Genomic DNA, 57,671 nt, shown 5'->3' on the forward strand with positions numbered 1-57,671 from the left:
TTTACGGTAGAGGAAGGCCGCGTGACGGTATACATTAACGGCGAGGAGAAGTTCACGGGCACGGGCTTCCCGAACGTGTTCACGACTGCCGATGGCGTATTCGCGCTGGGCGTCAACTACTGGGATACGCCGTTCGTCGGCATGATCGACGAGCTTCTCGTCTACGATGCGGCGTTATCCGCCGAGCAGATCGCGGATCTTGGAGCGGGCGCTCCATAACTTCGAACACACTTCATAGAGGTTACAAAAGAAAAGTCTGTTCCTATGGCGAAATGCAACCCGTCTAGTAGACAGCACAAAACAAGCGGCCTTATTCCTGAATTTCATGGGGATGAGGCCGTTTCCTTTATTTTGGGTCTGGCAGCGTAAGAGACGCCTTCTTCCGGGAGCTGGTTTCGGCTGACCTATCGGTAGATTCGAAACAGGGGCTTCAGCGCAGCCTTACTCTTCGTTTCTTGGCCCGGTTATTGCGAACAACGTTCATGGCGGGGAAGGCAACGCGGAACGGAGCGGGTTTCGCCTTCTTGCGCGAACGCTTGACCGAGGTGGCTGCCGTCTCTTCTTCGGTGGATTCCCCGGGACCGCTTATTTCCGTCGTGATTTCGCTCGGGCTAATGATTTTCGCATTGCCGAAGTTGATTTTGCCCTCGTTCTTGACGATAACGACCTTCCCAATCCAGCAAAAAAACATAGGGAGCAGCATCCCTTCCTAAGTATAGGCGTTAGCGCCAGTTAAGGCGCATAGCTACTTCCCTCCATGCTATGACCGGCCATCCATGCAGGCGTTGGCGAATGGACGGGATACATTAGCCCGATTTATGCGAAGGCTAGCCGCCTTGAAGGCTTCGATATTCAGAGGGCGATTGCCCGACGATTTTCTTGAAGACGGCATTGAACGAGTCGATGTCGCGGTAGCCGACGAGTTCGGCAATGACGCTTACTTTGCGAGAGGAGCCGCGCAGCAACTCGCAGCTCTTATGGATGCGCGCATTTTGCAGGTAAGAGCCAAATGATTGGCCGGAATGCCTCTGGAATAGTCTCTGTAAATGTCTGATGCTCCATCTGGAGATATGCGACAGATCAGACAAAGTAATCGGCTCGGATAAATGCTCCCCGATATATTGGATGACGTTTGTGAAGTCGGCAGCATCGGCCGATCTCTTGTCGGCGTCTCCGTATTTCAGCCGATACACGGTAATGGCCAATTGGCTCACGAGCGAGAGCAGCATCGTTGCGGAGCCGATACTTGGAACGGACATTTCCCGGTACAGCCTCTGCATGATGCTCTCGATCGAGCCGTCCCGATCAAACGCGTTGAAATAAGATGAGGCGCTGCTCCTTTCGTTGCCGCCGCAGAGCGACTTGAGATGTTCTTGAACGGGATCATCCAGCAGGATGGGCGACAGACGATCGACCATATAGTTGTCGAACAGGCAGTTGTAGACGATGAGCGGCTCGCCGGCGGGACCTGGCGTAGACGGCCGAAACACATGCGAGATGCCGACGGGTATGACGTACAGCATTCCTTTGTGAACCGGAAATGTCTCGTTCTCGATATGGTGATAGCCTTTGCCTTGAGCTACATAACAATATTCAATGAATTCATGCGAGTGAAACGGAACGTTGAAGTCCTCGGTCGCCCGATTGACGAATAGGCGCAAATTGTTTTGCAAATAGGCCTCGCTCTTGAATAGCTCGGTCGTTCGATTCATTAGCGCTCCTCCTCTATGCAGATGGCCTGATCGCAGGGGAATGATGTCTTCATTGGCAGGTGTCTGCAAGACCGCGATCCTTATAATTATAAATTGAAAGCGCATCAAAAATCTATGCGAGGGAGTCGTTCTCATGTTCCAAATAACGAAGCTACGCTGCGAGTACAAAGAAAACCCAATCGGCATCGATTGGAAGGTCATTCCAAGGATCAGCTGGCAGTTGCTGTCCGACGTCAGAGATTGCGCGCAATCCGCGTACCAAGTGCAGGTTGCGACTGACCGTGCCTTCGAAGCCGTTCGGTGGGATTCCGGCAAAATAAATTCGGCGCAGTCCATCCATGTCGAGCTTGATTCCATGCAGCTGGAAGCGCGGACTCGCTATTACTACCGCGTTCAGGCCTGGGATGGGTTTGGCGCTAACACGGGATGGTCGACCGCGTCCTTCTTCGAGACGGGGTTGGCCGATGCAAGCGGGTGGCAGGCGGAGTGGATTACAGCGCCGGAATCGCTAATTCCGCAAGCCGACGATCGCTCCCCGCAGCTTCGAACGTTCTTCGAGGTGGCAGGAGCCGTCGAGAGCGCGCGGATTTATGTGACGGCGCTTGGCTTATATGAATTGAAGCTGAACGACGAACGCGTCGGGGATCATTATTTTACACCGGGGTGGACGAGTTATTGGAATCGCCTGCAATATCAAACCTATGAGGTGACCGGGCTGCTGAAGGAAGGGGATAACGCGCTTGGCGCGCTGCTCGGCAACGGCTGGTACAAAGGCTACTTGGGCTATAGGGGACAGAAGGAAACCTATGGCGCGAACCGGGCGCTGCTCCTGGAGCTTCATATCCGATACAAGGACGGCTCCGAGCAGCATGTGTTCTCGGGTAACCGCTGGCAGGCCGGAGAGAGCGCGATTCGCATGTCGGACATCTACATGGGCGAGCATTACGATGCGCGGCTGGAGCGGGATTGGAGGGACCGGTCGCAGGATGGCTGGCAGCAAGCGGCGGTCGTCGAGCATCCGAAGGACATCATCGTCGCGCAGGAAAATGTTCCGGTTACGAAGCTGGAACGGTTGAAACCGATCGAATTGGTAAGGACGCCAAAGGGCGAGCTCGTTCTTGATATGGGACAGAACATGGTCGGCTGGCTGAGCTTTAGCGTGCAAGGGGAAGCGGGCCATACGGTCGAGCTGGTGCATGCGGAGGTGCTGGATTCCGAAGGCAATTTCTACCGCGACAATATTCGCTCGGCGCAGCAATGCGTGCGTTATACGCTGAAGGGCGGGGAGAAGGAGACATACGAGCCGCATTTTACGTTCCAGGGGTTTAGGTTCGTGCTGCTTGCCGGATTCGGGGAAAACGTTCAGTTGGACGATTTTACAGGCGTTGTGCTCCATTCGAACATGGAGCGGACAGGGGATTTCGAATGCTCCGATCCGTTAGTCAATCAGCTGCATCACAACATCCTATGGGGCCAAAAAGGCAACTTCCTAGACGTGCCGACCGACTGCCCGCAGCGCGACGAGCGGCTCGGCTGGACCGGAGATGCGCAAATGTTCGTCCGCACGGCTTCGTATTTGATGAACACCGCTCCGTTTTTTACGAAATGGCTGCGGGACTTGAAGGCCGACCAGAAGCCGGAGGGCGGCATTCCGTTCTTTATTCCGAATTTGCAGCGTTCGTATACGGAAGATTCGATGGAGAAGAGCCATTCGTCTGCCGCTTGGGGGGACGCGGCGACGATCTGCCCGTGGACGGTCTACGAAATGTACGGCGACGCGAGGCTGCTCGCCGAGCAGTATGACAGCATGAAGAAATGGATTACCTACATGCGTGAGCAAGGCAGCAATCCGTATCTTTGGAATACGGGCTTCCACTTCGGGGATTGGCTCGGGCTTGATTCCAAGCCGGACAGCTACATCGGAGCGACGGACCGCGATTATGTCGCAACCGCCTTCTATGCTTATTCGACTGAGCTTACGCGGAAGGCGGCAGAGGTGCTAGGGCATGCGGAGGACGCGGAATACTACCGTGCGCTGCATGGGAATATCGTCGAAGCGTTCAGCAGCGAATTCGTTACGCCTTCGGGCAGGCTGGCAGTCTCCACCCAAACGGCGCAGGTGCTCGCTCTGAAGTTTGGCCTCGTAGAGGGAGCAGTCAAGGAGCGTGCGGTGCAAAAGCTGAAGGATCTTCTAGCGGAAGCGGGCGATCATTTGACGACGGGCTTCGTCGGCACTCCATATCTGAATCCTGTTCTCAGCGAGAACGGTCATAATGAATTGGCTTATAAGCTGCTGTTCCAGAAGGATTACCCGTCATGGCTGTATCAGGTCACGAAGGGCGCTACGACGATCTGGGAACATTGGGACGGGATTAAGGAGGACGGCAGCTTCTGGAGCGCGGACATGAACTCGTTCAACCATTATGCTTACGGCGCTATCGGCGAGTGGCTATATCGTTACGTTGCCGGTATCGGAACGGATGAAGCGTTGCCTGGATTCAAGCGGGTGCATATCAAGCCGCAGCCGGGAGCGGGGCTGGACTTCGTGCGGGCAAGTGTAGAAACGATGTACGGCAGCGTAGCTTCTTCGTGGAGCAGATCGGAAGACGGCATGATGGAGGTACGGGTTACCGTGCCTGCGAATACGACCGGCGTCGTCGTTCTTCCGGGGGCGAAGCTTCAAGGATTGCTGGAGACAGGAGTGCCTGCAGAACAGGCGGCTGGCGTCCACCGCATGTCGGCTGCTGATGGCGGATCGAGCGTTGAGGTTGAGCTGGGTTCTGGCAGCTACTGCTTCACTTATGTTTCTGTAGGCTAGCTATTCCAATACGATAGATATAGTTTCTAGCACTATTTCCTGGAATGAAGCCGGTTCTGGCGGTATAGTGCTAGTTTCTATATCTATTATCCGAGAAAGAGCCTCGACCGTCTAACGATGATCGGGGCTCTGTTCCTATTTCATCTTACAGCGGCAAGTCTCGCTTGCTGAAGGAGACAATGCCCGCGGCAAAGGCAACAATCCCAACCGCCAGCAGGATGGCGGAGGACAACAGCGGATTGCCGCCGCCGCTTGCGATTTCGCTAGGCTGGTAGAGGGCGAATAGCGAGGCGAATCGAAGCCATTCGACGTTTTCGCTTATTTTGCCAAGCATATCCAGACCGAACATGCCGAACACGATCGCCCCCGATAGGCCAAGCGCCTTCTTCTCGTCGTTGGCGACGGAGGAAACGAGGAAGGAAATGCCCCCGATCGCAATGAACAGCGCTAGCGCGACCGTATTCATGAGAAGGAAACGGGAGCTGTCGAACTCGTAACGATCGCCGATGAACCAGAAGTAGCCTAAGTAGCCGGCTGCCGTCGTTATGAGCAGGATCATCAGCAGACCGAAAGCCAGCACGGAAGCCTGGGTCATGGCAATCCGGCGACGGGATGTCGGCGTGGACAAAAGGTAGGCCATCGAGCCTTGGTCGACTAGCCGCGCCATAAGCCCTGTGGATACCATAATCGTAAATATCGAGAGCAGAATAGGGAGAATAAGGCCGTAATATTCGCCGGAGATGAACGCTTCCATGCTTCCGAAGCCGCCTTGAATATTGAAGGCGCTGACGAGTCCATCGGGCATCGATGCCAGCAGGTCGTTAAGCGCGCCTGAATTGTCGGCTATGCCGGGATAGAGCCAGAACATAATGACGATATAAAAAGCGGATCCAAAGGCGTAATTGCTCACGCCCTTCATGTTGATCTTGAGCATTAGCTTCAAGAGCGGAAGGTTCATAACGCATTCTCCTTCTGGTCGTAATAATGCATAAAGATGTCCTCAAGATTTTGGGCCGTAACGTCGATGCTGCGTATCTCAAAGTTCGCGCACCGGCGGATCAGCTCGTTGTAATTGCCTTGCACGGCGATCGTGACCCGGCTATCGCCTTGCGATACGATAGGCAAGCCGCTCGTAAGCGCGAATTGCTTAGCATCGTCGTTGCGCTCGAATACGATTACGACCAGCTTCCGCTGCATCGACTGCAGCTCGTGCATATTGTTGAGGGCAACGACCCGGCCTTCCTTAATGATGGCGGCTCGATCGCATGTTCGCTCGATCTCCGTGAAGCTATGGGAGGACATGAGGAAGGTCGTGCCTTTCGCTTTCTCCTCAAGCACAAGCTCGATGAATGTCTGCTGCATGAGCGGATCAAGGCCGGAGGTGGGTTCGTCCAGTATGATCAGCTCGGGATCATGCATGAACGCGGCGACGATGCCCACCTTCTGCTTCATGCCCTTCGACATTTTGCGAATCGGCGTGCTTGCGTCGAACTGCAACCGCTCGATCAGGCGGGCGCGCTTAACCGAACTATCCACCCCCTGCATGTCGGCAAGAAAAGTCAGAAACTCTTTGCCGTTCATGCCTTCAATAAAAGCAATCTCCCCCGGCAAGTAACCGATCAGCTTCTGCACCTCGCTATGCTTCGACCAGCTGTCCAGCCCTTTGATGGACACATGCCCCTTATCGGGCTTCATGAAGCCCATAATATGGCGGATCGTCGTCGACTTGCCGGCCCCGTTCGGACCGAGGAAGCCGAACACTTCGCCTTGGTTCACCGTGAACGACACATCCGTAATGCCTTTGCCGCCTTCAAAATGTTTCGTTAACCCGTCGACAATCAACATGGAGCGCAACACCCCGCAATTGAATTTTATGAAATATTATAACGATTATATTTCATATTTATGATAGATCCGGAGGAAGTAGAAGTCAATGGGTTATGAAATATAAATGTGTTATAATTTCATTAAATGGAACGAATAGTTTTTTCGGGAGGGTAAGATGAACGGATTCGAGAAGAGGAAGGAAGCTATCAAGGAGAAGATTAAGAACACGGTTCTCCAGATGCTGACCACAAGGGAGCCGAAGAGCTTGCGGATAGCCGACATTGCTACCGAGGCGGAAGTGTCGCAAGTGACGATATACAATTATTTTGGCAACAAAGAAGCGCTTCTTCGGGAAGTGTTCATCGAATATATCGAAGAGAAGGTCAATGAATTCGAGACTTTCGTCGAGAGCGGACCCCCGCTTAAGGAGGTAGTCTCGTACAGCATTTTCCTGGATCGCGAAGCGTTCGCGTCGTTCACGCCGCAGTTCATTCAGCAGCAGCTTGCAGGCGATCCGGAGTTGGAGCGGTACATCGAACGGCTCACGAACGAGCGGGCGATGCCGCTGTTCGTCCGGTTCATCGAGGATGCGAAGCGCAGGGGAGAAGTATCGGATAAGGTGCCAACCTCTACGATTGTCGCCTATATCCAGATGTACAGCGCTCTGTCGCAACAATTTCTGGCGATGGCGCAGCAGAGCGGCCGAGGGGAACAGTTTGCAGAAGAAATGATTCATTTGTTCTTCTACGGCATTTGCGGCTTGGAGCCGGGGGATATTACGAAGTGAGTATGCAACATGGATAGAATCCCGCCCGTCCTATAACTAACATGGAGATGCAGCGTAGGGATTCTTGGGAGTGAGGCAAATCTCACAATAATCGTCCCATCTACTATGATTTATAAAAATAGTGAGGCAAACCTCATCTGCCATGAACTTATGTTCACGAGCAGTGAGCTTTGCCTCACTGTTTTTGTTTATGCAGCTAAGGGAAGCCGAAAGTGTGAGGGTGGGCTCACAATTAGTGAAATTTACCTCATACGACAGGCTGCGTTTGCAGGCGGATGACGTTCCACGAAGCTTTCGCGAGAACGGCTTTGACGCGTCCGTTGTCGATAGCGGAGCGGCCGCCGCTGCGAGGGACGACGTTGTTCGGGTTCGCTTTGGTGTTCACCGCCATAAGGTCGTCGTTCTCCAGTACGATATGCTCGATCAGGCTAACCGCGCCGAAGCTGCGAAGGTCGACGTCGAACTCCATGCTCTCTCCGAGATGGCGGTTGACGGCGAAGATCGTCACCTCACCGTTCTCCTCATTGTGCACGCTGATCGCTTCCAGGTAAGGAACATCCGTATAGTCCTTGGAATCGTACTTCGGCGAAGAGGTGATCGCATGCAGAACGGTTCCTCTGCCGTAAACCGATGCATGAAGGAACGGATAATAGGTCGATTGCAGCCAGAGCGGTCCGCCGTTCTCGGTCGTTATAGGCGCGATAACATTAATCAGTTGAGCGATACATGCCATTTTCACGCGGTCGGCGTGCTTCATTAGCGTAATCAGATAGCAGCCGACGGCAAGTGCGTCTGCATGCGTGTATACATCCTCGAATTCCGGCGGTGCAACCTGCCAGCGCTCATCCGCGCGGCTCGATCCGATCGTGTTCCATACGTTCCACTCGTCCAGCGAGAGCATGATCTTCTTCTTGCTCCGCTTCTTCGCTTTCACGTAATCGCATATGGATGCTACGCTGTCGATGAATTGGTCAAAGTTAAGCGAGCTGGCAAGGAAGTTGGCCGTATCGCCCGCATTGTTATTGTAGTATGCATGCAGAGACAGGTAGTCGACTTGATCGTAGGTCAGATCGAGTACGGTCGCTTCCCAGTCGGCAAACGTGTCCATGCCGCTGGATGAGCTGCCGCAAGCAACCAGCTCGATCGTAGGATCGACCCAGCGCATCGCTTTGCCGGTTTCGTTGGCTAGCCTTCCGTATTCGACGGCTGTTTTGGCGCCGATCTGCCAAGGGCCGTCCATTTCGTTGCCGAGACACCATGTTTTGAACCGGTGCGGCTCCTTGTAGCCGTGCGATATGCGCAGATCGCTCCAGTAAGAGCCGGAAGGATGATTGCAATATTCGACGAGGTTTCTTGCCGCATCGACGCCGCGCGTGCCGAGATTGACGGCCATCATGACCTCCGAACCGACCAGCTTGGCCCAATCGGCGAATTCGTTCGTGCCGACCTCGTTCGTCTCCGTCGTCCACCAAGCAAGGTCCAGCAGCCGCTTCCGTTCGGACTTCGGACCGACGCCGTCCTCCCAGTTATAGCCCGATACGAAATTGCCGCCCGGGTAACGAATGATCGGAACTTGCAAGGCGCGAATAGCTTCGATCGCGTCGCGGCGGAAGCCGTTCTCGTCCGCTGTCGGATGCCCCGGCTCGTAGATGCCGCCGTACACGGCGCGGCCCAGGTGCTCGATGAACGATCCGTAGAGACGAGGATCTACGGGCGATATAGCAAAGTCTTTATCGATTAGCATAGTGGATTTAAGGGACATGATGATTCATCCTCCTTGGATTGAATAAATGTAAACACGAATTCTAAAACATTGAATTAACAATTAATATGTATCATAATGGACTTAATGTTTCAATACGATTTCTTAGGATTAACTAAATTGCGTATTCTGAAAAGGGGCAAAACATCCATGTATCTAACGACGAATGCCGCTTCGCTCCAAGTGTACGAAGCGTTAGCGAGCGAGGTCAGGCTTCATATCATCGATAAGCTGTTCCTGAGGGAAATGCATATTAAGGAGCTGGCGGCCGAGCTGTATCTTAGCAATGCGATCGTCAGCAGTCATGTCAGCAAGCTGGAGAAGGCGGGAATCGTCGGCAGCAAAATGAGGCGGGTGGGTGGAGGAACGTATAAGTATTGCTTCGTGAACACAGCATTTATGCAAATTCAACTGACTCCGGCCAAACAAGCCGCCGGCGGCTTCGAGGAAGTGTCCGTCCCCGTCGGCCATTACACCGATTACGAGGCGTGGCCGACCTGCGGCATCGCAACAACGGAGAAAATGATCGGTCAATACGACAATCCGGCTTACTTCATGGATCCGGAGCGGGTTAGCGCCGGCATTCTTTGGTTCGCGCGCGGGTTCGTCGAGTACAAAGTGCCGAACTATCTGTTCAAGGATCAGGTGCTCAGAGAAATCGAGATTTCGATGGAAATCGGGTCCGAGGCTCCTCATGTCAACGAGCATTGGCCCTCGGAGATCCGGTTTTCTCTGAATGGACAGCCCCTTGGGTCATGGACAAGCCCCGGCGACTTCGGCGATACGAGAGGGAGGTTTACTCCGAGGTGGTGGCATACGGACGTCAATCAATACGGACTGATGAAAGTGTTGCGCATTAACGAGAGAGGCACGTTCATTGACGGACAACGCATCTCGGACGCCACCATCGGCCAATTGCAACTGGACGCGAGCCACTGGACGTTTCGCCTGAGCGCGGAGGACACGCAGCGAGGCCGGGGCGGACTAACGCTTTATGGCAAGGGCTTCGGCAATTACGATCAGGACATCGTAGTGAGAAGTTATTACGAATAATAAGGTAAAGGTTTCGGAAAAGGGTTATTCCATAAGGCGATTATGGAATAATCCTTTTCTGTCTTACGAAAGATATTAGAGATAATATTTGCCAACAATTAGGCTCTTCTCTCTCGCATTAGCTCTAAATATAATAACTTCTCTTTACCATGCGGACAAAATGAAAGCTGACTTATTCTGTAGCTATGATTGTTTTAAATACTTGGCAAGTGAGCGGCAGCATCAGCGATCACAGAAGCAGCTTGTCAAGCGCACAACGCCAGCTATTTCTTGCCAGACTATCCAGCAGCCCCCTAAAGCTGACGATATGTTCGTCAATCATAGTCGAAAATTACAATAAATATCGCCGAATTGTTATACTCTAAGCTTTTTGATGCGCTTACAATTAACTTATGAAAGCGGTACACATGCTGTGAGAAGCCCATGCAGACTTCATGCACTCAGTACCTAAATAGCATCTTAGCGAAAGTAAGAAAGGAATGTTTTGCTGTGGACAATTACAATACTGCAAGCGTTGAAAGCGTTACCAAGGCAGTAAAACGAAAGGAACCGAAATGGGGCCAGACATGGAGAGAGTACAAGAAGAATAAGTATTTGTTTTTTATGCTTATTCCCGTCCTTATCTGGTACGCTATTTTTCATTACGGTCCGTTATACGGCGTTTTGCTGGCTTTCAAGGATTTTAGCCCGAGGTTGGGAATAATCGGCAGTCCATGGGTCGGGTTGGATCATTTCAAGTTCCTATTCTTCCAATCACCCGACTTTATGCGGATCTTCCGAAATACGGTGCTTATTAGCATCTACAACATCGTTTTCGGGTTTCCCGCACCTATTATACTTGCCTTGATACTGAACGAGATACGGTCCGGATGGTTCAAGAAGATCGCCCAATCGATTTCATACGTTCCTCACTTCTTCTCGTGGGTCGTGCTTTCCGGTATTGTTATCGTCATGCTGTCGCCGTCGGAAGGACCGGTCAACTACCTGTTGAATATGGTGGGCATTGAACCGATTTACTTCCTTGCCGACACAGACTATTTCCGCTCGACGCTGGTAGGGACGGGGATATGGAAAGAGATCGGATGGGGTACGATCATATATTTGGCTGCGCTAACGGGCATCGACCCGACGCTATACGAGGCGGCCGTCATCGACGGCGCCAATCGAAGAAAACAAATTTGGTATATAACGATTCCTTCGATTTTGCCGGTCATTTCGATTATGTTAATTCTTTCACTCGGCGGTATTCTGAACGCGGGCTTCGACCAAATCTTCAACCTGTACAACCCTGCCGTGTACGAGGTCGCCGACGTTATCGATACGTACGTCTATAGGGCCGGTATCGTGGGAGCTCAATTCGGGCTTACGACCGCGGTCGGATTGTTTAAGAACGTAATCGGCATTATGTTGGTGCTGGGGGCGAACTACGTCGTGAAGAAAATGGGACAAGAAGGCGTCCTGTAAGGGGTCGCATGGAAGGGGAAATAAACTTTGAAACCGTCTACTGGTGAAAACATATTCCAAGCCGTACTGATCTTATTAATTACGCTGATGTGTGTAGTCATGATCTATCCGTTTGTGCATATCGCTTCGTTATCCGTCAGCTCCCCGGCCGAGGCCAGCCGATTCGGAATGCATCTCTATCCGAAGGAAATTGATTTCACGGGTTGGAAGCAAGTGCTGGCCCAGAAGAAAATATGGACCGGGTTCGGCAATTCGGCCTTTCGGACGATTGTCGGGACTTTCCTAACTTTAATTATGATGTCGCTCTGCGCATATCCGCTTTCGCGCAAAACTTTGCCGCATCGTAATGTTTACACGATGATTATTCTCTTCACGATGTTTTTCGGCGGAGGTCTCGTGCCAAACTACTTGCTGATCAAATCGCTGCATCTGATGGATTCGGTATGGGTGTATATTATTCCGGGACTCGTTCCTACGTTCTCGATGCTCGTCCTGCGCAACTTCTTCATGTCAATTCCGCTCGAGCTGGAGGAATCGGCCAAGATCGACGGCGCGAACGACATCCGCATTTTGTTCACCATCGTGCTGCCGCTGTCGAAGCCTGTACTCGCAACTTTAGCACTATGGAGCGCTGTTGGTCATTGGAACGCCTGGTTCGATGCCGTGTTATACATTTCCGATCAAAGCAAGCAAGTGTTGCAGTTCTTCTTGCGTGAGATCGTTATTACGAATACGGACGCGGAGACGCTAGGCAGATCCACTGTCGATAATATCAGGTACGAAACTTCCATTAAAGCTGCCACCATCATGTTTGCAATAATGCCGATCCTGGTCGTTTACCCATTCTTGCAGAAGTACTTCGTCAAAGGTACGATGATCGGCTCGTTAAAAGGTTAATTTGGTTTACTCGGGGCATACTGTCCCCGTTTAAATAAACTATTTGCTTAAACACAAAAAGGGAGGAAGAAAAAGAAATGAAACATGGATTGAAGCTTGGCATCGCATTAATGCTATCGTTCTCGCTGGTTGCTGCCGGATGCTCGTCGAACGGCGGCAATAACGGCAACGCTCCGTCGAATGCAGGAGGGGCTACAAACGCTCCTAAGGAAGAAGCGCCGATCGAAATTACGTTCGCTGGATCGTCGTGGGATCCTCCGACGGAAGACAATAACTTTGTTCAGAAGTACCTCGAACAAAAGTACAACGTGAAGATCATCAATATGCGAGTCAGTGACGAGAACTTTAAGCTCAAAATTGCGGCTAACGAAATTCCGGACATTTTCCCGCAAAATCCTAGCGAGACCGACATGGTGAACTGGGCGAAGCAAGGCGTTATCGCGAGCGTTTCAGTGGACGAAATCAAACAATACATGCCGAAGTATGTCGCGGATGTGGAATCCGTCGATAAGAACGCTTGGGATATCAGTTTGATTGACGGCAAAAACTATGGCATACCGAGAGTTTGGCTGAACGGTTCGACAGGATTTATTCCAACCTATAACAATGATTGGCTGAAAGCGATCGGCTACAGCGAACCGCCTAAGACGATCGAGGAGTTCGAGGACGTGTTGACGAAGTTCCGCAACAACGATCCGGACGGCAACGGACAGAAGGATACGTACGGCATGAGCGGCCGGGGAAAAAACGCCAGGAACCAGCTGTTCAATCCGGTTTATGCGGCATTTGGCGTTAACCCATACCAATTCTTGGAAGCATCCGATGGATCGATTGTATATGGCGGAATTATGGATGAATCGCTCGAAGCAACGAAGCTTCTGAATAAATGGTATAATGCGGGTCTAATCGATCCTGAATTTATGACAGACGACAACGGGCTCATGGGCCAAAAGTTCAGCAGCAAAAAAATCGGCTTTATCGATACTAGCATGTACCACCATCTGTTTGGAGCGCTGCAAGGGTATAAAGATAGCGGCATCGAACCGGCATTCGGCAAAGGCTTGATCGGTCCTGCGGGCAAAGCTTATGAAATGTCGAACGGCGCTTTGCAAGTTCCGCTTATGCTGGGTGCGCAAGTTGAAAAGGATGAGAAGAAGAGAATCAAAATTTTGCAAATTCTCGAAGATCTTGCGACAAATGACGAGACTTACTTGACTACGGCTTTCGGTGAACTAGGCGTATCCTATGAGATGAAGGACGGAGTTCCTACTGCGATCGCACCGTACGACACTGATAGAGACAAGCGTCTTCTGCTCGGAATTGGCGGTTTCTACAACCCGCTTATCGAGAGAGCCGAGTCGACTATGAAATTCCATATGACGCCAGAAAAAACCGATTTCAAAGCCAAAGTAACAGAAGGCAACGAATTGATTACTGACGTTCTTGGACCGACTGTATTGGATAGCAAAGGCAAGTACTTTGCGAACTTGTCGGCACTGCAGGATGAATTTTACACGAAAGCAATCATCGCTAAGAACGCGGGCGATGTAGAGAAAATGTTCGCTGATTTCAAAGCACAATGGCTGAAAGCAGGCGGACAAGAAATTCTTGACGAGGCGACTAAAGTGTATCAAGAACGCCGCGCGGCAAGGAATTAATCCCCAAATTATAGATTGAAAAGCTCACTCTTCCGTTAATTGCGGAAGGGTGAGCTTCTTCACGTTTAGTAAGGTAAGGCAAGACAAGGCATGGCATTATAGGGTATGTCAGTATTTGGAATTGCCGAATCAAGAGTGGCGAATGGATCATACGAATATTTTCTGTTATTCTATTCTTAGATTTTGCAAGCGTTATCACGAAATATTGCATGATTTAAGGTGGTTAATTATGAGATTATTAATAGCCGATGACGACGATTATACAAGAGAAGGCCTTAGGGAGAGCATCGACTGGAAGAAATACGGCATCAGTGTCGTGATGCTCGCAGGTGACGGGGCCGAGGCACTGCGGCTATGCACGATTCATCAACCGGAAATCGTCTTGACCGATATTCGGATGCCGAAGCTCAACGGCATCGAGTTTGCCGAGAAGCTGTCCTTGAGGTCGCCTGGCAGCCAGTTGATTTTTATGAGCGGCTTCATGGACGTCGAATACTTGCGCAGCGCCATCAAGCTGTCGGCGGTAGAATACATCGAGAAGCCGATCAAGATGGCGGATGTCGAGCAAGCCATTTTCAAGTCCGTTCGCGCACTTGAGGAGAAGCAGGCCCAGGGCGCTGTCTACAGGCAGAAGAACGAGCTTATGAAGCAGAAATTGGCCGGCTTGCTGCGCGACGAGCATGCGGTTCTGGACGAGATAACGCGACAATGCCGCGAAACGGGGTTTCCGGCGGACAAGCGGTATGCAAGCTTCATTATCCGAAGTCGCAACGAGGACGATGAAGCTTATGTGGACCTGGAGCCCATTACGAAGGAATGGAACGACAACGGCTTCATAGCAATCGGTGAGCAGCTTGACCGCAAGCATTGCTTTATCGTCGTGGCATGCCAAAGTCATGAATATAAGCAGTTGTATACGATGATTAATAGATGGCTGAACAAGAACGATCGATATATGGTGGCGATCGGCGAAGAAGCCAACGGGATTAAGGCGATTCCGAGAAGCTACTTGGCATCACGAAGAGCGATGGATCGCTCCTTCTATGATTCCGATACTCGCTGTCTGCTTAGCGGGGAGGAGAAGAGCAGCCCTAATGAATGGCACACGGGCGCGCTTCCGGAATTTTATAAGCTAAGTAATAGCAACCCGGAGCAGCTCGGCGAGTGGCTTGAAACGCTATTCGCCTCGTTCCGGGAGAAACGGTACCCAGCCAAGGAAAAAGTGATCGCCCTTCTGGACACGATGGCTCAAATGCTGCTCGGTGATAATCGCAAGCTAATCGAGACGCTTGCGAACGAACACGGCTTCGCGGATGCCGAGCATTATTTGAAGCGGTGCGGAACGCTGGATAACGCCGAGTCTTTCATGCTTGCGGTCCTTTCGGTTTGGATGGAGGAGAAGCGGCAGACGTCGGGGTATACGCGGCTTGTGCAGGAAGTGATAAGTTATGTTGCCGCTAACTATCGCAACGTCGATCTCGATCTTACGATGATTGCGAGCCATATGCATTTATCGACGAGCTATCTAGGCAAGCTGTTCAAAGAAGAGACGGGAACGTCTATCAAGCAATATATCAGCGATTACCGGATCGAGCTTGCGAAGAACCTGGTGGAGAACGAGCATCACAAGATGCATACGATCGCAGAGCTGTGCGGCTTTGCCAGCGCCAGCTATTTTGTTAAGGTATTCAAGGCGGCTACCGATCTGTCGCCTATGCAATATCGAAAGAAGAGCTGACGTATGAAGCTGATCGACTATTTGAACGACATGTCCCTGCGGATGAAAATTATGATTTTATTCGCGTTCGTCGGCATCGTGCCGCTTATCGTTACTTTCTTTGTTTCTTACAGCGAAATCCGCAAGCTAGCCGTCGACGGACAAAACTATGCCGAGAATTCGAACTACGAGCAAATGCTCATGACGCTTTCCAAAAAGTTTTATCATTTGGAAGGGGTGACGTCGGTGATTATCGTTAACAAAGACCTGAACGTCATCTTGGCCAAAAAACCGGATGAGATGAAGATTCCCGAGCAGATGGCCGTTTTCAACAACGTCGCCGCCTATTCGCATATCATGGAGAGCAATTCGGAGTTCGACCAGATTATCTATTATATTAACGACGATTTCATTCTAACCGGAGACGATACGATGTTTCGCAGGTTAGGCGATGTACAAGAAATGCCCTGGGTGAAAAGCGTGTACGCGAATAAGGGCAGATCGGCTTGGGGCGTTCGTGAAGAGCCGGGGACCGTTCCGAGGAAGTACTTGGCGCTTGGCCGCCTACTGTGGAATCCGACGAATTTAAGCGAGCCGGTAGGTATCGTCACGCTTAACATCGACTCGAACCAAATCAAGCAAAGCTTGACGAAGTCGTATCCGCAGCAATTGGTCTATATCGCAACGGCGGCTGGCGAATTGATTACCAGCACCGGAGAAGCCGAATATGAGGAGATGCATCTTCCTAAGCCGATTGACACCGACGGAGCGTTCAAGAGCGTGTCGCTTAAGAAAGGCATGTATTTTGCGCGCGGGCAGAAGATAGGCAACACGAACTTGTTTCTCGTTTCCGTCATATCGAACGAGGCGGCAACCGAAGCGGTCAACAATATCCGGACGCAGATGCTGACGACGTACGCCGCCATTTCGTTCATTATTTTGATCTTTATTTTTCCGGTGGCCAAGTCGATAACGCGCAGAATTTTTTTGCTTATGAACAGGATGAGCCAGGTTCGCCAGGGCCGGCTGAACGAGCTGGATATTTCACCGAGCAAGGACGAGGTCGGACAGCTCATCTCCAGTTATAACTATATGATTGGCAGCTTGCAGGAACTGCTGGCGGAGCAATTCAAGCTCGGGCAAGAGAAGAACGAAGCGGAGCTGAAGGCGTTGCAATCGCAGATCAACCCCCATTTTCTGTATAATACGCTGGACATGCTCAACTGGATGGCACAGAAGGGAGAACGCGAAAATATTCAACAGGTCGTCTACGCGCTATCGGGCTATTACAGGCTGATACTCAACAAAGGGGAAGATTTCGTCACGGTGAGAGACGAGGTGCGCCTAAGCGCTATCTATATGGATATTCAGATGAAACGTTTCAGAAATCGGATACAAATCGATTTCGACGTCGACGAGGAAGCAATGGACTGCCTCCTGCCGAAAATAACGCTGCAGCCGCTCGTCGAGAACGCGATCATTCACGGTATCTCCGAGAAAGAGGGAGGGACGGGCGTGATTCGGATTTCAGGGCGCTTGTCGAACGGCCGCCTGCTGCTGGAAGTGAAGGACGACGGCGTAGGCTACCAGCGCGATCCCTCGGATCGGCGCACGCACAAAGGCAGCGGTTATGGCGTCAAAAATATCGAAAAAAGGTTGGAGCTTTATTTTGGTTTGCCTGCGAGCTTGCGTTTCGGAGCATTGGCTGAGGGAGGGACTTGCGTCACGATCGACGTTCCCGCTGTGAAAGGTGAATCCGATTGACGGAAGGAGGAGTGAATCGAATGGGGATTGCCGGGGTTAGAAACATAGGACTGTCGCTGCTAGCCGTTGCGATCGTTGGCCTAATGGCGGCGTGCGCGGACCGGAAGCCGGAAGGTGCTGCCGATCCGGGGAATGCGTCCGGTGACGGCGTTCCTGCGGAGGTCGTCCAGTTGAAGGCGGTAACGATGGGCACAGAGCCCATAAGCGGCATGGACAACTTCTATAAACAACTTGACGCAATGACGATCGAAGACCTTGACATGACCGTTCGATTCGACTTTATACCATGGGGCGAGGAGAAGAACGAAATCGGCAGGACGATCGCGACGAAGGAATACGATCTATACGTGGGCGGGTTCTGGACCGACTTCAAGCAATACGCGAAGCGCAACGCTTTCGTCGATCTTGCGCCGATGCTGGACCGGGTGCCCGCGTTGGCGGAGCATTATGGCGACATCCTGGATCGGGCGAAGCTGGACGGAAAGCTGTATGGCATTCCTTCCTTCGGCAAGCCCGCAGCCGGCTATTACGGCGTGCTGTACCGCGAAGATCTGAGACGGCAATGGGGGCTGCCGGCAATCGACAGCTTCGACTCGCTTGAGCGATACTTATACAAAGCGATGCGACAATACCCGGATACGCCCATGATCAACGACAAACGGTTCGGCGACGTGTTATGGGAGCTGCTGGCCGGGGGCGACTATTACACGATCGTAAAAGATTATGCCGTAGCGCCGGTACGCGATCCTTACAAGGTGATGAGCAAGTACGATACGCCGGAATACGAGGGGCTCGTGCGCAAGGCGAAGCAATGGTACGACGACGGCATCGTCGACCGGGACATCCTCGCATCGCAAGGCAATGAGACGAGCAAGACGTTCGGACTTTTGAAAGCCGACAAGAAGCCGCTCGAATTCAGCAACCACTTCGGTGCCGTATCCGGCAACTATATCGACGTGTTGAAGGCAAGATATCCCGAGCAGCAGTTCGGCTGGCTGGACATTGGGTTCGATCTATACCCGGAGACGGTGTTCCTGCCGAAAGTGTCGGTCGATACGTCGACCATGATCTCGATCGGCTCGAACTCCCTTTATCCGGAGCTGGCATTGAAATTTCTGGAGAAGGCGCATACCGACCGCGCTTATTACGATCTGCTCATGTACGGCATCGAAGGAGAGAACTATAGGCTGGACGACGGTAGGGTGTCCTATGAGGGTATACCGGAGCAGAACCGCAAGCCCGGTTGGACCGGGCTGACGGACGGCTATATGTCATATTCGGCCAAAGCTCCAGGTGAATGGCAGGCCATCGTCGATAAGCTGACAGTAACGGAAGGGCCGAAGCTCGCGGAAGCGAACGGCATCCATCCATACGAAGGCTTCACCTTCGATGCGTCCGTCGTCTCGGCGGAGCTGGAGCGGCTGGAGAAGGTCCGCGAGGCTTACGTGCAGCCGCTCGATGTCGGCGTCGGCAACGATATCGATAGCGAGCTTGCCGAGATGCGGAGCGAGCTTAAGATGGCGGGAATAGACGCTTACCTGAACTCGCTGCAATCGCAGCTCTTCACGTACGCCACGTCGAGGGCGGCAAGCCGGTAAACCAGGCATAAAGCGCAGAATCCTTAAGGGGATTATGGACGCTATCCATCCAACTCGCACTACTCGTGAATTCCCGTCAACAGCTTGCCGAGCGCCTCAAGCGCTTGCTCTTCCTGCTCGCCGTCAATTTCCAGCGTCACTTCCTCGTTAGCCGCGATGCCGAGCGTAAGCATGCTCAGCGAGCTTTTGCCGTTTACTTTTTTTCCTTTATTGATAAGGGTGATCTTGCAAGGAAAGGTGCTTGCGGTTTGCACGAATGTTTTGGTCGGACGGACATGAAAGCCCGTCGGATTAAGAATAGTGAAGGTTTGACTGACCATTATGAGTTCACTCCGTTTCTTATCTGTTCTACAAATTGCGTAATTTCTTGCGTGCTGCGCATCCGGAGCGCTTGATCGGCATAAGCGGACCATTGCGCTTGATTTAGTTGACCGATAAGCTCTCGTGACGGGAGAATGGAACCGGCGCTCATGCTGAATTCATGCAGGCCAAGACCAAGCAAGAGCGGAATAGCCGTAGCGTCGCCCGCCATTTCGCCGCACATGCCGACCCATTTGCCTTCCGTCTCCGCCGCTTGAATGACGAGACGAATCAATCGCAGCAAGGAAGGGTGCCAAGGCTGGTACAGATACGCCACGTTTTCGTTCATGCGGTCGGCGGCCATTGTATATTGGATTAAATCGTTTGTTCCGATACTGAAGAAATCGACCTCCGGAGCGAACAAGTCTGCAGAGACGGCTGCGGCCGGAATTTCGACCATCATGCCTACTTCGATGTGCTCGGCTAGCTGTACGCCTTCGGCGATCAGGTTCTGTTTTTCTTCCTCGAGCAACCGCTTGGCCTCCAGCAGCTCTTCGAGCACGGCGATCATCGGGAACATGATTTTCAGGTTGCCGTAACGGCTTGCCCGAAGCAGCGCCCGCAGCTGCGTGCGGAACAGGTCCTGTCTATCCAGACAGAGACGAAGTGCCCGCTGTCCAAGGAAGGGATTGCTTTCCTTCGGAAGATCCATATAAGGAAGCTCTTTATCGCCGCCGATATCCAGCGTCCGGATAACGACCGGCTTAGGGCTCATTTTCTCAAGCACAAATTTGTAGCTGGTGAACTGCTCCTCTTCGGTGGGAAGAGAGCTGCGGCCCATATATAAAAATTCCGTGCGGAAAAGTCCGATGCCTTCGGCTCCGTTGTCGATGGCCCTTTGAATATCCTCCAGTTTGCCGATATTGGCCGCAAGCTCGACCTGTTTGCCGTCTCTGGACAGCGTCGGCTGATCCTTCAGCTTCGCCAGTCCGATTCTTCGTTGATCGTCCTTTTGCTTCTTAACTTGATAAGCTTCAAGCACTTCGGTAGTCGGATTAATTAGGATAAGTCCTTCATTAGCATCCATGATCATGACAGTGTTCTCTGATACGTCATAAATCGCTGCGCCCACACCTACGATTGCGGGTATTTCCAGCGATCGGGCCATAATGGCGGAATGAGAGGTGCGGCTGCCGACCTCGGTAATGAATCCGCGGACGACTGCCAGATTAAGCTGGGCCGTATCCGAGGGAGTCAGATCCCGCGCGACAATTACGCATTCTTCTGTTAGATTGGCCAAGTCCATATGCGGAACGCCCCGCAAATGACTCATCATTCGGCTCGAGATGTCCTCTATATCAACCGCGCGTCCGCGGAGCAATTCATCCTCCATCGATTGCAGCAGCTCAATAAAGGATTGCGCTACCTCATGTAACGCGAACTCGGCATTAACGGCTTCATCCGTTATTTTTTCTTCAATGGCATCAATGAGATCCGGATCCTCAAGCAGCATGAGATGGCCTTCGAAAATTTCCGCTTTGTCCGCTCCGAACCGCTCTTCGGCGGCGGCCCGGATGGCTTCCACTTCGTCGCGGGAGACAGCTACAGCTTCACGAAACCTTGCAACCTCCCGTTTCCCGTCCGCAACGGCAGCCCGTGCCGGAACGAAGCGCTCCGTCGCCAGGAAGAAGGCGCGAGCGACGGCGATGCCGGGCGATGCTCCTATCCCTTTCAATGATTGTGTCATCGTTCGATCATTCCTTTCCGTGCCGGACCCATTGTTCCAGCTGCTGATATTGCTCCGCCGCGCGGCTATGAAGAGGGCTCTGCCCGCTTAAACCCGTATACTCCGTTAACGTTCGATGAATGCCATGCTTCTTTATCATTTCCTGCAGTTCTACCGCCTCGGGATCATCCGCGTAGTCGAAATGCAGGGCTGCAGCCATCGCATTGGTCAAATGAGTAACCGTTATGCCGTATTGGTTAGCGAGCAATGCCGGCCGCACTAGCCGGTCTTGAGGTGAGAGCTTCCGAATCGGAGAGCGGCCAATCCGCACGATTTCGTCAACCAAATAAGGGTTAATGAAGCGCTCCAGTATTTGCTCGATATATTGCGAGTGCGCCGCTTCGTCGAATTGATAGGTTTGTAGGAGCGCGGCTCCCGACTCCTGCAGCGCTCCTCTAACTTCAGCAACGATGGACGGATCCTTCATCGCTTCCTGGATGGTCGTGTAGCCCTTCAAATAGCCGTGATAAGCGGCGCAGCAATGTCCGGTATTGACCGTAAACAGCTTGCGCTCGATATAGGGCTCGAGTCGATCCACATAGTGGACGCCGGCGATTTCTTGATGTCCGGGCAGCACGGCAGAACGATCGATTGTCCACTCGTAAAAGGGTTCAACCGTAACCAACAGCGGATCCTCGTTTTGCTGAAGCGGGACGATCCGGTCTACAGCCGCGTCCGGGAAAGCGACAAGCCGGTCAGCCAGCGCCCGATTCTCAGGCGACAGGTGTTCATAGACCAAATGCTTGAGCGTCGTACTGCCGCCTAAGGCGTTCTCGCATGCAATAATATGAAGAGGCTCCTTGCTGGCCGCTAGTCTAAGCTCGATTCCCTTAGCGATGGCGGCTGCAATATGCTTCAAAACCGATACGCCGACGGCGGTCGTTACAAGATCTGCGGCTGCGATCGTTTCGGCGACCCATGCCATATTTTTACCGTCAAGGGCGGTTACCTGATCAACAAGAAAGGTGTCAGCCTGTTCATTGGCAAGCTTGACGGTATATTGCCGCTTCGTCTGCAAAAGGGAAACGAGAGTATCGTTTACGTCGACGAAAGCAACCTCATACCCCGATTGATGCAGCAGCAGTCCTATAAAACCTCTGCCGATATTTCCGGCACCGAAGTGAACGGCCTTCATTCCTGCATCCCCGCTTCGAAAATAGAAATGAGCTCTTCTTCGGAAGAAGCATTCAGAATGCGCCGCATATCCTCTTCTTCGGACACGAGCATGGCTACGTTAGTCAAAATGTTCAAATGATCGTCGCCTACCGCCGCTAAACCAATGATTAATTGAGCGGGTTCATCGCCTCCGAAGTCTACGCCGTCAGGAACAGTGAGAATAGCCATGCCTGTCGAGCGGATCAAAGTTTTCGACGCATTCGTACCATGGGGCATGGCAAGGCTTCCTCCGATATAGGTGGATAAATCCTCCTCGCGTTCAATCATTTTATCGATATATTCCAGAGGTACGTGTCCGGCGTCAACAAGCAATTGCCCGGCTAAACGAATGGCCTCGTATTTGTCCTTCACTTTTACATTCAGTTTGATTTTCTCTTTCGCTAATATAGTCATCGTTTACTCTCTCCAATCCATTTTTGTTTTTATATAAAGCTCCAGCTTCTGCGAGATGAACGATTTGATGCTTTCCGCAGGGTCATGCTCAAGAACGGCAATCATTTCCGGCAGCAGCAGCATCGCGCTTATTTCGCTAAGCACCTCCAGGCTGGACTTATCCAGCTTTGCAGGTCCAAGCATCATTAATACTTGTCTAGCCTTCATCGCTTCGTCATCGTTAAGCAGCAGGGGTTCATCGTAACGGTACAAGGCCAGCAGCGGCTCTTGAATCCATTCGCTTCGGGTATGGATCAAGGCAAGCTCCGTATCCGGAATGACAAGACTGCCTTGTTGCTCTCTTGCCAGCAGCTGCGCGGCTATTTTCTCGCTATGGGCTAAAATGTCCGGCTTCCCAATCAGCGATATCATCGGAAGCAGCTGAGTTTCTAGCTTCGATTGCGGCTCCGTAATGGACAAATCATGAACGATGAAGCTTTCAAGCAACCGGAGGATGCTCCCGGAATATTGCTGCATCAGCGTCAAACGATCCATCGGCGACTGCATAGACGGCTCTGGAGCAGCGGCGGGAGCGAGCCTCTTTAAGGTCGTGCTCTCGATATAAGAGCGAAGCTTATCCGTTTCCTCTTGGGTAAGAAGAGGGCTAAGCTTAATATACCGACCCGAATCCAGAGGCAGGTCGACGGTCGAAATGATCAGGTCGTATTGATTCGAAGGCAGCCTTGCGGCTTCGTACCAAGAATAATGACCTATTAATTCAATTTGCGGCAGCTTCTTCGTTATCCTTACGGCGAGCAGCTTGGATGAACCGATGCCACTCGTGCAAACGAGCACAGCTCTGATTTTTCTCGGGAATTGCTTTAAGCGTTCAAGGGAAGCTCCGAAATGCATAACGATATATCCGATTTCCTCGTCGGGCACGACAATGGAAGGGATAACCTCATCGACGCCTTGCCGGATCGCGGCGAATAGCTGTGCGTAGTCCTTTTTTATGGGCGCCAGCATCGGATTGCGTATCGCGACGCCGTCTCTTATCCTTTGAAAGGCCTTTTTTATATGTTGAATTAACCCTTCTGCTAGCGATCGGTCTTCCAAAAGCGGCATTTGCAGCTGTTCCTGGACATAACGGATCAGCAGCGTCACGGACTCAATAAGCGACATATCGTCGTGATGGATCAGGAGGCTGCTTTCCGGGAAAGCCTCGTCGTCGAGCAATCGGGAGAGGTATCGTTTTTCTTCTATTGGAAGCTGCATATCAAGCGCGTCCAGCAGGCTTCTGACCAAAGTGATTTCACCGCCGGCGCCATAATCGCCGGATAGAATCAAGTGGTTATGCTCAATCCGGGTTAACGCGACCGACAGCTTAATAAGCAATCTGGTGTAATCGGATTCGGATAAGTCGTTCGGCCAATCGTCATTCAGCTCCCATAATGCCTGTTCAAGCTTCTTGAAGTTATCCTTGCCGATCATGTCAAGAAGCTGTGCCGTTACGGGATTGGGATGTGAGACCGTCTGGTCCGTGAATTGCCCGAATAAATCGGAATCGTCAAAATGATTGAAAGCAAGCAGGCTAATGAAATGGCGTTTCGCTGCTTCCTGGCCGCTGATCTCAACGCCGTAGCCTCTTTTTCGGACGAGGGCCAATCCTTGCTTGATAATGGATTTTTCCAGCTCATCAAGGTCATGGCTAATGGTCGGTATCGCCACGCGCAGCTCGTGAGCGAGCGAGAACAGCTTAATGGGCTCGTCATGCTCAAGCAATCTGCAGAGAATAAGAATCTGGCGCTCTTCTGCCGAATATTCGAATGAATCGGTCAAGTCGAATGATTGCTTGAAGCGCTCTAGTAGTTCTTTGTCCGCTTCGATTCGAATGCCAAGTCCGGATATTTTGTGAAGAAGAATGCCTTTAGCGGCCAGCAGCGATTCAATATCGCTAAGCTCGCGATGGATCGTCCTCGTGCTTGTTCCGACGATAGCCGCAATATCGGCCGCGGCAATTTCATGCTTCCGTTCGAGCAGCAACTCAATGATACGACGCTGCCTGGTAGACGCTTTTATAGAAATCATCCTCCTTCTAAGGGGAATGAACTTAACGCCGACAGGACTCTGTCAGCGTTAGGCAGGGTAGAACTAACTTAGTCTTTGTACGAGCAAATCATACTCAGGACTTTTGAGAAAATTATCGATTGAAATATGCTCCGCATCCGGAGCCTTTTGCCGCGCGCGGTCGGTGAGCGTCTTATGAGTTATAACGATGTCGGCATCGCTAGGAATATCATTGATTGCCGTATTAATGACCGTGATCGGCAGCTCAGCCGCTGTTATTTTTTTGCGCAAAATGGAAGCGCCCATCGCGCTTGATCCCATGCCTGCGTCACAGGAAAAGACGATTTTGTTTACTAGCCTTTTCGTTTGCCGAGCCGGCTGCGGTGCGGACTGAGCGGCTGTACCTTTGGATTCGGCTTTCATCTGCTGAACCTTCTGTGCAGCAAGCTCAAGATCGTTGTCTGAATCATCCGCTTGCTTGCTAGTTTTCAGCAGCAGCGCAGCGACCAGGAACGAGACGATCGTGGCCACTACGACACCGCTGAACATGGCCAGAAATCCGCCTTTAGGCGTCATCGTAATATAGGCGATGATACTGCCCGGCGAGGGAGCGGCGACAAGACCGGCACCGAAGATGGAGAAGGTGAACGTACCTGCCACGCCACCCGCTATAGCGGCAAGAATCAAGCGCGGGTTCATGAGAATGTAAGGGAAATAGATTTCGTGAATACCGCCGAAGAAATGGATAACGACTGCGCCTGGAGCAGACTGTTTGACCATTCCTTTGCCAAAGAGCCAGTATGCGAGCAGAATGCCAAGACCCGGACCTGGATTGGATTCCAGCATGTAAATGATCGATTGGCCTGCTTTGGATGCCTGATCAAGCGCAAGAGGTCCGAGAATGCCGTGATTGATCGCATTGTTCAGGAACAACACCTTTGCAGGTTCGATCAAAATGTTGGCGAGCGGCAGCAATCCCGTGTTGATAAGGAATTCAACGCCTTGCGCAAGCAGCTTGCTGAAGGTTTCGACCACAGGCCCGATTCCTTTGAAAGCCAGCAGCGCGAGTCCGCCGCCGATAATGCCGGAAGAAAAGTTGTTGATCAGCATCTCGAAGCCGGAAGGAATTTTGCCTTCAATCGATTTATCGAATTTTTTGAGCACCCATGCCGCAAAAGGGCCGACGATCATCGCGCCGAGAAACATCGGAATATCCGATCCTACAATAACCCCTGCCGTTACGACTGCACCGATGACGCCGCCCCGCACGCCATGGATCATTTGACCGCCGGTATAACCGATGAGTATAGGGAGCAAATAAGTGATCATCGGTCCGACAAGCGCTGCCAGACTTTCGTTCGGAATCCAGCCTGTCGGTATGAATAAAGCCGTTATGAGTCCCCATGCAATGAATGCGCCGATATTCGGCATGACCATGCCGCTTAGGAAACGGCCGAATCGTTGAACGGAAACTTTAACGCCGCCGGATGCCGGTTTGTCAGATGTTAGTTTACTCATGCTGCAACCTCCCATTTGTAATTTATTGGTCTTTATCATGTTCACTTCCAGAGCTTGATTTAATCGTAATGTACAGCGCTTACATATTCAATCATTTGAAAAGCAGGTTGCGTCATGATAGCTGTTGACATTATTTTTCTAATTGATCCCTTAGGTTAAAGGTTGTTGGATTATTACAATTTTTCGCGGCAAATTACTATAGGATCAAACAAATCGTTTGAGTAGAATGGGTAGGAAGAAGTGATATAATGGGAGGGAAATGACGTAATGGCACATATACATACATCGGAGCTGGTCACGTATCCGGCACCGGAAGGGGCTGCCGGCAATCCTGATTTTTCTGTGAGAGTCCGAGTCGAAGGCGGCGAGTGGCAGCCGTTATTCGTTTATTGCGTCCGCGTCGATATGCATGACGTCCGCGAGGCGTCGATGGCGACGTTCGATTTTGAAGGCGCTGTCATAGTCGAAGTGACTTATAACCGCGAGGAACTGCGAGAGGCGGCGATTCGTCCGTTGTCCCGTCAAATCGCGTATGGGATACATGGGGACAAAATCGTGTTTCGGCTTGATCGACCAGCCCAATTAAGCATAGAGGCCAACGGAGAGCGGTTTCACAATTTGCATCTGTTCGCGGGCCGGCTCGAGATCAATCAACCTGACCTTGGTCGTTCGGAGACGCTTGTCATCGAGCCCGGCGCGTATGCCGCGGCGGAATGGATCAGCCGCATCGAAGAGGGGGACAAGAACGGCCGCTTATCCGACGTTATTTACTTCGCGCCGGGCATGCATCGGTTCGAGGACGGGCTGTTCCACGTACCGTCCGGCAGGACCGTGTATTTGGCCGGAGGCGCGATCGTCGTCGGCTCATTCGTCTGCAACCGCGTCGAGAACGTCGCGATCCGGGGCAGAGGCATCATCTATTTGCGGGATATCGAGAAAACGACGTATTGGCGGTCGGTCCAGATCGACTATTCGCGAGGGGTTACGGTCGAAGATATTATATCGATCGATCCGCCGCATTACAGCATACATCTCGGCCAGTCGGAGAATGTGCGCATTCGCAATTTCAAGTCGTTCAGCACGCGCGGCTGGTGCGACGGCATCGACATGATGTCTTGCAGAGACGTCACGATCGAGGATGTGTTCCTCCGCACGTCGGACGATTGCATCGCGATATACGGCAGCCGCGGCACGTTCCGGGGCGGTTCCTCGAACGTCAGCGTCAGCGGGGCGATTCTATGGGCGGACGTTGCGCATCCGATTATGATCGGCGTCCACGGCGACCACGAAGGCGACGGCGATGTCATCGAACGGATAGCTTTCGATAATATCGACATCTTGGAGCATCACGAGCCGCAGGACGGCTATTGGGGCTGCATAGCGATCAATGCGGGCGACAACAACACGGTCCGTGATATCCGGTTTGACGACATTCGAATTGAACCGTTCGAGTTGGGACGGCTGTTCGACATTCGCGTTTTCCATAATCCGAAATATAACCCGCATCCGGGCAAACGCGTCGAGAATATCCGTCTTCGCAACATATCGTTTGACGGCGTGTGCGGCAATCCGTCGGTCATTGCAGGTTATGACGGACAGCGTACCGTGGACGGCGTACATTTCCGCAATTTGCGTATCAACGGAAGGCTGATCGGCAGCGCCGAAGCAGGCAACTTCGAATTGAACGATTTCGCGAGCAATGTTACATTCGGCGAATAGGGCGACGGGCGAACTCGGGCAGGTAATTTGATCTAGAGAAACGGGCGGGGGTAGAATGAATTTGAATCAACTGATCGTATACGATGCGCCCAAAGGCGCGGCAGGCAACGACGATTTCAGGGTGAGCGCAAGAGTGCCCGGAGGCGAGTGGCAGGAGCTGTTCGTCTATGAAGCGAAGGTCGATATGCATCACGTACGGCGCGCTTCGATGGCGTATTTCGATATGGAAGGAACGGTCGAGGTTCGTCTAACGTCCAAGCATGCGCTTATCGAGCAGGCGGCGATAAGGCCACTGTCGTATAACATTCCATTCGAGCTGCGGGGCAGCGAGCTCACGTTCGAGCTGGATCGGCCGCGCAAGCTGGCGATCGAGGTGAACGGCGAACGGTTCGCGAACCTGCATCTGTTCGCGAACAAGATCGAGCAGTCGCCGCCGCGGCCGGGCGATGAGAACGTGCTCGTCCTAGGTCCGGCGATTCACCGGACGGAGGATATCTACCGTTTGGCTGCGACGCCGAATGAAACGAGCGGCAAAGCGCCGGACACGATTTATTTCGCGCCGGGCTTGCACTACTTGGAGGAGACGCTGCTCCGCATCCCTTCCGGCACGACCGTATACGTCGCCGGAGGCGCTGTCGTCGTCGGCTCTTTTCTATGTGATAACGTAGAGGACGTGACCATACGCGGCAGGGGCATTCTCTACTTGTCGGACTTCCATCGGTTCTCGGCGTTCCGCGGCGTACGGATCGTCTTCTCGAGCAACATCAAGGTCGAAGGCATCATTACGCTCGATCCGCCGCATTACAGCATATACATCGGCAAGTCCCGCGGCATCCATATCGAGAACTTCAAGTCGTTCAGCACGCGGGGCTGGTCGGACGGCATCGACATGATGGCGAGCGAAGACATCGTGATCGACGACGTGTTCCTCCGCACGTCGGACGACAGCATCGCCGTCTACGGTACGAGATGGGACTTCGTCGGCGATACGAGGAACGTCGTCGTACGCAATTCGACGTTCTGGGCCGACGTCGCGCATCCGCTCATGATCGGTACGCACGGAGATTACCATAAGAACGGCGACACCATCGAAAATATCGTCTTCGACAACATCGATATTCTCGAGCATCACGAGCCGCAGCCGAACTACTGGGGTGTGATGGCTATCAATGCAGGCGACAAAAACACGGTACGGAACGTCCGATATTCGAACATCCGCGTCGAGGATTTCGAGCTGGGCCAATTATTCGATATTCGCGTCGTCTGGAACAAGGATTACAATCCGGTGGCGGGCAACCGTATCGAGAACATCGAGTTCCGCGATATTTCGTACAACGGCCGCAATGAACATCCGTCGAGAATTTACGGGTTCGACGAGGAACGGATGGTTACCGACATCAAGTTCATCAACGTACGGATTAACGGCGAGGTCGTTACCGACGCGAATAGCGGCAAGTTCGACATCAACGAATTCGCATATGGGATACAGTATTGCCCATAAAAAAACTACGACGGACCAATCAACCAACATACAAGTCAACGATGTCCGAATTAAAGGGAATTCCTCCAGTTATTTATTGATAAATGACCAAAAGTATAGAATAACAGGAAATCCTCATGTTAATGAAAGCAATCTCACCCATCCGACCGTAAAACGGAGAGATTAACAGGAGAAAATCCATCTACTTGATAAAAGTGGACGTAGAGCGACTCATTAACGGGAGAAATTCCAGTTATTATGTTCTACGCCATTTTGTATGTCGATTGGTCAGTCGTAGAATAAAACCTCACCGTCGTGAACGTTGGTTCACGAACAGTGAGGTTTTCCTCATTTACCACATCGGAATGTTTAATAAGTTACTCTTATTATTCGGATTTATTATCCGTTTCGCAAGCTTCTTCGACCGCGGATTGGAATTCCTCTTCGTTGCGGGAAGCAAGCTTGTCGCCGTATTGATCCAGGCGGTCGGGACTGCTGGAAGGCCCATCGTTATCCGGCTTGTTGTTTCTTCCTGACATTTTGCCATTCACCTCCGTCCGTATAGAAGAATGATCATTTATGAACCTTATAGTTGTTCCATAATAAAACGGTAATTATTCACAGGAATCGATCGAAACGGATTCGATAAATATCGGTTTCCCGAACTATGCTAGAATAGAGGTTATGATTGTTTAGATTAGGGCATATACGCGAATTCGTCTCTTTTGCTACGATTATTTTGTACACAGGAACGACAATAAGAGAGGGGAATCGCTTTGAAAAGAAATAAATGGATCGCGTTAATACTCGTTGTGGTGCTGACTACGGTAGTCGGATGCTCTACCGGAAACGGCAACGGCAACGCCGGAAACAATTCCAATGCTTCCGGAGAGGGTACGAAACCCGCGCAAAACGCCGACGGCAAATTCGAACCGCCGATTACGATCACGACCGCTCGTCCGGTGGGTGGGGATTATACCTTCATCAACGGGGAAGACATCAACAATAACGTTCACAATAAATGGGCGAAGGACAAGCTGGGCATCGAAATCAAAGATTTGTGGAACACGACGGATAACGCCGCTTACCATACGAAGCTGAGACTTTCGCTGACGACGCAGGACCAACTGCCGGACGTGTTCATCGTCCAGGATCCGAACCTGATCGCCGACCTCATTCAGTCGGGCAAGGTCAAGGATATCTCGGCGGATTTCGAGCAATATGCCAGTGAACGGATCAAGAAGGTGTATGACGATAATGGCGCCGCGCTCAATCAAGTGAAGAAAGAAGAACAGCTTCTGGGTCTTCCGATCTTCGCAGGCGGCGACGGAACGAATCCGGTGCTATGGGTTCGCCAGGACTGGCTCGATAACCTGAAATTGCAGGCTCCCACGACGATCGATGAATTCGAGAAGGTGATGGATGCATTCACCAACCAAGATCCTGACGGCAACGGCAAAAAGGATACGTTCGGCTTCAGCTTGTCCGGCCGTAACGGCTTCTCCAACTGGATGTCCGACGTGAGCTTCGTCTTCGGCGCTTATACCGGCAAATTCATTCCGGGCACTTGGCAGCAAGGGGATGACGGAATTCTGAAATACGGATCGGTGCAGCCTGGGATCAAAGATGGACTAGGCAAGCTGCAAGAATGGTATAAGAAAGGCTACCTGGATCCGGAGCTGGCTGCCATTGACGAAGTGAAAGCGACGGAAAGCTTCATACAAGGCAAGTCGGGCATGATCGCTGCCCCGTTCTGGTCGCATGGATGGCCGCTTGGGGATGTAAAGGGGACGAATCCCGATGCGTTGCTAAGAGCGTATACGCTGCCGACGGGACCGGATGGCAAGTCGGCCCGTTATACGGGAGCTGTGAATGAAGGCAAAGTCATGATGTTCAATAAAGATTTCAAGCACATGGACGCTTTCTTCCTCTATTTGGATAAAATTTACGACAATCCATTCGAAACAGGCGATTTCAAGGACGGATTTTTTGAAGGCTACGATTACGCGATCGTCGACGGCAAGCCGGAGTACGATCCGAAGAAGTTCCCGACGCCGCTCGAAGCTGTTGCCTCGTCGAGCAAATACAATTTGTTCTGGAACGTGCCCGCTATTCCTTTCCAAGGATCGGCCAACTACGATTACATGTTCAACGGCGGCGAGCCGACATCAAGAGCTCATAAAGAAATTATGATTCAAGACCCGGAGATGGTGCGCGCCGGCGCGCTTAACTACCAAATGACGGGCATCAACGCACCGAACGAGTTTTTGGGAGCGCCGACCGAAACGATGAGAAACAAAAACGACAACCTGAAGACGATGGAGCTTGAGACGTTCGCCAAGATCATATACGGCAACGAGCCGCTTGATAAATTCGATACGTTCGTAGCGGATTGGAAGAGCAAGGGCGGCGACCAAATCGAGCAAGAAATCAACGAATGGTATAAGAGCGTGAATCCATAAGACCATGAAAGGGCTGCACCCGGTATGTTAATTGCCCGGTCGCAGCCCTTTTGCGATTATCGATTGCGATAACTCTGAGGCGTAAGCTGGTAATTCTCTTTGAAGATATGGATAAAGTACTGCGTCTTCTGATAACCGACCTCCTTGGCGATATCGGACACTTTTTTGTTCGTCGTCATGAGCAGCTCGGCCGCCTTCTCCATCCGAACCCGCGAGATATAGGTGGACAGGCTTTCGCCGGTTTCCTTCTTATACAATCGGGACAGATACACAGGGTGTAGGTATACATGCTCGCTAACGCGGGTGAGAGAGACGTCCTCATGGAGGTGAAGCGCGATATACTCGTGAATCTGCCGGATAATATGGTTTCGGTTAGGTGTCGCTTCCTGCAGCGAGCGCTTGAACTGCTCAATAAGAGTCAGTGCCCAATCTCTAATCGAGTGGATTGATTTGAAAAAATACGATTCGGGCTGCAAAGAAGGATGGTCGACCAAATCGGCGAAAGAATCGCCCTGCTTATGCGCAATGTAAGAGAAGCTGCTGAACAAATAATAGACGGCCTCCATAAGATGCTGCTGCGATTGGTAAGAGGGATTGTTCAATTCATCGAGAATAAGCTCCAGCTTGCGGGTGACCTCTTCCCAGCGACCGGTCTCCATCAATTGCTGAATCGTGGGCGATTGGTGAAGCTGCACGAGAGGCTTCAGCTCCTCTTCAGCCTCGTCCTCGTCCATTAAACGTACGACTCCGCTTCGCGTGCCGATGAATCGGCCGAAGGCGTTCAGCGCCTGCAAGTATTGACGATGAAGCTCATGCCGGTAAGGAAAGGCGCGCGTGATCATCATAGAGACCGGCCGTTTCAAATAATGTTGAACGGCTTGCTGCAGCTCGGTCATAAGGAGATGAAGCCGGTTCGGCTCGCCGAATAACCGGACAGGCAGCAGAATAATAACGAAACGATATGAATCTTTACATGACCAGAGGGACGGAACTTCGCTTATTTTGCCCGAAAAAATCTCCTCCGCTATATTCAGCAGGCCGTAGCTGAACAGCTCGAAATCCTCGCGCGTCGCTTCTTCCGTTCCCGTTTCGATTCGAATCAAAGCGAGCGCGCATTCCTCATCCGGTTCCAGTTGCAGTTGAAGCGCATGAAGATGTCGCTGCAGCTCGTCGGTGCCATACTTTTTGCCGAGCAGCAGATCAAGCAGCAAATGCTCCCGCATGCGGGAGATGCCGAGCTTCAGCATGTCGCTGGCGGCCGACAAGTTATCGCTATGCCTTTTCTCCTCGTCAATGAGGGCGATAACCTTCTGCAGGCAAGCGACGACCTCCTCCTCGGTAACGGGCTTGAGCAAGTAATCGGCCGCGCCGTGCTGCAGCGCCTTCCGGGCGTACTCGAATTCGGAATAGCCCGATAGCAGAACCACCTTTATATCGGGATAATCCTGCCGGAGCGCCGCAAGCAGCTCCAGCCCGCTCGTCTCCGGCATGCGAATATCCGTTACGACCATTTGCAGCTCGGCTTGACCGGCGATCTTAAGCGCTTCCTCGGCAGAACTAGCCTTGTAGACCGTTATATCGCCTAAGCTGGCCCAAGGGATCTGCTCTTCCAAGAAATCGAGCACATAATCCTCGTCATCCACTAATAAGACGTTCATCCGTTTCCCCTGCCTTTTGCGTTAGTTGTAGATGAAGCGTCACCCGCAAGCCTCCCCATTCATTGATAGAGAAGGTTAGTCCGGAATGACCGCCGTATCGGTTAGTTAACCGCTTATGAACATTGCTTAGTCCGCAGCCCATCTCGCCGCCGGTTTGACTGCTGCCGTGAACGCTATCGATCAATGTTTGAAGCTGCTCTCCGTATAATCCGTTGCCGTCGTCATCGACGTGTATGAGATACTGATCGCCGCGGGCAATGCCCCCAATATGAACCTTGCCCGCCGTCCGTTTCTGTTCGATGCCGTGAACGATCGCGTTCTCCACGATCGGCTGCAGCAGCAGCGTAGGCACCGAAAGGCCCAGCATAGCGGAAGGGATACCGATTTCGTAAGCAAGCCGTTTGTTCCGAAGCGATTGCACCTCCAGATAGCTTTCGATGAGACGGATTTCATCCTCGAGCGTCGTATTCGATCCCGCCTTGCGGGTGATATACCGGTAGAACTCGGATAAATTTTTGGCCATCGAAACGACGGCGGCAGGCGATTTATTGGCCATGCTTACGATATAAAACAAGCAGTTGTACAAAAAATGGGGATTGATCTGGGATTGCAAATGTTTATATTCGGCTTCCCGCGTCCTCACTTTTTCTTCATAGACGTTCTCGATCAACGACTGGATGCGCGAGGCCATCTCATTGAACCGCTCGAACAAATAATCGAATTCGTTGTTCGTCCTCACCGTCGCCCTGCTGGCATAATCGCCGGAGCCCAGCGCTTCCAGCTTTCGTACCAGATAACCGAAAGGTTTGCGGAAGTGACTGTAAAACAGATAGGAAATCATGATGCCCGCTATAGCGAGGAAGGCGAGGCTTCCGTTGACAAGCCAGTTCACCTTTTGCAGCGGTCCGAGAAACTCGTCCAATTGAATGTAGCTGACCAGCGTCCCGCCGAGCGAAGGGCTGGATATCGATTGAATCAAATATTGCTCGCCATCCGCCTGCATGACGGAAAGCTTCGGATGGGCGATTGCCGCTCCGTCCAATTCGCCCTCCGCGATCAAACTCATCGCGAGCTCCATATCTACGTTATTGCTACGAATAATGTCCGCGCCGGGAAAATAAAAAAACGACGTGCCGTTGCCGGATACGTCAAGCCCGGCGAGGACGGAGCGCAAATAATCGCTTGAAATGGTCGTCTCTACGATGGATACGGTGTTGCTTAGATCGGGCGGCGCAATCGTCGGGAAGGAAAACAATAGACGGAAAGAAAGCAAGCCCTCGCTATTGTCTACGATCCATCGATTCATCGGCTTAGTAACGAGCTCCTCGTAATTATAGGGTATCGTTCCTTGCGACGTTATCGATTCCCCGATGGACGGCCAGTGTACCGCCAATTCCGAAATGAGAGGTTCGGCTTGGCTTTGCAACGTCAGCTTCTCTTCGATCGTTGTGCGCATAAATAAGTGGTTCAAATATTCTGAAAAATCCGATGAGCTGGCATAAGCTCTGATCGTGGAATCGTTGACGAGCATGAGCGTCTGCGTTTCGAGCTGACGAAGCGACTGCTCCAGCTGCCGCATCGTGAATTCCAGCTGCTTGGACGCCGATTCCTCGAGCGTATGCTTCACGACTTCTTTGCTCGCTTCGTTGGCGTAGGCAAACAATAGAGTTGCGGGAATGAGCAGCAGCGCCAGCATGGTGAGCAGCTTTTGAAATATTTTATATTTTATCACGAAGACACCGCCTATATCGGATTTAAACAAAGAGGTTATGAAAGGGGTTATAGATGTTAAGACCTTATCATAGGTGGGCTCTCGGCCCGTTGATATAATAGTAGCAGATGTGGACGCATGCGCAATCATGGGAAATTCAGAGAGGGGAAATACGAATGAAAAACGGGATTCAGGCACAGGCGGCAACGCCTCCCCGGGTCAAAAAGGAATCGAAATGGATAAGGGGACTTGCGAAAACATGGCCGCTGCACTTGCTCATCTTGCCGGCTACGGTTATCGCGATCGTCTTTCACTATTTGCCTATTCTCGGGCTCGTTATGGCCTTTCAAGACTATAAGCCGTGGCTTGGTTTCTTCAAGTCGGATTGGGTCGGCTTCAAGCATTTCGAGGCCTTGTTTCTGTTCGACGAGTCGGTGCAAGTGATCTGGAACACGCTCATTATTTCGGTGCTTAAGATCGTATTCGGGTTGTTCGTGCCGATCTGCATCGCCTTGCTGCTGAACGAGGTTCGCAAGGTCGGGATCAAGCGCAGCATTCAGACGCTTGTCTACCTGCCGCATTTCCTGTCATGGGTTATTCTCGGCGGCATCCTCATCGACCTGTTATCGGTGAAGGGCGGACTGGTCAACCGGATGCTTACCGACTGGTTCGGCACGGCCCCGATTTTCTTCCTCGGAGACGGCGATTGGTTCCGATTCGTGATCGTGGTCAGCGATATTTGGAAAGAATTCGGCTTCGCGATGATCATTTATTTGGCTGCGATCGCAGGCGTCAATCCCGCTCTGTACGAGGCGGCCGAGGTGGACGGCGCAACGCGCTTCCAGCAGACCATCAACGTAACCTTGCCGGTCATGCTGCCGATTATCGTCGTCGTGGCGACGCTTCAACTGGGCAATGTGCTAAATGCCGGTTTTGACCAAATTTTCAACCTGTATAATCCGCTTGTGTACGACAAAGGCGACGTCATCGACACGTTCGTCTACCGATCGGCGATGCTTAAGGGCGACTTCAGCTTCGCTACGGCAGTCGGTCTGTTCAAATCGATCATCAGCTTCGTTCTGATCATCGTGTCGTACCGACTTGCTTTCCGCTTCGGAAACTACCGGATTTTCTAAAGAAAGAGGAGAGAGCGAATGTATCATAAATCAACCGGATATCGAGTGTTCAGCATCTTCAATCATCTCTTCCTGATCGCGTTGTCCTTGCTTTGCATCTTGCCGCTTATGCACGTGCTTGCGGTATCGTTCAGCGGCAAATCGGCGGCAACGGCGAATATCGTCAACCTATGGCCGGTCGATTTCACGCTGGAATCGTACGAGAAGACGATCGACAATCCGGCATTCATCCGGGCGCTGCTGTATTCCGTTTACCGTACCGTATTAGGGACGGCAGTCGGCATGGCGGTCATCGTATTTGCCGGATATGCGCTGTCGAAGCGCAACGCCGCGTTCAAGAGCCGCAACGCTTATATGTGGTTTTTCGTCTTCACGATGCTGTTCTCGGGCGGACTGGTGCCGGGGTATATTCTCATTACGGAACTTCAACTGATCAATACGATCTGGGCGCTTATTCTTCCTACGGCGCTTAGCGTGTACAATATGATCCTTCTCATGAACTTCTTCCGTACGATTCCGGCGGAGCTGGAGGAGGCTGCGCTGATCGACGGGGCGGGCTTGTTCCGTATCCTGTTCAGCATTCATCTGCCCGTGTCGATGCCTGCTCTTGCGACGATTACGCTCTTCACGCTGGTAGGGCACTGGAATTCTTGGTTCGACGGCCTTATTTATATGATGGATACGAAAAAATACCCGCTCGCGACTTTCCTGCAAACGGTCGTTGTCCAGCAGGACTTCAGTAAAATGAGCATCAACCCGCAGGATATGGAGAACCTGTCCCAGCGAACGGTCAAAGCGGCGCAAATCTTCATCGGAGCGCTCCCGATCCTGCTTGTCTACCCGTTCCTGCAGAAATATTTCGTCAAAGGCATCGTGCTTGGCGCGGTCAAAGAATAGAGGAGGTCCGACGGCGAATGGTCTTTCCGTTTCCGATAAAAGCGTTTCAAGTTGAACCGGGCACGGTCATGGAGGTGCGAGGGGAGAACGGCTTTCGAATGAATACGACGCCAAGCGGCGGAGGCTTGCATCTGGATGCGGCAGCGTGCCCCGCTAACGTATGGAGTAACTACGACTACTTGGCGGCCGACGTGTACCACGAATCCCACGATGTCCTTGTCTTATTACTTTCGTTCGAGGATGCTTCGGGCAGGCGGATTACCGTTCATTACGGGATTCTTCCCCGCGTGACAACGAGAATAGGGCTGCCGCTGTCGGCGCTGAACGGGGAGAAGCTGTTCCTCGAGCGTTCGCCGGGCGTTATGCAGTCGGTGCTGCGGGGAGACGCGTTCGTCGACAGAAGCCGGATCGTCCGCTTCAAGCTATCGACGATATCCTCCGTTGCCGCTAGAAGCGTGGATATATCCGGCTTGATACTATGCGAGTCCTTCGTTCCGCTTCAATCCGAAGCTTTGCCCTATATCGATGAGCTGGGACAATTGATAGGCAAGGAATGGGAGGGCAAGCTGCAAGGCGAAGAAGAGCTCGTCCGCTTGTTAAGAGAAGAGTGGCAGCTATCGCGGGACGAGGCTGTCGTTCGGCCGAACCTCGGTCGCTACGGGGGCTGGAAGGGTCTTCGCTTCGAAGCGACCGGCTATTTCCGCACGGAGCATGACGGACTGCGCTGGTGGTTCGTCGATCCGGACGGCTATGCGCTGTTCAGCGCCGGAATGGATTGCATTCATCCGGCGGAGACGACGCGCGTTACCGGCATGGAGCAACTGCTTCCTGAGCTTCCTGCCCGGGACGGGGAGTTCCGCGACGCCTGGACGGATCGCGGCTATAGCTTCGGAACGGCGAATTTGATGCGGGCTTTCGGGGCGCAGTGGCGGGAAAAGTGGGCGGATCTCACGGAATGCCGCATGAAATCATGGGGGATGAATACGATCGGCAACTGGTCGAGCACGGACTATATTGGCCGCTCGGAGCTGCCTTACGTCTATCCGATGGAAGCATTTCCGTCTACGGCGCGGACGATATTCCGGGATTTCCCGGATGTGTTCGACCCGGAGTATGACGCGAATGCGGTGGCGTTCTCCATGCAGCTCGCCGGAATGTCCGATGATCGACGCTTAGTCGGCTACTTCATGCGCAACGAGCCGCATTGGGCTTTCGTTGACGGCCTGAACTTGACCGAGCAGATGCTAAGGTCGTCCGTAAGGTTCGCAAGCAAAGATCGCTTCGTGAGCTGGGTGGAGGAGAAATATGATGCATCGGTTGATGCGTTGAATGCTTCATGGAGCAGCTCCTTTGAGAGATTCGAGCAGCTGTATGATGGGACTGACTTCGACGCATGGCCGGACAGCGCAGCGCGAAGCGACGATTTTGCGGCCTTCAATCGGCTTATGATCCGCCGTTACGTGGAAGTGCCGGCCAAGTATTGCAAGGAAGCGGCACCGAATCACCTGAACCTTGGCATGCGTTATGCTTGGGTCGGGAGCGACGATCTATTAGAAGGCTGCGAGGCATTCGATGTGTTCTCCATTAATTGCTACCAATTCGAGCCGGACCGGGCGTTTATCGGCAGAATCGGCAGCAAGCTGAACAAGCCGCTTATGATCGGCGAGTTCCACTTCGGAGCGGCGGATGCGGGCATGCTGGCTTACGGCATACGGGCCGTGCCGACACAGGCCGATCGCGGGCTGGCGTATCAATATTTCGTCGAGCAGGCCGCTGCGATACCGGAGTTGATCGGCGTACACTATTTTCAGCTGAACGATCAGGAAGTGCTCGGCCGCTTCGACGGCGAGAACTATCAGATCGGAGCCGTGGACGGTTGCCAGCAGCCGTATCGCCCGTTCGTAGAGGCCATGCAGCGGACGCATGAGCGAATGTACGATATTCGAATCGGAAACCTGCCTCCCAGCGCAATCTGCCCGGCCGAAATACCGAAAACGGGTTTTTGAAGGAACGAAATTTCCATCCTATAATGAAGCTGAGGCTGCCGATTGCCGGCGGCCTTTATTTATCACATCGGAATGTTTAAGTTCTTTAAAGCGATAAGAGTTAAGAAAATCATTCCGATTGGCGATAAAAACTTCTTTGCTTCCGAAGCGAGTTTGCTGCGCAAACTTTTAGGTCGCTCATCCTCGAAGAACTCCGATAGTAGTTTTTCTCATTACCTCCGCCCATGTTCCCAGAAATAAAAGCTTTACGTCTTCCTTTCTCCTCTTATAATGAAAGTAGCAAGGCAAAAATACATGATTATATGACAGCGTTTACATTTCAATAGGAAGCGAAATTGCAAAAAGGGAGGAGTGAAAGATGAGAAATAGACTTCTGCAGCTTATCGGGATAATCGTCGTCTTGGTTATAACGGCGGCATGCACGGCATATTCGGATAGCGGCTATGAAGTCGTGTATTCACTGGAATCCCAGCACCGCCAAGATGCAATTGATCTAAAGGGGGAACTTCATGAGGAGCGGCCTACAATTGCGATGGTTGCCAAGAGCGCCAGTCCATATTTTTCATACGCGGAAGAAGGGGCCAGGGAGGCGGCAAGGCAAGCAGGCATTGAGGTTACGTTCGAAAGTCCGAGGATGCCCGGGGCCGAGCAGCAGATCGAAGTGGTGGAGCAATTAATCCGGAAGGATGTCGACGTTATCGCGATCTCGGCAATCGATCCCGAGAAGCTTATTCCCATGCTTGTGAAAGCTCGGAATCAAGGAATACGGGTGATCACATGGGATTCGGATACGATGCTGAAGGGCAGGGAGTTTTTCGTTAACCAGGTTGAAACGGAAGTGCTGGGCAGACATCTGATGGATAACATGGCACAGGCGATGGGCGAGAAAGGCAAGTTTGTCGTCCTTGGCGAATCGCGCACCGATGCGTATGCCAGCGAGTTGCTAAAATGGATTCAAACGCAATGCGACGAGAATTATCCCCATATGATGCTCGATGAGCATGCGGGAGACATAAAGGGCTTGCTTGGGAACAGGGCCGATATCGGAGGCATTCTTGAACTTCATTCGATCGATCACGCGACTGCGGCGGAGGCGGTCAAGGAAGCGGGTCAATCCGGCAAGGTGAAAGTAACCGGACTGTACGCACCGTCGATGATTAGGAATTACTTGCATGACGGCTTGGTTCAGAAAGCGACGTTGTGGAGTCCCAAGAAGCTAGGCTATGTTACGGTGATGCTCGCGAACGATCTGCTGAGCGGCCGGTATCCGACAGACGGTCAGGATGTTCCGGGCGCGGGCAGCATACGCATGCTTGGCAATACGGTTATTATGGATGAGCCGATTGATTTTACCCGGGAGAATGTGGATCAATATGATTTTTAAGAGGATGAGAAAGATCCGCGTTCGCGAGCTTAGGTTAAGCTCCAAGCTTGCGATAACCTATGTTCTGCTAACGGTCGTACCCATCGCGCTGATTGGTCTTTACTCGTATTCGCAGTATAACAAGTCCGTCCAAGACCCGCTAGGTGAATATATGCCCAAATTCCTGAATCAGGCGAACAACGATATCGAGCAGCATTTTCAACGACTAAGCGAACTATCGGAATTGGTATGGAGATCCGAGCATGTGCTCTCGATATTGCGACGGGAAACTAAATCGGATCGGACGGCGCTGGAGAAGGATGCCGCTTATATCAATGATTTCTTAAGCGAGACTTATGTGAACGGCAGCAACCCGGATGTGCTTGGCGTGTACGTGCTATCGGGCGACCAGCTCTATTACAGCTCCAGATGGGTATTCCAAGAGCAAGATTGGAAATGGCAGCTTAGAAGATACGGCGGTTCGGAGCCGGCGCAGTGGGAAGCAAGGCTTATTCAACAAGGCGAAGCGAAGCTTCGCTTCGCCAACAATATACCGTACGTCCTCATTAAGAAGCAGTTGTACGATACCGATAACCGCAAGCTGCTGGGGAGCATGTTCATCGCCATCGACCTTGCGTTCATTGAACGAATCTTCCGCAATATCGAGCCCGAGGACGAGGGCCGGATGTGGCTTATGAGCGAATCGGGAATGATCGTGTACCATGCGAATTCCGAATTAATCGGAACGGTCGATGCCAATAAGAAGTTTTATCCGCTTCTGAACGGCAGCTTCCGAACGACGGGCTCCGACAACCCGGCCATGATTAGCTTGAACCAATCGTCGAGAGGCCTTATTTTAGCCCACAGCATTCCGCTTAAGAAGCTGACGGGCGAAGTCGATGCAGCCGGAAGGATGATCGCCTTTGCCCTGCTTGGCATCTTTCTCCTTACGATCATCGTCTTCGTGTACTTCTCTTGGAAGTTCATCCAACCGCTTAAGCGGCTTAGCGGGATGATGAAGAACGTGGAGATGGGCAAGTTCCAAGTCAATTACGACTTGCAGAGCAGGGACGAGATCGGCACGCTGGCGACGAGCCTGAACTCGATGATCGCGACGATCCGGGACCTGATTCAGAAAAACTATCAAATCGAGATCCGCCAGAAGGAAGCCGAATTGTATGCCCTGCAATCGCAGATCAATCCCCACTTTATGTACAATACGCTTGAGACGATCGGCATGGCCGTAGAGGAAGGGGAGACCGAGGCGGTCGTCGATATGGTTACGCTGCTAGGCCGCATGCTTCGTTTCTCCGTCAGCAACCTAAGCAGATCGGTTACGATTGCGGAAGAGGTTCAGCATGTGAAGGATTACTTGACGATCCAGAAGTTCAGATTCGAGGATCGGCTTGCGTTCGAGATCGTCGATCAGCGGGCAGGAGACTTGCAAAACCTGTATTCGCCCAAATTCATCCTTCAGCCGGTCGTGGAGAACGCGATCAAGCACGGATTGGAAAAGCGGAGAAAGCTCGAAATCCAAATTTCCATCGGGCAGGAGTTCGGCGCGCGGTCCGGTCAAGTGGAAATGGTATTCCGAATTCGGGACAATGGCCCGGGCATATCGACGGAGAGGCTTGCCGAATTGGAGAAGCTGCTCCAAAACGAATCGTTCCAGCACAAAAGCTCGCAATTCGGTTTAAGCAACGTGAATGCGAGAATCAAAATGATGCACGGTTCGGAATACGGCCTGCAATTGCATAGTATTGAAGGACTGGGGACAGAGGTCAGCATACGCATACCGATTAACGCGCAGCCGTACGAGAACGAACAAAACGAGCTTCAGGGGTGAGGTGAACAATGGGAACGATCAGGACGTTAATCGTTGACGATGAACCTCGTATTCGCAGAGGAATCGAGCGGCATGTCCAGTCTCTTGGAGAAGGCTGGGAGGTCGTAGCGACGGCGGGAGACGGGCGCGAAGCGCTTCAACTGCTGCAAGAGCATAACGGGAATGTCGATCTGTTGATTACCGACGTCAAGATGCCGGAAATGGATGGGCTTACTTTAATCAAAGAGGCGAAGAAGCTGTACGCGATCTACCCTCTCCTTATTAGCGGCTTTGACGACTTTATTTACTTGCAGACGGCCTTGAGGGAAGGGGCGCTCGATTATATTTTGAAGCCGCTTGACCGGGAGCAATTTCGGAATCGGATGCTGGAACTGCGAGACGTCATCGCCCAGGATCGTCATCGCCGCTTGACGCGAAGCGAGATGGAGCGGGATACGGAGAAACTGAGCAGAGCGCGCCAGATTCAGACGTTAAGCTATATTACGTCGACGGATATTAATATAACGAATCTCGGCTGCTGGGTCGATGAATTCCCCCGAGGCAAATATATGCTCCAACTGGTACGGCTTGATACGTTGCCCGTGAAGACGAGAGCCTACACCGCCAAAGACTGGAAAGCTTATTTCTACGCGCTCGAAAATATTTTATCCGAAGTCGTCGATTCCGAGCTGTCTCACTCCGGTAGAACGGGCTGGTGCTTCTTCGGCGGGGAGTCGGACTTCTGGGTGCTGATGCATGGGGCGCAGGACGATGAGCAGTTTGAGGATATAGCTTACCGATTAGCCGAGAAGGTACGGACCTCGATTCGATCGTACACCCCCTTCACGGTATCGATCGCTTATGGACATACGATCGAGGAGCTATATTTGCTTCCGGAGGCTAAGCGCCAATCGCTCGCGCGAATGAATTACCGATATGTCCGCGGCGGCAACCGAATATTCCATGCGGCGGAACGCCTCGAGGAAGGAGACTCCGATCTGCTGGGGAAGGAAGCGGCTATTCTCTCCCAGATGCTGAAGCGGGCGGTAGATCAAGCGAACGAGGCTGACGCGTTGAAAGTTTGCAAACGATTTTTCGAGCTAATCGAACAGATGGAGAGCCCTTCCCGCATCCAATCGGCAGCGTTGAACGCGGTCATATTGATCCATTCGGCCCAACTGGAGAATACGCGAGGCCTTTCGGATGGGATATCGATCATGGACGAAATTCAGAAGGTGAAGCGGGCGGCCAGTCTTCAAGAGCTGAGATCCTGCATCTTGCGCTTAGCCGAATACGTCATTCACGATATTATCAAGTCACGACAGTCCAGCAACGTCAAGCTGATCGAGCAAGCAAAGCGATGGATTGCCGATCATAGGGCTGAAGACGTCACGATCAAGAAGATTGCGGATCATGTCTATATGAATCCGACTTATTTCAGCGAATATTTCAAAATGCAGACCGGGGAGACCGTACTTGATTACCTCACGCGGCTTCGCATCGAACTGGCGAAGGAACTGCTCCGGGACACTCGCCTGAAGCTGCACGATATATGCGGCAAAGTCGGCTATCAAGACGTCAAATATTTCAGCAAGCTGTTCAAGCTCAAGCTGGGGATGACCCCATCCCAGTATAGGGAATCTACCAATAGCGATCCGAAGGGAGCAGGAAAAGATGACGACGAGCAATAAGTTCGCATGGACATGGAAGATCAAAGAGGAATGCTTGGAGGAATACGTGAGGATGCATCTAGATCCTTGGCCGGAAATTATGAGCGAGCATTCGCGGGCAGGCATACGGAATTATTCGATCTTCCAGAATGGCAACCAGTTCTTCTATTGCTTCGAATGTGACGACGTGGAAGAGGCTTTCCGGCTCATCGCGGAGAGCGAGGCATGCAATCGCTGGAACGCGATTACGTCGACGATGGTCGAGGGGTCGTTTGACTTTAGTGAGGCAGAGCCGATTAGGCCGCTTCGCGAAGTGTTTTATTTGAAATAAACCTAGGTTCCTATAAGAAGATAATCTCTGTGTTGGATTAACAGGGGTTATCTTTTTTTTATTCCAGTGTATCTTAGTCCAAAGTGCCTGATATCTAACAAGATGATTATAGCTGATATAGCAATCGGCCCCCATAATAGGTGATGTAATGCGCTTTCAATAATAGTCGGGGAAAAGGGAGGATTAATCATTTATGATTAAAGTTATGCGTATCATGCTGTGTCTGATGCTACTGGCTTCCGTTGTGCCATTGGTTGGCACGACCCAGGCCCAGGGAGCCGATTTGTTGAACGATGACTTTGAGAACAGCATGCTGGGAGTGATTCCTGCCGGATATTCATCACTTCTTGAACAGTCCAATATTAATAACTTGACTGTCGTCAATACGAAAGACGCGGCATCAAGAACGAACAGCTGGTATACGCCTGACGAAGTCCCGCCTGCTTCCAATATATCGCCGGCAATCCAAGGGAATTCGACCAACGTATTATGGATTAATGATAATGCGAATGCGGGACGAAGAGGAAGCATGGTCTATGCCTTCGCCCCAATTACGGGCAACAAAGGCATCACCGCGGAATTAAGATTCATGGAGCCCAAGGTGATTGGCGATTCCTACGCATTAGAGCTGGTTGACAGCAATAATAAAACAGCGCTTTCGTTTCATATCGCTTCCGCTCCCGAACCAATAGCCGCGAACATATGGTACACCGTAAAGTATGTGGCCGATGTGGGAGCGAATGCGGCAGATTATTATTTTAACGGGAAATACATGGGGAACGTCAAATTTAATAATCCGGTAACGGATATCAAGCAAATTCAAGCCAGAACGGCCGGTTCCTCCATAGGCGGCATGTATGTGGACGACATTAAAGTCTATGAACATATCGCGATTACTCCGCAAAATCTCACGGCAGAGGGTGCCGACAACAAGGCGGAATTGAATTGGAATGCGCCAAGCGGAGGCGTTGATTCCTATAATGTTTATAGAAGCTCTGCTCCTGACGGTAACTACGAGCTGGTTGCCGGTGCGGTACCGACAAACGCGTATACCGATACCGGATTGACTAACGACATCAATTATTACTACAGGGTAACGGCAGTAAACGCGAACGGAGAGAGCGATTATTCGAATGAAGCGGTTGCCTTGCCGAACGACGTAGCCCCTCCTTCTGCCGACATTACCGGTCTCAAGGCGATCGTCAGAGATGGGCAGCTGACCGTTGCTTGGGATGCTGTACCCGAAGCAACGTTTTACACGCTGGAAAGAAGCACGAATCCGAATGGTCCTTTTATCCCGCTCGCGATGAACGGATCGCAGAAGTTAAAAGCCGCTTCCTATCTGGATACGAACTTAAGATTGGACACGGAATACTATTATTTGCTTACCGCAGGCAATGTCGGGGGACTCGGTTCTCATGATTTGCTTCGGAAGGTATCCCCCGCCGTACCGTTAGGCGCACCGATTATCGTAAGCGCGGAACCCGGAAACAACAAGGTGGATATTAACTGGACTTCCGTTGCAAAGGCAGCCCAATACGAGATAGGCAGAAGCACAGTGAACGGAGGGCCTTATTCATTCTTAGGAGCTGTAGACGGTACAAGCTTCACGGATACAACAGCCGTTAATGGCACTGCATACTATTATGTGGTTACAGCGGGCAATCATGTCCAAGAAAGTATGATTTCCAATCAGCAAAAAGCCAGGCCGTATGCATCCGCGGTCGGTTCGCCTGCTATGCCGACAGGCTTCAATGCAGTCGCTGAAGAGGGCAGCGTTAGTCTTTCTTGGGATGCGGGAGAAGGCGCGGCTTCGTATAACGTGAAGAGAGCAGCCGTAAGCGGCGGACCGTTTGCGACTATCGCTTCAACCACCGAACTATCGTTTTTTGATGCAAGCGTAACAAACGGAACGACCTATTATTATGCAGTTTCTGCGGTGAATGCAAATGGCGAAGGTCCGGATACGGATGAACGGATTGTACTTCCGGCCAAAGTTCTGACCGTCGATAAAAATGCCGCATCGGATGGGGTAAAAGTATTCAACACCGTTCAAAGCGCTGTTGATGCGATCCCGACGAATAATACGGAAAGAACGATCGTATATGTCACTCCCGGGACCTATATCGAGAAGGTTAAAATAAACCGACCATACGTAAGTCTTGTCGGCGCGGGCATGGATGAAACAACGATAGTCTACGGGGATTACGCGGGAACAGCATCGACGCAAGGCCAGCCCGGCCATACGGGAAGCACGTTTCTAAGCCAAACGGTTGAAGTCACTGCGGATTATTTCACCGCAGCCCACTTGACGATAGAGAATAGCGCCGGACCGCGTTCCGAGGTTGCGCAGGCAGTCGCCTTATCTCTTAAAAGCGATATGGCGGTATTCGAGTCGGTCAAATTGAAGGGGTATCAGGACACTTTGTATAATGGCTTAAATGCCAAGAGTCAAGGAAGACATTATTTCCACAACAGTATTATTCAGGGCGATGTCGACTTTATATTCGGAGAAGCTCCGGCCGTAGTTATGGATAATGTGAAGATGGTTCTTGTCAGTCAAACGGGCGGCGGAGGACATATCACGGCAGGAGCGCAGAGAAATACGACGGATAAGGGATATGTGTTCTTGAATTCCCGAATCGTGGACGATCCGTCCGCCGAAGGGACATACGATCTAGGGCGTCCTTGGAAGGATCATGCAAGGGTCAGCTTTATCAACACTTTGATTGACTCCAATCGTTTCCTTCCGGCTGGCTGGGTTGCCGCCTGTGCAGGAAGCTGCAAGACAAGCCATTTTTCGGAGTATAACAGCTATGGTCCAGGCGCGAATGCAGCCGCGCGTCAAATTTCCACCCAACTGACGGGACAAGAAGCAAGCGTGACTATACCGCGAATTTTCGACGGTTGGGATCCGTCCATTCCGGTCATCATGCCGAAAGTGAAGCAAATGCGGAAGTGTTGGCAACATCCTCCGGCTTCGATAAGAATAGCGCGAATCGAGCGGATATTGATGTACTCGTAAAGAGTAATGGATATGCTTTAACGAATATAACGAATGGGACAACTATTCTTGAGCCCTCGGATTATACCGTTACCGGCAGCGTGTATACGATTCATAAAGATTTCCTTGGCGGATTGACGGAAGGATCAACATTACTTGGCTTCGATTTTGGTTCGATTACGATTCCTTTAACCATTAGCGTGAAAGATACGTCGGGCTCCGATATCGGCAAGCAGGTTCTTGCGCCTAATGACGGCTGGGGTTCCCATACAACGGGCACTACAGGCGGCGCCGCAGCGGCGCCAGAGAATATTCATACCGTTACGAAACGAAGCGAGTTGATCCATGCGTTAGGGAATTTAAGCGCCGCTCCGAAGATCGTCTACATCGAAGGGACGATCGACATGAATGTAGATGCGGACGACAATCCGGTAGGAATGGAATATTATCAAGATCCCGCCTATGATTTTGATGCTTATTTGGCCGCGTACGATCCTGAAGTTTGGGGCAGAACTTCCGTGCCTTCCGGGCCTTTGGAGACAGCCCGCGCCAAATCGGAGAACAACCAGGGCAACAACATCAAAATCAATGTCGGCTCTAACACGACGATAGTCGGGTTGCCCGGCTCCCAAGCCAAGATTGTCGGCGGCAGCCTGAATCTTCAGAACGCTGACAATGTCATCATCCGGAATATTGAATTCCAGAATACGTTCGACTACTTCCCTCAGTGGGACCCGACGGACGGAGATTCGGGCAACTGGAACTCCGCGTTCGATGCCGTGAGCATCAAAGGCTCCGCTCACGTTTGGTTCGACCATAACACCATTAACGATATTGGCGGTCTGGATGATCCGGACGATCAATATTTTGGACGTAAGTACCAGCAGCATGACGGAGCATTGGATATTACGAACGGATCGGATTTGATCACCGTATCCTACAACTACTTCCATGATCATGATAAGACGACTCTTGTAGGCGGAAGCGACAGCTTTACCGGCGATGCCGGCAAGGAGAGAATTACATTTCACCACAACTATTATCAAAATGCGGGTCAGCGTGCTCCCCGCGTGCGGTTTGGTCAAGTCCATCTGTACAATAACTATTACGAAGGAACAACGACCCATCCGACCAACCCGTTCGGTTATGCAATAGGAGTCGGATTTGAATCGCAGGTCTACGCTCAGAACAACTATTTCGCTAATGATGCAGGCTTGTCGCCTTCTTCGCTCATTCAAGTGCTAGGCGGAACCGCATTCACTGACGAAGGAACCATGCTGAATGGTGAAAATGTTGATATATCCGAGAGCTACGGTACATTGCAATCTGTAAATTGGACGCCTGCACTGTACACCTCTATGGATCGGACTGTCGATGTACCGGCTATTGTGATTGCGCAAGCGGGTGCGGAAAGGACGCAATCAGGCGATATCTATGCCCCAATTTGGAACGCCGGCAATCTGACGGCAACGGATGTCAACAAAACGGGTATGACTTTAACCTGGACGGCGGCAACCGACAACATCGGGGTGACCGGATACAACATTTACAAGGCGGCTGACGGCACATACACGGAAATAGCCTCTTTGGGCAATGTTACAACATATAAGGTAACCGGCTTGTCTAAAGATACCGGTTACACCTTCGTGATCAGAGCAGTGGACGCGGCAGGCAATTGGAGTGCTGATGGACCCGGCGCAACGGTGAAAACGGATCACGATAACCGGGATAACAATCCGGGTAAAGAGAAGCGGGAGTAATGAACCCTGAACCCGTAATCTAACTAAAGGGCAAACAAAATGTCCACCCGAAGACGGGGTGGGCATTTTGCTATGAATTCGAAGTATATCCTTAATATCCGAATGTTCTCCCCCCTACCTGAGCTTTGTCACCTACTTGCCGCGAAGGTCGGCTGATATCATGAATCCATAAGGCAATAACGAAACGAAGGCGGAGGGGGGAACCGGGTGTGGCGAAGACGGAATACGTGCTTGAGCTGAACGGGATTACGAAAGTATTTCCTGGAGTCAAGGCGCTTAACGACGTTTATTTCAAGCTTAGACCGGGTGAAATTCACGCGTTGATGGGGGAGAACGGCGCGGGCAAGTCGACGTTCATCAAAGTCATCACCGGCGTCTATTCGCCCGATGGCGGCGAGATGTATTTGGATGGAGAGAAGGTAGAGTTTCGCCACCCGACGGATGCGCAGAAGAGGGGAATCGCGGCTATTTACCAGCATGTTACCTGCTACCCCGATCTAAGCGTTACCGAAAATATATTCATGGGACATGAGAAGGTGCAGCGGGGAACGGGGCGTATTTCATGGAAGGAAATGCATGAGGAAGCGGGCCGGCTGCTTAAAGAGCTTGGCGCAGCCTTCAGCCCCAAGACGGTGATGGGCGCGCTAAGCGTTGCCGAGCAGCAGATCGTCGAGATTGCGAAGGCGTTGTCGGTCGATGCGAAGATCATCATTATGGACGAACCGACCGCGGCGCTGACGAAAAACGAGAGCGAGGAGCTGTACCGCATTACGGAGCGTCTGCGCGATAAAGGCGCGGCGATTATTTTCATCTCGCATCGGTTCGAGGACATGTACCGGCTTGCCAGCAAAGTGACCGTATTCCGGGATGCCAAATATATCGGCACATGGAATGTCGATGAAATATCGAATCACGACTTGATTATCGCCATGGTAGGCAGAGAGATTTCGCAGTTGTTCCCGAAGAAGGACGCCTTACTCGGTGACGAGCTTCTGCGCTTGGATTCGCTTGGGAGAACCGGTTACTTCGCGGACGTATCCTTTACGCTTCGGCGGGGGGAAATACTCGGATTGACGGGCCTTGTCGGCGCCGGAAGAACGGAAGTGTGCCAGACGCTGTTCGGGATCGAGAAGCCCGACAAGGGCAGGATCCATTACAAAGGAAAGCCGCTGCAGCTCCGAAACCCTCGCGACGCCATGCGCCATGGAATCGGCTACTTGCCGGAGGACCGGCAGAAGCAAGGGCTCGTCCTGCAATGGGGAATCGGACGCAATGTATCGCTTCCGACGCTCGAGAAGTTCGCAGTTCAAGGCGCGATCAATTCCCGCAAAGAGCTGGAGACGGCGAAGAGCTTGGCCGAGAAGGTGAACGTCAAAGCAAAAAGCGTGTTCGACTTGGTCAGCTCGCTCTCGGGCGGCAATCAGCAGAAAGTCGTGTTCGCCAAGCTATTGAATGCGGAGCTCGACGTTCTCATTCTGGATGAACCGACCAAAGGGGTCGATGTCGGAGCGAAGTCGGCCATCTATGAAATGATTAGCGATCTGGCATGCTCAGGCTACGGCGTCATCTTTGTTTCATCCGAGATGCCCGAGATCATCGGCATGTGCGATCGGGTGGCCGTCATGCGCGAAGGACGCATCACGGCGATGCTTGACCGCGAAGGCCTGACGCAGGAAGCGATCCTGTCGGCCTCGATGGACGGGGCAACGGGAGAGGAGGCAAGCGCATGAAATCAGTCACGCAGCCTGCTGTACAAAATGCTGGAAACGCTGGAGCGGGAGCCCGCCAAGAGAGAATATCCGTTAGCGCCATGATCGCCAAGTTTCGGGAGCTTGGTCTGCTCGCCTTCATTATTCTGATGTCCCTTGGCGTCCAGCTTCGCAATCCAAGCTTCCTCACTTGGGAGAACATTAATGACATTGCAACGAATACGGCCATTCTCGCCATCCTGTCCGTTGGCATGATGCTCGTCATCATTACGCGCGGGATCGATCTATCGATCGGAGCAACGTTGGCGCTATCCGGTATGGTCGCCGCGTTTACGGTCAAGCAGATGCCGGATATGCATCCGTTGCTTGTTCTGGCCATCGGCATTGGAGTAGGGCTGCTATGCGGAATGGTGCTGGGCGTCCTGGTGGCATGGGTGAACATTCTTCCGATCATAGCGACGCTCGGCATGATGAACGTGTTCCGCGGCCTGACGTTCGAGACGAGCGGAGGCAAGTGGGTGAGCGCCCATCAGATGCCTGCCAGCTTCAAGGAAATCGCTACGGGAAGCTTGCTTGGCATTAACAATCTCATTGCCATAGCCATTGTAATCTATATCGCCGCTTACTATTTCGTAAGCTACACGCGGACGGGAAGAAGGATTTATGCGATCGGAAGCAACCCCGATTCGGCGGTCATTAGCGGCATTCGCACGGGTCGAATCCTGTGGCTTGTGTACACGGTCATGGGCGGGCTGGCCGGACTTGCCGGCGTACTCTGGGTATCCAAGTTCGCCTCGGCGCAAGGCGATACGGCTTCGGGTTATGAGCTGAGCGTTATCGCGGCATGCGTCCTTGGCGGTGTCAGCATCGCGGGAGGCGTCGGCAAAATCTCGGGCATCATACTGGGGTCGATTCTACTGGGCATTCTGAATAACGCCATGCCGATGATTAACGTCTCTCCCTTCTGGCAAATGTTCATTCAGGGGTCGATTATCCTGATCGCCGTATTGATCAACGCCATGGTGAAGCGCGGACTTGACCGAAATAACCTGATGAGGAGGAAAATCTAGCGATGGAGCCTCGAGTAATTGCAAGCAAAAAAGAATTCACTCTGAAAGGCTTATTCCTCCAATGGGAATGGCTGCTCGTCCTGCTCATGATGGCGGTATTCATTTTGAACATGAATTTGTCGGAGTACTTCTTGGATTACAACAATCTGCGGGACGCGACGATGGGGTTCCTGGACAAAGCGTTCATCGTGCTGCCGATGGTGTTCATTATATTGATGGGCGATATCGATATTTCCGTCGGCTCGATTGTCGCGCTGTCGTCGGTCATTATGGCCGATCTGTACAATCACGGCGTTCCGATGGAGCTGGCGGTCGTTATTTGTCTGGCTGTCGGCGCGCTGTGCGGCTGGATCAACGGCATGCTGATCGTCAGGTTCAAGGAGCTGTCCTCGGTAATCGTGACGCTCGCAACGATGATCATTTATCGCGGTATCGCCTACATTTTGCTTGAAGATCAGGCGTCGGGCAATTTCCCGTCATGGTTCAAGTTTCTCGGTTGGGATTACGTCGGGGGCATTCCGTTCATCCTTATCGCTTTCGCTTTAGCCGTTGCGATATTCGCTTACCTGCTTCATAAGACGACATTCGGCAGAAAAGTATACGCTATCGGCAACAACCCGACGGCTGCGCTCTATTCCGGTGTCCGGGTAGACCGAATCAAGGTTATCGTATTCACGTTGGCCGGACTTATGGCTGCCGTAACCGCGCTGTTCCTTACTTCCCGCATGGGCAGCACCCGCCCCAATATCGCAACAGGGTATGAGCTTGAGGTGATCGCGATGGTCGTACTCGGAGGCGTCAGCACGGCCGGCGGCAAAGGACGAATGATCGGCGCGATTCTTGCGGTGTTCCTGATCGGCTTCCTTCGTTACGGGCTTGGGCTTGTCAACGTATCGGCCCAGTCGCTGCTCATAATTCTAGGCTTATTGCTAATCGTCGCAGTTGCCATACCGCAGCTTAAGATGCGCGTTGGCGCCGGCCGCAAGACGACTTGATCCGCGATACGATTCGGCTTTTACAGCCGATTGTATATATAATAAGAGTAGAAAAAGGGAGGAAACAAATGTGAAAAAGGTATTATCCGTCATCATTGCTACCGTTATGTTAATGACTCTTATCGCTGCGTGCGGCAGCAACTCCGGAGGAGACTCTTCGAATGGCAAGGGTGAAGGCGCAGGGGGCAAACAGAAGTATGCCATCATATTCAAAAATACGGGCAACCCCTACGGCGAGAAGCAAATGGAAGGCTACAAGAAAGCGATCGAAGAGCTTGGGTACGAAGCGATTCTGAAAGCGCCCGACCAGCCGACTGCCGAAGCGCAGATCACGATGATCGATGAGCTTATTTCGCAGAAAGTGAATTCCATCGCCATTGTAGGCAACGATCCCGATGCGCTTCAGCCGGCGCTGGAGAAAGCGATGAAAGCCGGCATCAAAGTGCTGTCGCTCGACTCCGCGGTTAACGCGAAGAGCCGTCTTGTCCACGTCAATCAAGCCGATCCGGAACGTATCGGCCGCACGCTCATTCAAGGCGTTATGGAAATGATCGGCGGTTCCGGCGAAATCGCTATCTTAAGCGCAACGTCGCAAGCAACGAATCAGAACGCTTGGATTGATTGGATGAAGAAGGAATTGGAAGATCCGAAGTACAAGGACGTTAAACTAGTGAAGGTGGCGTATGGAGACGACCTTCGCGATAAGAGCGTATCCGAGACGGAAGCGCTGCTCAAGTCTTACCCGAACCTGAAAGGCATTATTGCGCCGACCACGGTTGGCATCGCGGCAGCGGGCAAAGTGATTACGGACAAAGGCCTGAAAGGCAAAGTACAGTTGACGGGGCTTGGACTGCCAAGCGAGATGGCGGAATACATTGAGACGGGCGTCTGCCAATGGATGTATCTGTGGAATCCGATCGACGTCGGCTATCTTGCCGGTTATGCGGCGGACGGACTCGTTAACGGCAAAATCACGGGCAAAGTAGGAGAGAAATTAACCGCAGGCACATTGGGCGAGAAAGAGATCGTTCAAGACGGCGACGGCACGCAAATCATGCTTGGCGATCCGTTCAAGTTCGATGCAAGCAATATCGCGGAATGGAAAAGCGTGTATTAATCGTAATATCTAATAGGAGCAAGGAGCAGGCTGCCGCGGCGGCCTGCTTATTTTCTCTTCGACGGCTCAATGAACGAACAAACAAGTATTAAAGGGAACTGTTCCAGTTATTTATTGGTAAATGAAACAGAAATATAGATTAACGGGAAATCCTCATGTTAATATCTCCGATATCACCTATCCCACTAAAAAACGAAGAAATTAACAGGGGAAATTCCATCTATTTGATAAAAGTGGACGGGGGGCCTCAATAACGGGAGTAATTCCAGTAATTTTTTAAATGCATGTTTCAAGTATGTTCATTGGTCAGTCATCGTTCACGACAAATGGTTTCTTTCACTCACCAAATCTGATACAATGACATCAACTTATTAAATCCGTTTAATAAGTTTTGAGGGCGAAGGCGGTGATTCGAATGAACGAATTGTTTGCAACTCCAGAAGAGACGAAAAAGGCGATTTTGCGCGGGATACGTGCTGCACTGCTGACGCTTGGGAGCGCTACGAAAGCAGAACTGAGCGGCAAGCTGAGGCTGAGCTTTCCGACCGTCAGCAAGTTTCTGGCCCAGATGGAGCGGGAGGGGGAGCTGCTGACCGTCGGCCTCGACGATTCGAGCGGCGGAAGAAGAGCGCGGCGGTATGCATACAATCCGGAGTACATGCTCGGATTAGCTATTTTCCTAGAGCAAGCAGAGACGAACTATATGATCTTCAATTGCGTGGGCGAAGTGAAGGATCGGGGTCAGACGACGAGCTTCCTGCTGGACGATATCGAGAATCTGGCCCGGCGGATCGAATCGATCGTGAGGAGCGAGCCGAGAATCAAGTCGCTTTCCATCGGAGTTCCTGCTTCCGTTCGCAATGGCCGACTGATATATATTCCAGGCTATGCGCAGTTTCAGGATTTTGATCTGAAGAAGCATTTCGAGGATCGTCTGTCCATTCCCGTCGTCGTAGAAAACGATATGAATGCGGCCGTGCTCGGCTACAACGATAATCGGCGGGTGACGGATGATGGCTCCTCTTTGGTTTACTTGTACCTGGGCAACAACGGACCGGGGGCCGGTATTATGATAAACGGCGAACTGGTGAGGGGCAGCTCTTATTTCTCGGGGGAAGTCTCCTTCGTGCCGCAGTATACGGAGAGCAACTTCCTGCAAGCTTTGAGTCAAGGAAGCGGAATGGACGCGGATGCAGCGCGAGAAGAGGCTAGAGTGGATGCCATTAGCCGGCTCGTTGCATCGTTCGCGGCTATTCTTAATCCGCATGCGATCATTTTCTGCGACGACGAAGTAGATGATTCCATGATTGACTCCATTGCGGCAAGAAGCGCGTTCTATATTCCGGCGGAGCATCTCCCGAAGCTTGTTGCCAGCGATTGGCGGCAAGATTATTTGTCCGGCTTGCAGCATCTGGGGCTCGATCTTATGATTTCCAGAATTAAATTCGATTAGACAACGGGAGAAGAGATACCGATATGGCTACGTTTTTTCTGATTATTATTTATTTGGCGTTCATCAGCTTGGGTTTGCCCGACTCCTTGCTCGGAGCGGTATGGCCGATTATGCAATCGGATTACGATGTGCCGCTGGAGACGGCGGGCATGATATTCATGGTTATCGCCGGCAGTACGATCGTATCCAGCCTCATGAGCGGCAAGGTGCTGGCGCGATTCGGAACGGGCAAAGTAACGCTTGTCAGCTGCATCCTGACAGCCGGTGCGCTGCTTGGCTTCGCCGTATCGCCGTCGCTCATTTGGCTTATCCTATGCGCGATTCCGCTCGGAATTGGCGGGGGCTCGGTAGATTCGGGGCTGAACAATTACGTTGCCGCCCATTACAAGGCGCATCATATGAGCTGGCTGCATTGCTTCTGGGGAGTCGGAGCCACGCTCGGACCCATGATTATGGCTCCTTTCATTACCGGACAAGGAGCGTGGCGGCAAGGGTATCTTATGGTTGCCGGCATTCAGCTCGGACTCGTTATTATTTTATTCGTTACGCTCCCTTTATGGAAACGAGTCGGCCATCATGGCGACAATACCGAACCGAAGAAGGAGTTCACGGATGAAGCGGCGATCGAGGCAGATGAAGCCGAGAGGTTACTGTCGCAGCCGAAGAAGCCCCTGCAGGTTAAGGGGGTCAAGCTGGCGCTTGCGACCTTCTTGTTCTATTGCGCAGTAGAGGCGACGATGGGACTATGGGGGAGCAGCTTTCTTGTGAATGTGAAAGACATGTCCGCGGCATCGGCCGCGAAGTGGGTATCCTTATTTTATGCAGGGATCACGATCGGCAGGTTCATAACGGGCTTCATTACGTTCAAGATGACGAACCGCATGCTGATACGGGTTGGACAGGTAATGACATTAGCCGGTGCTGCGTTTATGCTGCTGCCTCTGCCGACGAGCTTCGCGCTTGCCGGGTTCATGATTGTCGGCTTAGGCCTTGCGCCAATCTTTCCTTGCATGCTGCATGAGACGCCGGAACGGTTCGGGAAGAAGCATTCGCAATCGATAATGGGCTTCCAAATGGCTCTTGCCTATACGGGCAGCACGTTCATGCCTCCGCTGCTCGGTTTTGTTGCGGCGTATTCGACAATCGGCATTTTTCCTTCGTATATCGTCATTTGCGCACTCGCAATGCTGCTGTTCTCGGAACGATTGAACGGCATTCTGAAGAAGAAACATCATGCTGGCGCGAATAAGCCGAATAGCTTAACCACGTAATCTAAAGGAGCTGCCGGGAATGAAAACGGAAAAAGAAAAAATGATAAGCGGCGAGCTATACAACGCGGGCGATGCTGCATTAATCAACGATCGGTTGAGCGCCCGCAGACTGACCCGTTTATTCAATCAAACGAACGAGACGGAAGATATCAGAAGAATGGAGCTGCTGAAGCAGCTATTCGGCTCGACTGGCAGCAGCTTGTACGTTGAGCCGACCTTTCGTTGCGATTACGGTTATAACATCCATGTCGAATCCCGGCGTCACGATCGGTCATAATGCCGTGATAGCCTCCGGTGCGGTCGTCACGAAGGATGTACCGGATAATGTCGTCGTTGGGGGCAATCCCGCGCGAGTCATTAAGCAGCTAGAAGCCTTCTCTAACGAAGCGACCCAATAGGCGCGAAACATAATTTGACGTAAAGTCGTCTTTGATGCAGGGGGGGGGCTTTATGCCGAAAGTCAGAACGACAAGTATGGTTATTCTTATCATGACCGCTATGATAATGGCTGGCTGTGCATCGAACAATACGAACAATACGAACAAGAATGAAACGATCGTACAGACCGATGAGCCGAAGCGGGCAGTCGAAGGTACGAGTATTGCGACGAGGCTCGTGGCAAGCGAGAAGGTGCTTCCGGAGGACTTCAACGAGGCGTCATTTAGAAGGGAAATCGTGCCCCATTACGAATACATGGCAACGAAAGCGACAGATGAAGCGCAGTATATGAAGGCGTGGAGCTACTATGGATTCAAGCA

Annotated in this window: 41 protein-coding genes and 5 pseudogenes (2 of these 46 running past the window's edge); 32 read left to right on the forward strand and 14 right to left on the reverse strand. The window is 52.0% G+C overall.

Annotated features, from left to right (window positions below):
• A pseudogene (locus J2T14_RS30885) lies at positions 1-219 on the forward strand (LamG-like jellyroll fold domain-containing protein); its annotated part reaches 642 nt to the left of the window's first position; the annotation flags it as partial.
• Between the two features lie 211 nt (positions 220-430).
• On the opposite strand, the gene J2T14_RS11940 reads toward J2T14_RS30885, so the two are convergent.
• Both J2T14_RS11940 and J2T14_RS11945 read right to left on the reverse strand, forming a co-directional pair.
• Positions 431-691, reverse strand: a complete 261-nt coding sequence (locus tag J2T14_RS11940) for a hypothetical protein (RefSeq protein WP_307202810.1) — start codon at positions 689-691, stop codon at positions 431-433.
• A 136-nt stretch (positions 692-827) separates the two neighbouring features.
• A complete protein-coding gene (locus J2T14_RS11945; RefSeq protein WP_307202808.1) occupies positions 828-1,712 on the reverse strand; it encodes an AraC family transcriptional regulator in 885 nt (294 codons plus the stop codon).
• A 133-nt stretch (positions 1,713-1,845) separates the two neighbouring features.
• Here J2T14_RS11945 and J2T14_RS11950 point away from each other — a divergent pair, with 133 nt between their 5' ends.
• Complete coding sequence (locus J2T14_RS11950; protein ID WP_307471029.1) at positions 1,846-4,530, forward strand: glycoside hydrolase family 78 protein; 2,685 nt, start codon at positions 1,846-1,848, stop codon at positions 4,528-4,530.
• Positions 4,531-4,675: 145 nt separating this feature from the next.
• Here J2T14_RS11950 and J2T14_RS11955 read toward each other — a convergent pair whose 3' ends face one another.
• Positions 4,676-5,488 carry an ABC transporter permease subunit gene (locus J2T14_RS11955; RefSeq protein ID WP_307202804.1) on the reverse strand — a complete coding sequence of 271 codons (813 nt, stop codon included), beginning with the start codon at positions 5,486-5,488 and terminating at the stop codon, positions 4,676-4,678.
• Positions 5,485-6,375, reverse strand: coding sequence for an ABC transporter ATP-binding protein (locus J2T14_RS11960; RefSeq protein WP_307202802.1), 891 nt, complete (start codon positions 6,373-6,375; stop codon positions 5,485-5,487). The genes J2T14_RS11955 and J2T14_RS11960 overlap by 4 nt, the downstream gene beginning before the upstream one ends.
• A 157-nt stretch (positions 6,376-6,532) precedes the next feature.
• Between J2T14_RS11960 and J2T14_RS11965 the strand changes: the two genes are divergently transcribed.
• The gene (locus J2T14_RS11965) at positions 6,533-7,144 is read left to right on the forward strand and encodes a TetR/AcrR family transcriptional regulator (RefSeq protein WP_307471031.1); all 612 of its coding nucleotides are present in this window, start codon (positions 6,533-6,535) and stop codon (positions 7,142-7,144) included.
• Between the two features lie 247 nt (positions 7,145-7,391).
• Here J2T14_RS11965 and arfA read toward each other — a convergent pair whose 3' ends face one another.
• Positions 7,392-8,906 carry an arabinosylfuranosidase ArfA gene (gene arfA, locus J2T14_RS11970; protein WP_307202798.1) on the reverse strand — a complete coding sequence of 505 codons (1,515 nt, stop codon included), beginning with the start codon at positions 8,904-8,906 and terminating at the stop codon, positions 7,392-7,394.
• A gap of 150 nt (positions 8,907-9,056) precedes the next feature.
• Between arfA and J2T14_RS11975 the strand changes: the two genes are divergently transcribed.
• The 7 genes from J2T14_RS11975 (at position 9,057) to J2T14_RS12005 (ending at position 19,057) form a co-directional block, all read left to right on the forward strand.
• The gene (locus J2T14_RS11975; RefSeq protein ID WP_307471033.1) at positions 9,057-9,959 is read left to right on the forward strand and encodes an ArsR/SmtB family transcription factor; all 903 of its coding nucleotides are present in this window, start codon (positions 9,057-9,059) and stop codon (positions 9,957-9,959) included.
• A gap of 489 nt (positions 9,960-10,448) precedes the next feature.
• Positions 10,449-11,423 (forward strand): ABC transporter permease, encoded by a 975-nt coding sequence (locus tag J2T14_RS11980; protein WP_307471035.1) that lies wholly within the window; start codon positions 10,449-10,451, stop codon positions 11,421-11,423.
• Positions 11,424-11,450: 27 nt separating this feature from the next.
• Entirely contained in the window at positions 11,451-12,320 is an 870-nt protein-coding gene (locus J2T14_RS11985; RefSeq protein ID WP_307471037.1) for a carbohydrate ABC transporter permease, read from the forward strand.
• A gap of 77 nt (positions 12,321-12,397) precedes the next feature.
• Complete coding sequence (locus J2T14_RS11990) at positions 12,398-13,978, forward strand: extracellular solute-binding protein (RefSeq protein ID WP_307471040.1); 1,581 nt, start codon at positions 12,398-12,400, stop codon at positions 13,976-13,978.
• A gap of 229 nt (positions 13,979-14,207) precedes the next feature.
• A complete protein-coding gene (locus tag J2T14_RS11995) occupies positions 14,208-15,716 on the forward strand; it encodes a response regulator (protein WP_307471041.1) in 1,509 nt (502 codons plus the stop codon).
• Positions 15,717-15,719: 3 nt separating this feature from the next.
• Positions 15,720-17,459, forward strand: coding sequence for a sensor histidine kinase (locus tag J2T14_RS12000; protein WP_307471043.1), 1,740 nt, complete (start codon positions 15,720-15,722; stop codon positions 17,457-17,459).
• Positions 17,460-17,479: 20 nt separating this feature from the next.
• Complete coding sequence (locus tag J2T14_RS12005; RefSeq protein WP_307471046.1) at positions 17,480-19,057, forward strand: DUF3502 domain-containing protein; 1,578 nt, start codon at positions 17,480-17,482, stop codon at positions 19,055-19,057.
• Between the two features lie 59 nt (positions 19,058-19,116).
• Here J2T14_RS12005 and J2T14_RS12010 read toward each other — a convergent pair whose 3' ends face one another.
• The 6 genes from J2T14_RS12010 to J2T14_RS12035 all read right to left on the reverse strand — a co-directional run bounded on the left by J2T14_RS12010 (position 19,117) and on the right by J2T14_RS12035 (position 26,276).
• The gene (locus tag J2T14_RS12010; RefSeq protein WP_307471048.1) at positions 19,117-19,377 is read right to left on the reverse strand and encodes an HPr family phosphocarrier protein; all 261 of its coding nucleotides are present in this window, start codon (positions 19,375-19,377) and stop codon (positions 19,117-19,119) included.
• The gene (gene ptsP / locus J2T14_RS12015) at positions 19,377-21,104 is read right to left on the reverse strand and encodes a phosphoenolpyruvate--protein phosphotransferase (protein WP_307471050.1); all 1,728 of its coding nucleotides are present in this window, start codon (positions 21,102-21,104) and stop codon (positions 19,377-19,379) included. Before ptsP ends, J2T14_RS12010 begins: the two co-directional genes overlap by 1 nt.
• A gap of 7 nt (positions 21,105-21,111) precedes the next feature.
• Positions 21,112-22,278: a mannitol-1-phosphate 5-dehydrogenase gene (locus J2T14_RS12020; RefSeq protein ID WP_307471052.1), complete on the reverse strand. Its 1,167-nt coding sequence runs from the start codon at positions 22,276-22,278 to the stop codon at positions 21,112-21,114.
• On the reverse strand, positions 22,275-22,712 hold the full coding sequence (locus J2T14_RS12025) for a PTS sugar transporter subunit IIA (protein ID WP_307202776.1): 438 nt from the start codon (positions 22,710-22,712) through the stop codon (positions 22,275-22,277). Before J2T14_RS12025 ends, J2T14_RS12020 begins: the two co-directional genes overlap by 4 nt.
• 3 nt (positions 22,713-22,715) lie before the next feature.
• Positions 22,716-24,779 (reverse strand): BglG family transcription antiterminator, encoded by a 2,064-nt coding sequence (locus J2T14_RS12030; protein ID WP_307471054.1) that lies wholly within the window; start codon positions 24,777-24,779, stop codon positions 22,716-22,718.
• Positions 24,780-24,842: 63 nt separating this feature from the next.
• Positions 24,843-26,276 (reverse strand): PTS mannitol transporter subunit IICB, encoded by a 1,434-nt coding sequence (locus J2T14_RS12035; protein WP_307471056.1) that lies wholly within the window; start codon positions 26,274-26,276, stop codon positions 24,843-24,845.
• 267 nt (positions 26,277-26,543) lie between these two features.
• On the opposite strand from J2T14_RS12035, the gene J2T14_RS12040 reads away from it, so the two are divergent.
• On the forward strand, positions 26,544-27,995 hold the full coding sequence (locus tag J2T14_RS12040; RefSeq protein WP_307471058.1) for a glycosyl hydrolase family 28 protein: 1,452 nt from the start codon (positions 26,544-26,546) through the stop codon (positions 27,993-27,995).
• 55 nt (positions 27,996-28,050) lie between these two features.
• Entirely contained in the window at positions 28,051-29,496 is a 1,446-nt protein-coding gene (locus J2T14_RS12045) for a glycosyl hydrolase family 28 protein (RefSeq protein WP_307471060.1), read from the forward strand.
• Between the two features lie 365 nt (positions 29,497-29,861).
• Here the strand turns inward: J2T14_RS12045 and J2T14_RS12050 are convergent, their stop codons facing one another.
• Positions 29,862-30,014, reverse strand: coding sequence for a hypothetical protein (locus J2T14_RS12050; RefSeq protein WP_307202765.1), 153 nt, complete (start codon positions 30,012-30,014; stop codon positions 29,862-29,864).
• A 237-nt stretch (positions 30,015-30,251) separates the two neighbouring features.
• Between J2T14_RS12050 and J2T14_RS12055 the strand changes: the two genes are divergently transcribed.
• The gene (locus tag J2T14_RS12055) at positions 30,252-31,937 is read left to right on the forward strand and encodes an extracellular solute-binding protein (RefSeq protein ID WP_307471062.1); all 1,686 of its coding nucleotides are present in this window, start codon (positions 30,252-30,254) and stop codon (positions 31,935-31,937) included.
• Positions 31,938-31,993: 56 nt separating this feature from the next.
• Here J2T14_RS12055 and J2T14_RS12060 read toward each other — a convergent pair whose 3' ends face one another.
• Complete coding sequence (locus J2T14_RS12060; RefSeq protein WP_307471064.1) at positions 31,994-33,595, reverse strand: response regulator; 1,602 nt, start codon at positions 33,593-33,595, stop codon at positions 31,994-31,996.
• Positions 33,573-35,327 carry a sensor histidine kinase gene (locus J2T14_RS12065; RefSeq protein ID WP_307471066.1) on the reverse strand — a complete coding sequence of 585 codons (1,755 nt, stop codon included), beginning with the start codon at positions 35,325-35,327 and terminating at the stop codon, positions 33,573-33,575. The genes J2T14_RS12060 and J2T14_RS12065 overlap by 23 nt, the downstream gene beginning before the upstream one ends.
• 155 nt (positions 35,328-35,482) lie before the next feature.
• On the opposite strand from J2T14_RS12065, the gene J2T14_RS12070 reads away from it, so the two are divergent.
• The 19 genes and pseudogenes from J2T14_RS12070 to J2T14_RS12160 all read left to right on the forward strand — a co-directional run.
• Positions 35,483-36,442: an ABC transporter permease gene (locus J2T14_RS12070; RefSeq protein WP_307471067.1), complete on the forward strand. Its 960-nt coding sequence runs from the start codon at positions 35,483-35,485 to the stop codon at positions 36,440-36,442.
• An 18-nt stretch (positions 36,443-36,460) separates the two neighbouring features.
• Positions 36,461-37,339 carry a carbohydrate ABC transporter permease gene (locus J2T14_RS12075; protein WP_307202757.1) on the forward strand — a complete coding sequence of 293 codons (879 nt, stop codon included), beginning with the start codon at positions 36,461-36,463 and terminating at the stop codon, positions 37,337-37,339.
• A gap of 17 nt (positions 37,340-37,356) precedes the next feature.
• Positions 37,357-39,345: a hypothetical protein gene (locus J2T14_RS12080; RefSeq protein WP_307471069.1), complete on the forward strand. Its 1,989-nt coding sequence runs from the start codon at positions 37,357-37,359 to the stop codon at positions 39,343-39,345.
• A gap of 358 nt (positions 39,346-39,703) precedes the next feature.
• Complete coding sequence (locus J2T14_RS12085) at positions 39,704-40,729, forward strand: autoinducer 2 ABC transporter substrate-binding protein (RefSeq protein WP_307471071.1); 1,026 nt, start codon at positions 39,704-39,706, stop codon at positions 40,727-40,729.
• On the forward strand, positions 40,719-42,554 hold the full coding sequence (locus J2T14_RS12090) for a cache domain-containing sensor histidine kinase (RefSeq protein WP_307471073.1): 1,836 nt from the start codon (positions 40,719-40,721) through the stop codon (positions 42,552-42,554). The genes J2T14_RS12085 and J2T14_RS12090 overlap by 11 nt, the downstream gene beginning before the upstream one ends.
• An 8-nt stretch (positions 42,555-42,562) precedes the next feature.
• The gene (locus J2T14_RS12095) at positions 42,563-44,224 is read left to right on the forward strand and encodes a response regulator transcription factor (RefSeq protein ID WP_307471075.1); all 1,662 of its coding nucleotides are present in this window, start codon (positions 42,563-42,565) and stop codon (positions 44,222-44,224) included.
• Positions 44,208-44,534 (forward strand): L-rhamnose mutarotase, encoded by a 327-nt coding sequence (locus tag J2T14_RS12100; protein ID WP_307471077.1) that lies wholly within the window; start codon positions 44,208-44,210, stop codon positions 44,532-44,534. The genes J2T14_RS12095 and J2T14_RS12100 overlap by 17 nt, the downstream gene beginning before the upstream one ends.
• A 193-nt stretch (positions 44,535-44,727) precedes the next feature.
• On the forward strand, positions 44,728-47,559 hold the full coding sequence (locus tag J2T14_RS12105; protein WP_307471079.1) for a pectinesterase family protein: 2,832 nt from the start codon (positions 44,728-44,730) through the stop codon (positions 47,557-47,559).
• Positions 47,493-47,651, forward strand: a pseudogene (locus J2T14_RS12110) (X2-like carbohydrate binding domain-containing protein); the annotation flags it as partial. The gene J2T14_RS12105 and the pseudogene J2T14_RS12110, both read left to right, overlap by 67 nt.
• A 63-nt stretch (positions 47,652-47,714) precedes the next feature.
• Positions 47,715-48,947, forward strand: a pseudogene (locus tag J2T14_RS12115) (pectate lyase family protein); the annotation flags it as partial.
• Between the two features lie 57 nt (positions 48,948-49,004).
• A pseudogene (locus tag J2T14_RS12120) lies at positions 49,005-49,298 on the forward strand (fibronectin type III domain-containing protein); the annotation flags it as partial.
• Positions 49,299-49,507: 209 nt separating this feature from the next.
• A complete protein-coding gene (locus J2T14_RS12125; RefSeq protein WP_307471081.1) occupies positions 49,508-51,028 on the forward strand; it encodes a sugar ABC transporter ATP-binding protein in 1,521 nt (506 codons plus the stop codon).
• Positions 51,025-52,077 carry an ABC transporter permease gene (locus tag J2T14_RS12130; RefSeq protein WP_307471083.1) on the forward strand — a complete coding sequence of 351 codons (1,053 nt, stop codon included), beginning with the start codon at positions 51,025-51,027 and terminating at the stop codon, positions 52,075-52,077. The genes J2T14_RS12125 and J2T14_RS12130 overlap by 4 nt, the downstream gene beginning before the upstream one ends.
• A 2-nt stretch (positions 52,078-52,079) precedes the next feature.
• Positions 52,080-53,072, forward strand: a complete 993-nt coding sequence (locus tag J2T14_RS12135) for an ABC transporter permease (protein ID WP_307471086.1) — start codon at positions 52,080-52,082, stop codon at positions 53,070-53,072.
• A 70-nt stretch (positions 53,073-53,142) separates the two neighbouring features.
• The gene (gene rhaS, locus J2T14_RS12140) at positions 53,143-54,189 is read left to right on the forward strand and encodes a rhamnose ABC transporter substrate-binding protein (protein ID WP_307202739.1); all 1,047 of its coding nucleotides are present in this window, start codon (positions 53,143-53,145) and stop codon (positions 54,187-54,189) included.
• Positions 54,190-54,604: 415 nt separating this feature from the next.
• Positions 54,605-55,642 (forward strand): ROK family transcriptional regulator, encoded by a 1,038-nt coding sequence (locus J2T14_RS12145; protein WP_307471088.1) that lies wholly within the window; start codon positions 54,605-54,607, stop codon positions 55,640-55,642.
• Positions 55,643-55,665: 23 nt separating this feature from the next.
• A complete protein-coding gene (locus J2T14_RS12150) occupies positions 55,666-56,913 on the forward strand; it encodes an MFS transporter (protein ID WP_307471090.1) in 1,248 nt (415 codons plus the stop codon).
• Between the two features lie 19 nt (positions 56,914-56,932).
• Positions 56,933-57,311, forward strand: a pseudogene (locus J2T14_RS12155) (maltose acetyltransferase domain-containing protein).
• 52 nt (positions 57,312-57,363) lie between these two features.
• A protein-coding gene (locus tag J2T14_RS12160; RefSeq protein WP_307471092.1) for a hypothetical protein crosses the window boundary here: on the forward strand, positions 57,364-57,671 show its 5' portion. 271 nt of this gene lie beyond the right edge of the window; the window shows 308 of its 579 coding nt (coding positions 1-308); the start codon lies at positions 57,364-57,366; its stop codon lies beyond the right edge, outside the window.

The sequence above is a fragment of the Paenibacillus harenae genome (assembly GCF_030812415.1).
GTDB classification, from domain to species: Bacteria; Bacillota; Bacilli; order Paenibacillales; family Paenibacillaceae; genus Pristimantibacillus; species Pristimantibacillus harenae_A.

What these genes read in the sequence shown, in the direction of transcription:
- J2T14_RS11940 (WP_307202810.1), bottom strand. Translation starts at nt 691, where the DNA reads ATGTTTTTTTGCTGGATTGGGAAGGTCGTTATCGTCAAGAACGAGGGC.
- J2T14_RS11945 (WP_307202808.1), bottom strand. Translation starts at nt 1,712, where the DNA reads ATGAATCGAACGACCGAGCTATTCAAGAGCGAGGCCTATTTGCAAAAC.
- J2T14_RS11950 (WP_307471029.1), top strand. Translation starts at nt 1,846, where the DNA reads ATGTTCCAAATAACGAAGCTACGCTGCGAGTACAAAGAAAACCCAATC.
- J2T14_RS11955 (WP_307202804.1), bottom strand. Translation starts at nt 5,488, where the DNA reads ATGAACCTTCCGCTCTTGAAGCTAATGCTCAAGATCAACATGAAGGGC.
- J2T14_RS11960 (WP_307202802.1), bottom strand. Translation starts at nt 6,375, where the DNA reads ATGTTGATTGTCGACGGGTTAACGAAACATTTTGAAGGCGGCAAAGGC.
- J2T14_RS11965 (WP_307471031.1), top strand. Translation starts at nt 6,533, where the DNA reads ATGAACGGATTCGAGAAGAGGAAGGAAGCTATCAAGGAGAAGATTAAG.
- arfA (WP_307202798.1), bottom strand. Translation starts at nt 8,906, where the DNA reads ATGTCCCTTAAATCCACTATGCTAATCGATAAAGACTTTGCTATATCG.
- J2T14_RS11975 (WP_307471033.1), top strand. Translation starts at nt 9,057, where the DNA reads ATGTATCTAACGACGAATGCCGCTTCGCTCCAAGTGTACGAAGCGTTA.
- J2T14_RS11990 (WP_307471040.1), top strand. Translation starts at nt 12,398, where the DNA reads ATGAAACATGGATTGAAGCTTGGCATCGCATTAATGCTATCGTTCTCG.
- J2T14_RS11995 (WP_307471041.1), top strand. Translation starts at nt 14,208, where the DNA reads ATGAGATTATTAATAGCCGATGACGACGATTATACAAGAGAAGGCCTT.
- J2T14_RS12000 (WP_307471043.1), top strand. Translation starts at nt 15,720, where the DNA reads ATGAAGCTGATCGACTATTTGAACGACATGTCCCTGCGGATGAAAATT.
- J2T14_RS12005 (WP_307471046.1), top strand. Translation starts at nt 17,480, where the DNA reads ATGGGGATTGCCGGGGTTAGAAACATAGGACTGTCGCTGCTAGCCGTT.
- J2T14_RS12010 (WP_307471048.1), bottom strand. Translation starts at nt 19,377, where the DNA reads ATGGTCAGTCAAACCTTCACTATTCTTAATCCGACGGGCTTTCATGTC.
- ptsP (WP_307471050.1), bottom strand. Translation starts at nt 21,104, where the DNA reads ATGACACAATCATTGAAAGGGATAGGAGCATCGCCCGGCATCGCCGTC.
- J2T14_RS12020 (WP_307471052.1), bottom strand. Translation starts at nt 22,278, where the DNA reads ATGAAGGCCGTTCACTTCGGTGCCGGAAATATCGGCAGAGGTTTTATA.
- J2T14_RS12025 (WP_307202776.1), bottom strand. Translation starts at nt 22,712, where the DNA reads ATGACTATATTAGCGAAAGAGAAAATCAAACTGAATGTAAAAGTGAAG.
- J2T14_RS12030 (WP_307471054.1), bottom strand. Translation starts at nt 24,779, where the DNA reads ATGATTTCTATAAAAGCGTCTACCAGGCAGCGTCGTATCATTGAGTTG.
- J2T14_RS12035 (WP_307471056.1), bottom strand. Translation starts at nt 26,276, where the DNA reads ATGAGTAAACTAACATCTGACAAACCGGCATCCGGCGGCGTTAAAGTT.
- J2T14_RS12040 (WP_307471058.1), top strand. Translation starts at nt 26,544, where the DNA reads ATGGCACATATACATACATCGGAGCTGGTCACGTATCCGGCACCGGAA.
- J2T14_RS12045 (WP_307471060.1), top strand. Translation starts at nt 28,051, where the DNA reads ATGAATTTGAATCAACTGATCGTATACGATGCGCCCAAAGGCGCGGCA.
- J2T14_RS12050 (WP_307202765.1), bottom strand. Translation starts at nt 30,014, where the DNA reads ATGTCAGGAAGAAACAACAAGCCGGATAACGATGGGCCTTCCAGCAGT.
- J2T14_RS12060 (WP_307471064.1), bottom strand. Translation starts at nt 33,595, where the DNA reads ATGAACGTCTTATTAGTGGATGACGAGGATTATGTGCTCGATTTCTTG.
- J2T14_RS12070 (WP_307471067.1), top strand. Translation starts at nt 35,483, where the DNA reads ATGAAAAACGGGATTCAGGCACAGGCGGCAACGCCTCCCCGGGTCAAA.
- J2T14_RS12075 (WP_307202757.1), top strand. Translation starts at nt 36,461, where the DNA reads ATGTATCATAAATCAACCGGATATCGAGTGTTCAGCATCTTCAATCAT.
- J2T14_RS12080 (WP_307471069.1), top strand. Translation starts at nt 37,357, where the DNA reads ATGGTCTTTCCGTTTCCGATAAAAGCGTTTCAAGTTGAACCGGGCACG.
- J2T14_RS12085 (WP_307471071.1), top strand. Translation starts at nt 39,704, where the DNA reads ATGAGAAATAGACTTCTGCAGCTTATCGGGATAATCGTCGTCTTGGTT.
- J2T14_RS12090 (WP_307471073.1), top strand. Translation starts at nt 40,719, where the DNA reads ATGATTTTTAAGAGGATGAGAAAGATCCGCGTTCGCGAGCTTAGGTTA.
- J2T14_RS12095 (WP_307471075.1), top strand. Translation starts at nt 42,563, where the DNA reads ATGGGAACGATCAGGACGTTAATCGTTGACGATGAACCTCGTATTCGC.
- J2T14_RS12100 (WP_307471077.1), top strand. Translation starts at nt 44,208, where the DNA reads ATGACGACGAGCAATAAGTTCGCATGGACATGGAAGATCAAAGAGGAA.
- J2T14_RS12105 (WP_307471079.1), top strand. Translation starts at nt 44,728, where the DNA reads ATGATTAAAGTTATGCGTATCATGCTGTGTCTGATGCTACTGGCTTCC.
- J2T14_RS12130 (WP_307471083.1), top strand. Translation starts at nt 51,025, where the DNA reads ATGAAATCAGTCACGCAGCCTGCTGTACAAAATGCTGGAAACGCTGGA.
- J2T14_RS12135 (WP_307471086.1), top strand. Translation starts at nt 52,080, where the DNA reads ATGGAGCCTCGAGTAATTGCAAGCAAAAAAGAATTCACTCTGAAAGGC.
- J2T14_RS12145 (WP_307471088.1), top strand. Translation starts at nt 54,605, where the DNA reads ATGAACGAATTGTTTGCAACTCCAGAAGAGACGAAAAAGGCGATTTTG.
- J2T14_RS12150 (WP_307471090.1), top strand. Translation starts at nt 55,666, where the DNA reads ATGGCTACGTTTTTTCTGATTATTATTTATTTGGCGTTCATCAGCTTG.